Annotated in this window: 45 protein-coding genes and 3 pseudogenes (1 of these 48 running past the window's edge); 29 read left to right on the top strand and 19 right to left on the bottom strand. The window is 73.9% G+C overall.

Features of this window, described 5'->3' with window-relative positions; all coding sequences use genetic code 11:
* The 6 genes and pseudogenes from ribH to QFZ64_RS06770 form a co-directional block, all read left to right on the top strand.
* On the top strand, positions 1 to 225 hold the 3' end of the coding sequence (gene ribH / locus QFZ64_RS06795) for a 6,7-dimethyl-8-ribityllumazine synthase (protein WP_307063360.1). Its footprint begins 261 nt before the window's first position; 225 of the gene's 486 nt are visible here — the last part of the coding sequence; its start codon lies off the left edge, out of view; its stop codon occupies positions 223 to 225.
* Between the two features lie 34 nt (positions 226 to 259).
* A complete protein-coding gene (locus tag QFZ64_RS06790) occupies positions 260 to 532 on the top strand; it encodes a phosphoribosyl-ATP diphosphatase (RefSeq protein WP_280888420.1) in 273 nt (90 codons plus the stop codon).
* A 120-nt stretch (positions 533 to 652) separates the two neighbouring features.
* A complete protein-coding gene (hisG, locus tag QFZ64_RS06785) occupies positions 653 to 1501 on the top strand; it encodes an ATP phosphoribosyltransferase (RefSeq protein WP_307063358.1) in 849 nt (282 codons plus the stop codon).
* Positions 1502 to 1518: 17 nt separating this feature from the next.
* Complete coding sequence (locus QFZ64_RS06780; protein WP_307063357.1) at positions 1519 to 2085, top strand: PH domain-containing protein; 567 nt, start codon at positions 1519 to 1521, stop codon at positions 2083 to 2085.
* 226 nt (positions 2086 to 2311) lie between these two features.
* Positions 2312 to 3637 (top strand): annotated as a pseudogene (locus tag QFZ64_RS06775) (hemolysin family protein); the annotation flags it as partial.
* Positions 3638 to 3963: 326 nt separating this feature from the next.
* Positions 3964 to 5016 (top strand): hemolysin family protein, encoded by a 1053-nt coding sequence (locus tag QFZ64_RS06770; protein ID WP_307063355.1) that lies wholly within the window; start codon positions 3964 to 3966, stop codon positions 5014 to 5016.
* A gap of 134 nt (positions 5017 to 5150) precedes the next feature.
* Here the strand turns inward: QFZ64_RS06770 and QFZ64_RS06765 are convergent, their stop codons facing one another.
* Positions 5151 to 7070, bottom strand: a complete 1920-nt coding sequence (locus QFZ64_RS06765; protein WP_307063353.1) for an AAA family ATPase — start codon at positions 7068 to 7070, stop codon at positions 5151 to 5153.
* A 371-nt stretch (positions 7071 to 7441) separates the two neighbouring features.
* A pseudogene (locus tag QFZ64_RS06760) lies at positions 7442 to 8193 on the bottom strand (uridine kinase).
* 244 nt (positions 8194 to 8437) lie between these two features.
* Between QFZ64_RS06760 and QFZ64_RS06755 the strand changes: the two are divergent.
* The gene (locus QFZ64_RS06755) at positions 8438 to 9796 is read left to right on the top strand and encodes a peptidase C39 family protein (protein WP_307063349.1); all 1359 of its coding nucleotides are present in this window, start codon (positions 8438 to 8440) and stop codon (positions 9794 to 9796) included.
* Positions 9797 to 9818: 22 nt separating this feature from the next.
* On the opposite strand, the gene QFZ64_RS06750 is transcribed toward QFZ64_RS06755, so the two are convergent.
* Positions 9819 to 10748 (bottom strand): helix-turn-helix transcriptional regulator, encoded by a 930-nt coding sequence (locus QFZ64_RS06750; RefSeq protein WP_307063347.1) that lies wholly within the window; start codon positions 10746 to 10748, stop codon positions 9819 to 9821.
* 202 nt (positions 10749 to 10950) lie between these two features.
* Here QFZ64_RS06750 and QFZ64_RS06745 point away from each other — a divergent pair, with 202 nt between their 5' ends.
* The 3 genes from QFZ64_RS06745 (at position 10951) to QFZ64_RS06735 (ending at position 12789) form a co-directional block, all read left to right on the top strand.
* Complete coding sequence (locus tag QFZ64_RS06745) at positions 10951 to 11712, top strand: SDR family oxidoreductase (protein WP_307063345.1); 762 nt, start codon at positions 10951 to 10953, stop codon at positions 11710 to 11712.
* Between the two features lie 131 nt (positions 11713 to 11843).
* Entirely contained in the window at positions 11844 to 11990 is a 147-nt protein-coding gene (locus QFZ64_RS06740; RefSeq protein ID WP_307063343.1) for an SCO1431 family membrane protein, read from the top strand.
* Positions 11991 to 12117: 127 nt separating this feature from the next.
* Entirely contained in the window at positions 12118 to 12789 is a 672-nt protein-coding gene (locus QFZ64_RS06735; RefSeq protein WP_307063342.1) for a TetR/AcrR family transcriptional regulator, read from the top strand.
* 15 nt (positions 12790 to 12804) lie between these two features.
* Here the strand turns inward: QFZ64_RS06735 and QFZ64_RS06730 are convergent, their stop codons facing one another.
* Entirely contained in the window at positions 12805 to 13158 is a 354-nt protein-coding gene (locus QFZ64_RS06730) for a hypothetical protein (protein WP_307063340.1), read from the bottom strand.
* 575 nt (positions 13159 to 13733) lie between these two features.
* Complete coding sequence (locus tag QFZ64_RS06725) at positions 13734 to 14156, bottom strand: hypothetical protein (protein WP_307063338.1); 423 nt, start codon at positions 14154 to 14156, stop codon at positions 13734 to 13736.
* Positions 14157 to 14426: 270 nt separating this feature from the next.
* Between QFZ64_RS06725 and QFZ64_RS06720 the strand changes: the two genes are divergently transcribed.
* The 4 genes from QFZ64_RS06720 to fxsA all read left to right on the top strand — a co-directional run bounded on the left by QFZ64_RS06720 (position 14427) and on the right by fxsA (position 18558).
* Entirely contained in the window at positions 14427 to 14867 is a 441-nt protein-coding gene (locus tag QFZ64_RS06720) for an Lrp/AsnC family transcriptional regulator (protein ID WP_307063336.1), read from the top strand.
* Positions 14868 to 14952: 85 nt separating this feature from the next.
* Positions 14953 to 16575, top strand: coding sequence for an amidohydrolase (locus QFZ64_RS06715; RefSeq protein ID WP_307063334.1), 1623 nt, complete (start codon positions 14953 to 14955; stop codon positions 16573 to 16575).
* A gap of 569 nt (positions 16576 to 17144) precedes the next feature.
* Positions 17145 to 17948 carry a polyprenol monophosphomannose synthase gene (locus QFZ64_RS06710; RefSeq protein ID WP_307063332.1) on the top strand — a complete coding sequence of 268 codons (804 nt, stop codon included), beginning with the start codon at positions 17145 to 17147 and terminating at the stop codon, positions 17946 to 17948.
* 46 nt (positions 17949 to 17994) lie between these two features.
* A complete protein-coding gene (fxsA, locus tag QFZ64_RS06705; protein ID WP_307063330.1) occupies positions 17995 to 18558 on the top strand; it encodes an FxsA family membrane protein in 564 nt (187 codons plus the stop codon).
* A 218-nt stretch (positions 18559 to 18776) separates the two neighbouring features.
* On the opposite strand, the gene QFZ64_RS06700 is transcribed toward fxsA, so the two are convergent.
* From QFZ64_RS06700 to QFZ64_RS06690, 3 genes are all read right to left on the bottom strand, one after another.
* The gene (locus QFZ64_RS06700) at positions 18777 to 19151 is read right to left on the bottom strand and encodes an RNA polymerase-binding protein RbpA (protein WP_003977404.1); all 375 of its coding nucleotides are present in this window, start codon (positions 19149 to 19151) and stop codon (positions 18777 to 18779) included.
* A 452-nt stretch (positions 19152 to 19603) separates the two neighbouring features.
* Entirely contained in the window at positions 19604 to 20371 is a 768-nt protein-coding gene (locus QFZ64_RS06695) for a glycerophosphodiester phosphodiesterase (protein ID WP_307063328.1), read from the bottom strand.
* Complete coding sequence (locus QFZ64_RS06690) at positions 20368 to 21024, bottom strand: YitT family protein (RefSeq protein ID WP_307063326.1); 657 nt, start codon at positions 21022 to 21024, stop codon at positions 20368 to 20370. Before QFZ64_RS06690 ends, QFZ64_RS06695 begins: the two co-directional genes overlap by 4 nt.
* Before the next feature lie 219 nt (positions 21025 to 21243).
* On the opposite strand from QFZ64_RS06690, the gene QFZ64_RS06685 reads away from it, so the two are divergent.
* On the top strand, positions 21244 to 22752 hold the full coding sequence (locus tag QFZ64_RS06685; protein WP_307063324.1) for a PLP-dependent aminotransferase family protein: 1509 nt from the start codon (positions 21244 to 21246) through the stop codon (positions 22750 to 22752).
* A 23-nt stretch (positions 22753 to 22775) separates the two neighbouring features.
* Here the strand turns inward: QFZ64_RS06685 and QFZ64_RS06680 are convergent, their stop codons facing one another.
* On the bottom strand, positions 22776 to 24383 hold the full coding sequence (locus QFZ64_RS06680) for an ATP-binding protein (protein WP_373430562.1): 1608 nt from the start codon (positions 24381 to 24383) through the stop codon (positions 22776 to 22778).
* A gap of 35 nt (positions 24384 to 24418) precedes the next feature.
* Entirely contained in the window at positions 24419 to 24613 is a 195-nt protein-coding gene (locus tag QFZ64_RS06675; protein ID WP_006141523.1) for a hypothetical protein, read from the bottom strand.
* A gap of 347 nt (positions 24614 to 24960) precedes the next feature.
* Between QFZ64_RS06675 and QFZ64_RS06670 the strand changes: the two genes are divergently transcribed.
* Entirely contained in the window at positions 24961 to 25353 is a 393-nt protein-coding gene (locus QFZ64_RS06670; RefSeq protein WP_307063320.1) for an ankyrin repeat domain-containing protein, read from the top strand.
* Positions 25354 to 25705: 352 nt separating this feature from the next.
* Positions 25706 to 27127, top strand: coding sequence for a HEAT repeat domain-containing protein (locus tag QFZ64_RS06665; RefSeq protein WP_307063318.1), 1422 nt, complete (start codon positions 25706 to 25708; stop codon positions 27125 to 27127).
* Between the two features lie 501 nt (positions 27128 to 27628).
* Here the strand turns inward: QFZ64_RS06665 and QFZ64_RS06660 are convergent.
* The 5 genes and pseudogenes from QFZ64_RS06660 to QFZ64_RS06640 all read right to left on the bottom strand — a co-directional run bounded on the left by QFZ64_RS06660 (position 27629) and on the right by QFZ64_RS06640 (position 32287).
* Positions 27629 to 28498: a biotin-dependent carboxyltransferase family protein gene (locus tag QFZ64_RS06660; protein ID WP_307063316.1), complete on the bottom strand. Its 870-nt coding sequence runs from the start codon at positions 28496 to 28498 to the stop codon at positions 27629 to 27631.
* Positions 28499 to 28647: 149 nt separating this feature from the next.
* Positions 28648 to 29256, bottom strand: a pseudogene (locus tag QFZ64_RS06655) (allophanate hydrolase subunit 1); the annotation flags it as partial.
* An 8-nt stretch (positions 29257 to 29264) separates the two neighbouring features.
* Positions 29265 to 30017 carry a LamB/YcsF family protein gene (locus QFZ64_RS06650; RefSeq protein ID WP_307063314.1) on the bottom strand — a complete coding sequence of 251 codons (753 nt, stop codon included), beginning with the start codon at positions 30015 to 30017 and terminating at the stop codon, positions 29265 to 29267.
* A gap of 45 nt (positions 30018 to 30062) precedes the next feature.
* Positions 30063 to 30932 (bottom strand): putative hydro-lyase, encoded by an 870-nt coding sequence (locus QFZ64_RS06645; protein ID WP_307063311.1) that lies wholly within the window; start codon positions 30930 to 30932, stop codon positions 30063 to 30065.
* Positions 30929 to 32287: an MFS transporter gene (locus tag QFZ64_RS06640; RefSeq protein ID WP_307063309.1), complete on the bottom strand. Its 1359-nt coding sequence runs from the start codon at positions 32285 to 32287 to the stop codon at positions 30929 to 30931. The genes QFZ64_RS06645 and QFZ64_RS06640 overlap by 4 nt, the downstream gene beginning before the upstream one ends.
* Positions 32288 to 32435: 148 nt before the next feature.
* On the opposite strand from QFZ64_RS06640, the gene QFZ64_RS06635 reads away from it, so the two are divergent.
* The 4 genes from QFZ64_RS06635 (at position 32436) to QFZ64_RS06620 (ending at position 40955) form a co-directional block, all read left to right on the top strand.
* Positions 32436 to 33131, top strand: coding sequence for a GntR family transcriptional regulator (locus QFZ64_RS06635; RefSeq protein ID WP_307063307.1), 696 nt, complete (start codon positions 32436 to 32438; stop codon positions 33129 to 33131).
* A gap of 335 nt (positions 33132 to 33466) precedes the next feature.
* Positions 33467 to 34993: a hypothetical protein gene (locus tag QFZ64_RS06630; protein WP_307063305.1), complete on the top strand. Its 1527-nt coding sequence runs from the start codon at positions 33467 to 33469 to the stop codon at positions 34991 to 34993.
* A 142-nt stretch (positions 34994 to 35135) separates the two neighbouring features.
* The gene (locus QFZ64_RS06625) at positions 35136 to 36026 is read left to right on the top strand and encodes a hypothetical protein (protein WP_307063303.1); all 891 of its coding nucleotides are present in this window, start codon (positions 35136 to 35138) and stop codon (positions 36024 to 36026) included.
* A 114-nt stretch (positions 36027 to 36140) separates the two neighbouring features.
* Entirely contained in the window at positions 36141 to 40955 is a 4815-nt protein-coding gene (locus tag QFZ64_RS06620; RefSeq protein ID WP_307063302.1) for a hypothetical protein, read from the top strand.
* A gap of 231 nt (positions 40956 to 41186) precedes the next feature.
* Here the strand turns inward: QFZ64_RS06620 and QFZ64_RS06615 are convergent, their stop codons facing one another.
* A complete protein-coding gene (locus tag QFZ64_RS06615) occupies positions 41187 to 41738 on the bottom strand; it encodes a hypothetical protein (protein WP_307071603.1) in 552 nt (183 codons plus the stop codon).
* 427 nt (positions 41739 to 42165) lie between these two features.
* Here QFZ64_RS06615 and QFZ64_RS06610 point away from each other — a divergent pair, with 427 nt between their 5' ends.
* From QFZ64_RS06610 to QFZ64_RS06595, 4 genes are all read left to right on the top strand, one after another.
* A complete protein-coding gene (locus tag QFZ64_RS06610) occupies positions 42166 to 45081 on the top strand; it encodes a nitrate- and nitrite sensing domain-containing protein (RefSeq protein WP_307063300.1) in 2916 nt (971 codons plus the stop codon).
* On the top strand, positions 45078 to 45515 hold the full coding sequence (locus QFZ64_RS06605; protein WP_307063298.1) for a roadblock/LC7 domain-containing protein: 438 nt from the start codon (positions 45078 to 45080) through the stop codon (positions 45513 to 45515). The genes QFZ64_RS06610 and QFZ64_RS06605 overlap by 4 nt, the downstream gene beginning before the upstream one ends.
* A 9-nt stretch (positions 45516 to 45524) precedes the next feature.
* Positions 45525 to 45935, top strand: a complete 411-nt coding sequence (locus QFZ64_RS06600) for a DUF742 domain-containing protein (RefSeq protein ID WP_307063296.1) — start codon at positions 45525 to 45527, stop codon at positions 45933 to 45935.
* 96 nt (positions 45936 to 46031) lie between these two features.
* Complete coding sequence (locus QFZ64_RS06595) at positions 46032 to 46637, top strand: ATP/GTP-binding protein (protein ID WP_307063294.1); 606 nt, start codon at positions 46032 to 46034, stop codon at positions 46635 to 46637.
* Between the two features lie 75 nt (positions 46638 to 46712).
* Here QFZ64_RS06595 and glpK read toward each other — a convergent pair whose 3' ends face one another.
* Positions 46713 to 48236 (bottom strand): glycerol kinase GlpK, encoded by a 1524-nt coding sequence (glpK, locus tag QFZ64_RS06590; RefSeq protein ID WP_307063293.1) that lies wholly within the window; start codon positions 48234 to 48236, stop codon positions 46713 to 46715.
* Between the two features lie 446 nt (positions 48237 to 48682).
* On the opposite strand from glpK, the gene QFZ64_RS06585 reads away from it, so the two are divergent.
* Both QFZ64_RS06585 and QFZ64_RS06580 read left to right on the top strand, forming a co-directional pair.
* Positions 48683 to 49495, top strand: coding sequence for a M15 family metallopeptidase (locus QFZ64_RS06585; RefSeq protein WP_307063291.1), 813 nt, complete (start codon positions 48683 to 48685; stop codon positions 49493 to 49495).
* A 126-nt stretch (positions 49496 to 49621) separates the two neighbouring features.
* Positions 49622 to 50158, top strand: a complete 537-nt coding sequence (locus QFZ64_RS06580) for an NUDIX domain-containing protein (RefSeq protein ID WP_307063289.1) — start codon at positions 49622 to 49624, stop codon at positions 50156 to 50158.
* Positions 50159 to 50204: 46 nt separating this feature from the next.
* Here QFZ64_RS06580 and QFZ64_RS06575 read toward each other — a convergent pair whose 3' ends face one another.
* Entirely contained in the window at positions 50205 to 52592 is a 2388-nt protein-coding gene (locus QFZ64_RS06575; RefSeq protein ID WP_307063287.1) for a glycoside hydrolase family 31 protein, read from the bottom strand.
* A 231-nt stretch (positions 52593 to 52823) separates the two neighbouring features.
* On the opposite strand from QFZ64_RS06575, the gene QFZ64_RS06570 reads away from it, so the two are divergent.
* On the top strand, positions 52824 to 54800 hold the full coding sequence (locus tag QFZ64_RS06570; protein WP_307063285.1) for an acetoacetate--CoA ligase: 1977 nt from the start codon (positions 52824 to 52826) through the stop codon (positions 54798 to 54800).
* Between the two features lie 191 nt (positions 54801 to 54991).
* Positions 54992 to 55882, top strand: a complete 891-nt coding sequence (locus tag QFZ64_RS06565) for a hypothetical protein (protein ID WP_307071602.1) — start codon at positions 54992 to 54994, stop codon at positions 55880 to 55882.
* A gap of 85 nt (positions 55883 to 55967) precedes the next feature.
* Here the strand turns inward: QFZ64_RS06565 and ptsP are convergent, their stop codons facing one another.
* Positions 55968 to 57638 (bottom strand): phosphoenolpyruvate--protein phosphotransferase, encoded by a 1671-nt coding sequence (gene ptsP, locus QFZ64_RS06560; protein ID WP_307063284.1) that lies wholly within the window; start codon positions 57636 to 57638, stop codon positions 55968 to 55970.
* Positions 57639 to 57671 lie beyond the last annotated feature (33 nt).

Here is a 57671-nt window from a genome sequence, read left to right as displayed (position 1 = left end):
CCCCACTTCGACTACGTGTGCCAGGGCGTCACCCAGGGGTTGACCCAGGTCTCCGTCGAGACCGGCGTCCCGGTCGGCTTCGGCGTCCTCACCTGCGACACGGAGGAGCAGGCCCTGGACCGGGCCGGCCTCGCGGGCTCCAGCGAGGACAAGGGCCACGAGGCGGTGACGGCGGCGGTCGCCACCGCGGCCACGCTCCGCTCGGTATCCGAACCCTGGCACTGAGGCACCGTCCGGACCGCGTAGGGTGAGGACCACCATGTCCAATAAGACGTTCGAGGAGCTCTTCACCGAGCTCCAGCACAAGGCAGCCCACGGCGATCCCGCCACCTCCCGCACCGCGGAACTGGTCGGCAAGGGCGTGCATGCCATCGGCAAGAAGGTCGTCGAAGAAGCCGCAGAGGTCTGGATGGCCGCCGAGCACGAGGGCAAGGAGGCGGCGGCCGAGGAGATCTCGCAGCTGCTGTACCACGTCCAGGTGATGATGGTCGCCCGCGGCATCTCCCTGGACGACGTCTACGCCCATCTGTGAGCCGTCCGGCCCCGCACCGCCTCCCGTCCCTCCCCGCTCCGCGTCACATCCCTCCGCATCGCGTCGTTCCGCACTCCTGACCCACTCACGCGCCTCACTCACGCAAAGGAAGCCGACCTCATGCTGCGCATCGCCGTCCCCAACAAGGGTTCCCTGTCAGACCCTGCGGCGGCGATGCTGCATGAGGCCGGCTACCAGCAGCGCCGGGAGTCCAAGGAACTGCGGATCGTCGACCCGGTCAACGAGGTCGAGTTCTTCTACCTCCGCCCCCGAGACATCGCGATCTACGTCTCCTCGGGCCGCCTCGACATCGGCATCACCGGACGTGACCTGCTCGTCGACTCCGGCGCGCAGGTGGAGGAGATCCTTCCGCTGGGCTTCGCCCGCTCGACCTTCCGCTTCGCCGGCAAGCCGGGCACCGTCGGCGATGTCAAGGACCTGGCCGGCCTGACCGTCGCCACGTCCTACGAGGGCATCGTCGCCGGGCACCTCGCCGAGCACGGCATCGACGCCTCCGTCGTCCACCTCGACGGGGCCGTGGAGACCGCGATCGAGCTCGGTGTGGCCGAGGTCATCGCGGATGTCGTCGAGACCGGGACCTCGTTGCGCAACGCGGGCCTGGAGGTCTTCGGCGAGCCCATCATGACCTCGGAGGCGGTCGTCGTCCGCCGCACCGGGGCGGACGTCGAGGAGCCCAAGGTGCAGCAGTTCCTGCGCCGGCTCCAGGGCGTCCTGGTGGCCCGGACGTACGTGATGATGGACTACGACTGCCGCGTCGAACAGCTCGAGAAGGCCGTCGCGCTCACCCCGGGACTGGAGTCGCCGACCGTCTCCCCGCTGCACAACGAGGGCTGGGTCGCCGTGCGTGCCATGGTCCCGTCCAAGGAGGCGCAGCGGATCATGGACGACCTCTACGACCTGGGCGCGCGCGCCATCCTGACCACGGCGATCCACGCCTGTCGCCTCTGACCGGCCGGAGCGACACCATGCCGACACCGCCTGCCTCCTCCGGCCCTGCCGGCGCCCCGGACGTCCCGGGCGCCCCGGACGTCCCAGGTACTCCGGATGCCCCGGGTGCTGCGGGCCCTCCGGAGGTGCCCGCCCTGCCGGTCACCTTCCGGCCGGGGCGCACCCGGGCCGTGCTGCTCACGGCGGCCGTGGCGATCGTCGTCGTGATCACGGTCGTCGCGTTCCTGCTCGAACAGCTCGGACCCGGTGAGCGGCTCAGCTTCCTGCTCACCGCCCTGCTGCTCGCCGGGATACTCGTCCTCCTCTCCCGGCCCCGGATCACCGCCGACGACTCCGGGGTGACCGTGGTGAACATCACCAGCCGGCGCCGGCTGGAATGGGCGCAGATCATCCAGGTCAATCTGCGCCCGGGTGACGCGTGGGTCTTCCTCGACCTCAGCGATGGAACCAGCCTGCCCGCGCTGGGCATCCAGCCGGGCATCGCCCGGGCGCGCGCCGTCGCCGACGCGCGGGCCCTGCGCGCGCTCGTCCGGGCCCACTCCGTCGACGACCCCGAGCCGCCCTCCGCGGAACATCAGGGCTGAGTCGGGGAAGCCGGCCCTGCCGCATCCGGCCATGTCTTGATTAATCTTGGGGGCGGAGGCGTTGACACAACGCCTCCGCCCCTGCCGCACCGCCCGGTGCCCTGGGGCTCCTGCTAACCGAGGAGTGACTCCCTCCGGCGATGGACGGACCGTCCTGCAGTACCTGCGCCGCCCCCTGCCGACATAGCGCGGACCCCCTCCGCGCGCGTGCTCGGGCGGCGGCATCATGACCCTCACCCTGCTGCTCCTGGCAGCGGCATTCGTACTGATCCTTGCCAACGGCTTCTTCGTGGCCGCCGAGTTCGGCCTGGTCACGGTCGAGCGGCCCGAGGCGGAGAAGGCCGCCGCCGACGGTGACCGGCGCGCGCGCACGGTCGTCGAGGCGCTCAAGCACCTGTCGTTCCAACTCTCCGGCACCCAGCTCGGCATCACGATCACCTCCCTCGTCGTCGGCATGCTCGCCGAACCGGCGCTGGCCGAACTGCTGCGTGGCCCGTTCGCCGCCCTCGGCCTGTCGGGCGGCGTCGGCTCCGGGCTCGCGGTGGTGGTCGGCATGCTGCTGGCCTCCGCGATACAGATGGTGATCGGCGAGCTCGTGCCGAAGAACTGGGCGGTGTCCCGGCCGTTGCAGGTCGCGCGCTTCGTCGCGGGCCCCCAGCACGTGTTCGCCCGCCTGTTCCGCCCGGTGATCTCGGCGCTCAACACCGTCGCCAACCGGCTCGTACGGGCCCTCGGCGTGGAACCGGCCGACGAACTGGCCTCCGCCCGGACCCCCGGCGAACTCGTCTCGCTGGCCCGCCACTCCGCGCGGGCAGGCACGCTGGAGCAGGACACGGCCGACCTCTTCGTGCGCACCCTGTCGCTGGGCGACCTCACCGCCCAGCATGTGATGACCCCCCGCGTGAAGGTCAGCGCCCTGCAGTCCTCCGCCACCGCCGAGGACGTGGTCAACCTGACCCGGGCCACCGGACTGTCCCGCTTCCCCGTCTACCGGGAGAAGATCGACGAGATCGTCGGCATGGTCCACCTCAAGGACGCGCTCGCCGTGCCCGTGCGCGACCGGCTGCGCACCACCGTCGGCCGGATCGCCCAGCCGCCGGTCCTGGTCCCCGAGACCCTGCCGGTGCGGCCGCTGCTGACGCGGCTGCGCAGCGAGCAGCCCATCGCCGTCGTCGTCGACGAGTACGGCGGCACGGCCGGCGTGGTCACCCTGGAGGACATCGTCGAGGAACTCGTCGGCGAGGTCCGCGACGAGCACGACGGCCACGACCTGCCCGAACTCGCCGTCGCCCCGCCCGAGGACGGACGTCCGTCGTGGGACGTCGACGGCGGCCTGCGGGTCGACGTGCTGCGGCGCATCGGCCTCGAAGCGCCGGAGGGGCCGTACGAGACGGTGGCCGGCCTCGTCGCCGACCTCCTCGGACGCATCCCCGCCCCCGGCGACCGCGCGGACCTTCCCGGCTGGCGCCTGACCGTCCGGCAGGTGGACCACTACCGCGCCGAACGCGTCCGCCTGACCCGCACGGACCCGGCGCCGGAGTGCCCCGCGGCCTCGTCCCCACCGGCCCCGCGCACCGCGCCACCGGCATCCGCCCCGGCGCGCACCGCCGCGGCGCAGGCGCAGGCGACCGGCGGCGGCCCCGCGGCATCACCGACCCCCGCGGCGGCGTCGGCCGCGCCCCGGAGCATGACCGCGGCGCACGACCCGAGCACCGGGGCCGTGCTGTCGCACGCCGCCTCCGGCGGCGCGGCGCCGGCGGGGGATCCCCGCGGGGGCACCGGTGGAAGCGGCCCCGAACCGGCACCGGACGGCGGCGCGGACACCTCCGCGCACGCCGGGCGGACCGCCCGCAGCGGTTCCGCCGCGGAGGCCGTGCGATGAGCGTCGTCCAACTCCTGTTCGCCGCGCTGCTGGTGCTCACGAACGGATTCTTCGTCGGGGCCGAGTTCGCCCTGGTCTCCGTGCGGCGCAGCCAGATCGAGCCGCTCGGCACCACCCGGGCCCGCCAGGTGCTGTACGGCCTGGAGCGGCTGCCGCAGATGATGGCGGCGGCCCAGTTCGGCATCACCGTCTGTTCCCTCACCCTCGGCGCCGTCGCGGAGCCCACCGTGGCGCACCTGCTGGAGCCCCTCTTCACGGCGATCCGCCTACCCGAGGGAATGGTCCACCCCCTCGGGTACGTCCTCGCGCTCGCCGCCGTCGTCTTCTTCCACCTCGTCATCGGCGAGATGGTGCCGAAAAACCTCGCGATGGCCGCCCCCGAGAAGGCCGCGCTGTGGCTCAGCCCCGGCCTGGTCGCCTTCGCCCGCCTGTGCAGGCCCGTCACGGCTTTCCTGAGCGCCTGCGCCCGACTGGTCCTCAGGATGTTCCGGGTGGAGCCCAAGGACGAGGTCGAGGCGGTCTTCACCAGCGAGCAGCTCAACCAGCTCGTGGAGGACTCCGGCCAGGCCGGACTGCTCGACCCCGAGGAGCAGGAGCGACTGGAGGACGCGCTGGAACTGGGCTCCCGTCCGGTCACCGACGTCCTCCTGGACCGCACCTCGCTGGTGACCGTGCGCCCCGCGGTCACCCCGGGGGAGATCGTGGCGCTGACGGCCCGGACCGGATACTCCCGGTTCCCCGTCGCCGCGGAGAACGGCGCCTTCATGGGCTACCTGCACGTGAAGGACGTCCTCGACCTCGAGGAGTCCGAGCGCGCGGTGCCGCAGCACGTGTGGCGGCCGATGACCACCCTGGCCGCCGAACTGCCGCTGGACGACGCCCTGACGGTGATGCGGCGCGCCGCGACCCACCTGGCGCAGGTGGCGGACGCCTCCGGCCGGGTGCTGGGCCTGGTCGCCCTGGAGGACGTACTGGAGCTACTGGTCGGCGAGGTACGGGACCCGGCGCACCGGCTCAGCGCCGACGGGGCGCAGACCCCGGTGGCGTAGCGCACGGCGGGACGGGGGCTCACGGGTCTCCGTCCCGCCGCCACCGGCTCACCGGCCGTCGTCCCGCCGCTCCCCGGCTCAGGGGTTCACGTCCTGCCCCCGGCGCAGGGGGCTCGCCCGCCCCGTCGTCGCGGCTACAGCGCCGACGGGTCCTGCGGGTTCCGCCCGGACAGGACCTCCCCGTACGCCTGCATCAGGTCCGGCAGCCGCAGCGTGGCGAGGTCGTCCCGGGTCAGCGTACCGGGACACGCGGACAGCCGCAGGTCCCGGTACGCGCAGCTCTTCTCGTACAGCGTGCGCAGGAACCGTCCGTTGCCCAGCTCGTCGATCCACCCCTGGTCCACGACGTGCCCGGCGATCGAGCGCAGCTCGTCCAGCGCCTCCTCGTCCCAGACGTCACCGTTCTCCGCCGCCAGCACCTCCCCGATGGACGTCAGCTCCAGCGGCCGGTACGAGGGGAAGTCCACCCGAGTGGTGAACCGTGAGGACAGCCCGGGGTTGGCGGCCAGCAGCCGGTCCATGCCCTCCGGGTACCCGGCGAGGATCACCACCAGGTGGTCCCGGTTGTCCTCCGCCCGCTTCAGCAGCACCTGCAGCGCCTCGTCGCCGTACGCGTCGCCCTTGCCGTACCCGGAGTTGGACAGGGCGTACGCCTCGTCGACGAAGAGGACGCCGCCGATCGCCGAGTCGATCAGCTCGTTGGCCTTCACGGCCGTCTGCCCGAGGTACTCGCCGACCAGGTCCGCCCGCTGCGCCTCCACCAGATGGTCGCCGCCGAGCAGCCCGAGCGCGTAGAACACCCGGCCGAGAATGCGCGCCACCGTGGTCTTGCCGGTGCCGGAAGGGCCCGAGAAGACGAAGTGCCGCTTCGGCGGCTGCACGGGCAGCCCCTGACCGGCCCGCAGCCGCGCCATGTTGAGCTGCGCCGACAACGCCTTGACCTGGCGCTTCACCGGCTCCAGCCCGACCATCCGCTCCAGTTCCGCGAGTGCCTGTTCAAGCAGCACCGGATCGGTGGGCCCGGTCGGCAGCGGCGAGCCCGTCCCCGGGGTCCGCTCCCGGGCCGCGTCGGCGGCCGGCGCCGCGACGACCGGGGCGGACGGGACTCCGGGAACTCCGGGAACTCCGGGGACGGTGGGCGGCTCGGGCTCGGGGGAGGTCCGCAGGTCCCACCCCTCCGCGCCGGCACCGAACAGCGGGTCGACCCCGTCGAGTCCGTCCGGGCCGTCCAGCAGATCCTGGCCGATGCCTGCGAGGGTGACCGCCGCGAGACCGGCCGCGTCCTCGTACCCGTCCCCCTCCGCTATCGCCGCGAGCCGGGCCGAGGTGTCCATGAACGCCGGGTCCACCCGATGCACCGCCCGGTACAGGGGCAGCGCGGCCGCCGAACGGCCCGTGCCCTCGTGCGCCCGCGCCAGCCAGTAGCGCAGCTCCTTGCGCTGCGGCTGCTCGCTGCGGCACCGCATCAGCGCGGCCGACAGCAGCGGTTCCGCCTGCCCGAACATCTCCAGCCGCACCCGGGCCATGCCGCCGAACAGCCCCGCCTCGATGCCGAGCAGGGTGTCGTCGATCAGCGGATCGGTGTGCCGGACCAGCTGCTCCCAGTCCTTGACCAGATAGGCGCGGCAGGCGTGCAGGAAACGGACCTGGGGGTCGGTGTCGATCGGCGGCAGCCCCGCGAGGGCCCGGTCGAGCTCCGGCACGTGCCGGCCGTCCAGCCAGTGCGAGGCGTGCGCCAGCAGCAGATCACGCGGGCTCTCCAGTACCGGCTGTACCCACCAGCCCAGCCAGTACCAGGAGTTGAAGGTGCGCCGGTGCCGGGCCCGCTGCTCCCCGAAGCGTTCCCGGTGGTGGAACATCCGCAGCAGGGCGGTCGTCGTGTCGACGCGGAGCGCGTGCAGCCCGAGCCAGCCGTCCGCCATCCCGGGGTCCATCCGCACCGCGGCCCGGAACTCCTCCTCGGCCTGCGGGTAGGCGCCCATGGTGTAGGCGTCCACGCCCCGCAGCCAGGCGAGGTCGGCCGGAGCCTCGGGGCCCTGCGTGCCGAAGTCCATCACGTCCCCCACAAACCGTGCCCCCGATGGTTCACCGCCGGGCAGGTACCCGTCGGCAGTCCTCGAACCGCTGTACCGCGGACCGGAGTTGCAGTGGTACGACCAGGCGGCCCCGGTCGCGCCGAGGGCATCGTACCTGCGGGGCAGCCACCCATCGAAGGGTGCCGTCCGGGCCGTTGTGCGAGGTGGGAGCACGGGGGCGCACACGCGCCGGTGACGGTGAGTGAGCACTGCGCGCCGCTCGGCGCACGGGAAAGGGGCCGCGGGCGGAACGAAGCCCCCGATCACGGGGGAACAACCGGGGGCTTCGCGTGCGAGGGCGGCTCCGACGAACCGCACAGCGAAAACGTAGGACGTGCACGGCGCCCCGGTCAAGCCGCGGGAAGGCCCGGTCGCGCGCGTCGATGAGCAGGGCCTTCACGAAATCGACACGCCGCTGACGATCCGTCACCCTCCGTGAGGGAATCCCCCGTCAGGCGGTCCCCACGGGCCCCGGCAGCACCAGATATTCCTCGCAGGGCCCGGCAGCGTTCCCGTCGTTCCTGTCGCCCGTCCGCCGCACCAGCCAATCGGCGAAGGGCCGCGACGGGTCACGGGCGAAGTGCCGGCGCTCCGCCGGGATCCAGCCGGCCCAGAACTCCCGCTGCTCCGCGCCGTCCCGCTCCCGCCCGGCCCGCCAGGCCTCCTCGGCGGGCAGCTCCATCCACAGCAGCCGCGCCAGATGGGGCCGCAGGGCCCGCCGCCCCGCGCCGACCCCCTCGACCAGAACCACGGAAGCGGGCGGCAGCGCGCGCGCCGGTCCGAAGCGCCGCGCGCGCCAGTCGTACGGGCGGTAGTGCGCCGTGCGGCCCTCACGCAGCGGTTCGACGACCTCGCGCAGCAGCCGCTCGGTCCAGTCGAACAGTTGGTCGTGGGTGGCGATGTCGTCGAGGTGCAGTACGGGCGCGTCACCCAGCGCTTCGGCCAGCCGCTCCGCGAACGTGCTCTTCCCGGACCCGGCGTGTCCGTCGACACCGACGAGCCGCACGTCCCCGCACGACGGCGGCGTCCGCCGCACCGAAGAAACAAGCTGCTGAATGACGAGCCCCGAGCGCCGAGTCCTGTGCAGAGCCAACAGCACCATCCTAGGTTCCGCCGCGCCTGCCGTGTGGGCCCCGTCTGCCGTGCCTTCGGCGTCCGGCGGATCACCGCCGCTCACTGCGACCCGCTCGGCCGACCCCCGCGGCTTTCTTCGATGGTCGAGACCAATAGTGGTGGCGCGCCGATGCGTCGGAATGCTGGCAGGTGTCCGCGTCCGGCGGCCATAGTTGGCCCACTCGCGTCCGACCACCACTCAAGGACTCAAGGACAACCGGGGGTAGACACGCATGACCGGACCTTCCCAGCCCTCCCGCCGCACTCTCCTCACCGCCGCAGTGGCCGTCGCCGCCGCGGCCGGCGCCGCGACCCCCGCGGTCGCCGTCCCGTCCCACCGGCCGACGAGAACGAAGCCCGCACGCACCGTGGATCACCACGCCTGGACCTCCCCCACCGACTGGCGCTCCGGCACGTCCAAGGGCACCCGCGCCGTCGCCGGCGCCCGTCCCGGCCTGGTGCTCGACATCCCCGCGGGCCGCACCGACTACGCCGACCCGCACACCGGCCGCACCTCCACCTGGGACTACGCCACCTGGACCTCCCCGGCCCACACCCTCTCCGTGCCCGCCACCGAGGTCATCGCCTCCTGGAACGCGCACACCCCGGCCGGCACCTGGATCCAGACCGAGCTGTCGGGCCGCTACTCCGACGGCACGGACACGCCCTGGTACGTGATGGGCCGCTGGGCGGCGGGCGACGAGGACATCCGCCGCACCTCCGTCGACGGCCAGAGCGACGGCCGGAGCAGCGTCTGGACCGACACCTTCGCCATCGACGACGCCGCGAGCGGACTGCGGCTGGCCTCCTACCGGCTGCGCCTCACCCTGTACCGCGTCCCCGGCACCCGGAAGACCCCCACCGTGTGGCGGCTCGGCGCCATGGGCTCCGACGTCCCCGACCGCTTCACGGTGCCGGCCTCCACGCCGGGGCACGCCGGAGAACTCCGCGTCCCGCGCTACTCGCAGGAGATCCACAAGGGCCAGTACCCGCAGTACGACAACGGCGGCGAGGCCTGGTGCAGCCCGACCTCCTCCCAGATGATCGTCGAGTACTGGGGCCGCCGGCCCACCGCCGGGCAACTGGCCTGGGTGGATCCGTCGTACGCCGACCCCCAGGTCTGCCACGCGGCCCGGTACACCTTCGACTACCAGTACGAGGGCTGCGGCAACTGGCCGTTCAACGCGGCCTACGCGGCCACCTACCCGGACATGCAGGGCGTGGTGACCCGGCTGACCTCGCTCACCGATGTGGAGACGCTGGTCGCGGCGGGCATCCCGGTCATCACCTCGCAGTCCTTCCTCAAGGAGGAGCTCACGGGAGCCGGCTACGGCACCTCCGGGCACCTGATGACCGTGATCGGCTTCACCGCCGACGGCGACGTGATCGCCAACGACCCCGCGGCGCCGAGCGACGCCGAGGTGCGCCGCGTCTACCGGCGACGCGAGTTCGAGAACATCTGGCTGCGCACCAAGCGCTACGACGCGAACGGCCAGGTCAAGAGCGGTTCGGGCGGGGTGTGCTACCTGTACTTCCCGGCCCGTCCGACATCGGACGGGCGGCGCGCCCTGGCGAGCGTCGGGGTCGAGTGACCGAACCCGCCGGCCCGGCGCGCTACGGCGTCGGGCCGACGGACCCCGTGCCGGCGGGTCCCGGATCGGTGAACCCCGTGTCGGCGGACTCCTCGTAGGCGGGCCGCGCGTCTGCGGCCTCCGCGGAATCCGTTTCCGAGAGGGAGGCGAGGAGCCGCAGCTTCTCGTCGCTGTCACTGCCCTTGTCCGGGTAGTAGACGACGAGGAGGACTCCGCCGACGGGCAGTTTGTCGCGGTGCAGGCGCAGTCCGCCGACGACCGGGTGGTGGACCGTGACCGTGCCGCCCTCCAGGGTGCGCACGTCGTGCCGGGCCCACAGGGTGCGGAAACGCCCGCTGGACAGGGCCAGTTCGCCCACGAGTTCGACGAACCGGGGGTTGTCGGTGTCGTCGCCGATCGTAGTGCGCAGCGCGGCGACGATGTCGGCGGTCGCCCTCTCCCAGTCCTGCTGGAAGGCCTGTTCCTCGGGGTCGAGGAGCAGGGAGCGCAGCCGGTTCTCGCCGGGCCGCAGCCGGGGCGAGAGCGCGACGGCCATCGGATTGGACGCCAGAACGTCGAAGGCACGGCCCTCGACGAACGCGGGGATCGAGAGGTGGGCGAGCAACTCGTGCACCCGTGCCGGCACCCGTTCGGGCCGCTTGGGACGCGGTGTCCGGGGGCGGGCGGGCGTGAGGCCGAGTAGATACGTCCGCTCCACGTCGTCGAGCCGCAGGACGCGTGCGAGGGCGGCGAGCACCTGGGGGGAGGGATTGCGGTCCCGGCCCCGTTCCAGGCGCAGGTAGTAGTCCGGACTGATCCCGGCGAGCAGGGCGACCTCCTCACGGCGCAGACCGGGCACCCGCCGGTTGCCGCCGGGCGGGAGCCCCGCCTGCTCGGGGGAGACCAGCTCACGCCGGGCACGCAGATAGCTGCCGAGCCGATTGCCGGATTCGTCGTCCTTCGTGCCACCCATACCGACACCGTAATGCGGGGCGCGGGCGGCGAGGGGGGCCCTGTCAGGACCAGGGAGGACGGGGGCTCTGCCACTTCCGGCGCGGCCCGCCGAGACTTGCCGTCGTGCCGCCCGTTCTGGACGGACGCTCTTCCTCACCCGTTCCTCATCGCTCGCGTCGCCGGCCCCGTGCCGACGGCGCCCCGTACGAAGGGAAGATCCCGTGGATCTCTCCGACCGCACCGTCCTCGTCGTCGGCGCAACCTCCGGCATCGGACGCGAACTCGCCCGCCGCTTCGCCGCGGCGGGCAGCACCGTGGCCGTCGCCGGCCGCAGCCCGCGCGCACTCGCGGAACTCGCCGGAGAGGGCTTCGGCACGGTCGCCCTCGACGTCACCGACGACGCCTCCGTCACCGAGGCCCGGGATGCCGTGCTCGCCCGCTACCCGGGACTGGACACCGTGGTGACGATGTCAGGCGTCATGGCCATGGAGGACCTGCGCGACCCCGCGCACTTCGAGACGGCCCGTTGGACGGTGGAAACCAATCTGCTCGGCACCGTCCGGGTCCTCGACGCCTTCACCCCGCACCTGGTCGGGCGGGGCGCCGGCACCTTCGTCACCGTCACCTCCGGCATCGCGTTCCTGCCCTTCCCGCCCATGCCCAGCTACGCCGCCTCGAAGGCCGCGGTGCACGCCTACTCCGAGGCGTTGCGCGCCCAGCTCGACGGCACCGGGGTCGACGTCGTCGAACTCGTCCCGCCGGCCGTCGCCACGGCGGGCCAGGAGAAGGTGAATCCGAACGCGCTGCCGCTCGACGACTTCCTGAGCGAAGTCATGGAGCTGCTGTCGCAGGACCCCACACCCCGCGAGATTCTCGTCAAGGGGGTCCTCGGGCACCGCTTCGCCGAGCGCGACGGCACCTACGACGACCTCGTCGCCCTGCGCTCCCGGGCGCTGTCCATGCTCCCCGGCCGGGAGGGCTGACCGCGCACCTCGTACCCCGGCCCCACCGTGCGCACCACCGCCTGTGACCAAGCTCTCGGCCGCGTCCGTCGCATCCGGTGGCACGGTGGGGGAGTCCGGGTCCGCCGCACGACGAACAACAGCGAGAAGCCATGACCGCACTGTCTGCCACCGCCGCACGCCTGAACGCCCGCACCGGCGGGCCGAAGGACGACCGCCCCCCGTACCTCGAGCACGCCCTCGGCTGGATCCTCGTCGTCGTCCTCGCGATGCTCGTCACGCAGCTCGGCCTGCTCTGACCCGCGGGTCCGCCCCTCGGAGGGCACATCCCTGAACGCGGGTCGGTGATCGGAGTCGAACATGCGGGCGGGATGGCTCTGCCATACTGCCGCTGTCCCGCCCGACCGCTCCAGACATGGGCCGAAATTGACGCACAGTCAGCAGCGCGACACCGCACGCCCCCGGGCGCGCGGGACCGACCGTTCCGTGGCGCGCCGCGCCGAACTCATCGCCATCGGGCGGACGTTGTTCTCCGACACGTCCTACGACGCGCTCTCGATGGACGACATCGCCCGGCACGCGCAGGTGGCCAAGGGGCTGATCTACTACTACTTCCAGTCCAAGCGCGGCTACTACCTGGCGATCATCCAGGACTCGGTCGCGGGCCTCGTCACGCGTGCCGCCGAGGGGCAGGATCTGCCGCCCGCACAACGGCTGCACCGCACCCTCGACGGCTACCTCCGCTACGCCGAGCACAACCAGGCCGCGTACCGCGCGATCGTCAGCGGGGGCGTCGGCTTCGACACCGAGGTGCAGGAGATACGGGACGGGGTGCGCGAGGCCATGATCGAGGCGATCGCCGAGAGCACGTACGGCCGCAAGGAGACCGCGCCGCTCGCACGGATGGGGCTGCTGGGCTGGTTGTGCAGCGTCGAGGGCACGACCCTCGACTGGATCGACCGTCCGGGTCTGCCCCGGGACACGTTGCGGGAGCTGCTGGCGAAGATGCTCGGTGGCACGCTGCGGGCCATCGAGGAGCTGGACCCGGCGTATCCGGCGCCGGCGGCGGCGCATCGGGGCGGGGCCACGCGGGGTTGAGGCGCGCCTGAACCGTCAGGAGTGCAGCGCGCCGACGGCCGGGCCGCCGACGGCCGGGTCGAGTGTCCGTACGCGGCCGGAGCCGTGCACGGTGCCGCCGGGCTCGCGCGCTACGGCCGGGGGAGTCCACGGTGGTTCGTCGGCGCCCCGGGCCGTGGTGCGCGGGGGCGCCGTCAGGCGGGTCCACTCCGGGTCGTGGCGACCGGGGAGGGTGCGGCCGCGGTCGGCCCAGGTGCGGATCAGGGCGCGGTAGATGGGAGGGTCCTGCGGCCGTGGCTGCGGCGGGGCGGGGGGAACAGTGACCGAATCGGCCGGGGCCGGCAGAAACACCCGTCGGCGGTGGCCGGTCACTGAGGACGTGGGGGTCATACCGGGCAAACGCGAGGGTGGGTGGTGGGGTCACCGGCCCGGGGATTCGGGCGTGTGTCCCACACGGGGTCCGTACGGGGGTTCGCGCCCTGGGGCGCGGTCTTTCTTACGGGGGTAGGTGGGCGAACCCGGGTTTTCCCCCCGCCGCCCCTACCCTTCCCGTCCCCGAGGGGCTCCGCCCCTTCAACCCCACCGGGGGCAGGCAGGCCCCCGGACCCCCGAAAGACGTGCGGGGCTCCGCCCCCGAGCCGTCCCTCGCGCTCCGCCCGGACCCCCGAGGGGCTCCGCCCCCGGACCCCGAGAGAGAGGGGCTCCGCCCCTTGGGCTCCGAGAGGGCACCCGGAGCTTCGTTCCCTGCCAACCCCGAGAAGCCGGGCTCTGAGTGAGACGTGGGGCTTCGCCTTCTGCCGGCCGCGAGAGATGGGCTCTGCTCACTCAACGCTGAGCGACACGTGAGGCTTCGCCCCCAGTCGCCCCCTGAGTCCAAGGCAGGGCCCCTGCCTCCGTGGGGCGTGTGGGGTCCGCCCCTGCGGACCCCTGGGCGGCCCCGGTCGAGGGCCCGGCGTCGGGGTGGTCTAAGCGGCTCGGCGCATCGTCGGGACGCGGATCGGGCGGGAGCCGGGGCCGCCGACGTGGGAGAACGGCTGGGTGCGCCAGTCGAGACCCTGCGGCAGGGTCAGCAGAAGAGCCGTCTCCTGCTGCTGCGGCTCCAGCGACTCGTCCGCGGGGCGGGCCTCGTCCGCCGCGCGGCCCGTGCCGGCGCACACCGTGAGGCCGAAGGGGTTCCACGGCGACGCGCACAGCGCGTGCTCGGGCAGGACCTCCTCGTCGGCGAGGAGCGCGATGGGCTGCGCGCAGTCCGGGCAGATCACCCGGTACATCTCGAACGTGTCGTACGCGTCGAACTCGTCGTCCGGTTCGACGCCCTCCGGCTCGGGCTCGATCACGGCCTTGAGCCGCTTGGGCACGGAACGGCCAGGGCGCTTCACACTCTGCATGGGATTCTCCCCCTAGGGCTGGGCCGATCAGGCGCTACGGCCTCGACCACAGCAAGCACTTCCCGCCCCGCCAGTCGGGTAATCACGAGGACATCACGAAGCCTGTCCGGGCACTGTGGCGTTCGTCACATGCCGCCCGCAGGTGCCTGACGAGGTGCCCCGCGGGACACGCCCGCCCGCGCGTACCGGGCCCGGCGCAGGTCACGAACGGGCACGACCTGTGACGCGGAGCTGTCCGGGGTGATCGGCGGCACTGTAGGTTCTTGCGCCATGGAGGAGCTGGACCGACAGATCGTGCAGCTGCTCGTCACGGACGGGCGGATGAGCTACACCGACCTGGGCAGGGCCACGGGCCTGTCCACGTCGGCCGTGCACCAGCGCGTGCGCCGGCTGGAGCAGCGCGGTGTCATCCGCGGCTACGCCGCGGTCGTCGATCCGGAGGCGGTGGGGCTGCCGATGACCGCCTTCATCTCCGTGAAGCCGTTCGACCCCAGCGCCCCCGACGACATCGCGGACAGGCTGGCCGGCGTCCCCGAGATCGAGGCGTGCCACAGCGTGGCCGGCGACGAGAACTACATCCTCAAGGTGCGCGTCGCCACGCCCCACGAACTGGAGGAGCTGCTGGCCCGCGTGCGCACCCTGGCCGGTGTCTCCACCCGCACCACGGTCGTCCTGTCGACACCGTACGAGGCCCGCCCGCCCCGCATCTGACCCGGCAACCGTCGTCCCTGGTCCGGCGCGCGTCGGGGGCCACCCGGCGTCCGCCGCGCCCACCGTCCGCGCGACACTGTTACGCATGAGTGAGCGCACCCCCGACCCGCAGACCGTCCTCCTCCGCCGCGGCGAGGTCCACAGCCCCGCCGACCCGTTCGCGACCGCGATGGTCGTCGAACGCGGCCGGGTCGCCTGGGTCGGCTCCGAAGGCGCCGCCGACGCCTTCGCGGACGGCGTCGACGAGATCGTCGACCTCGACGGCGCACTCGTCACCCCCGCGTTCACCGACGCACATGTGCACACCACCGCCACCGGACTCGCGCTCACCGGGCTCGACCTGTCCGCCGCGCCGACCCTCCGGGCCGCCCTCGACCTGGTCCGCGACTTCGCCGCCGCCCGCCCCGCCGATCGCGTCCTGCTCGGCCACGGCTGGGACGCCGCCCGCTGGCCCGACGGCCGGCCCCCGGCCCGCGCCGAGCTCGACGAGGCCACCGGCGGCCGTCCGCTCTACCTCTCCCGCATCGACGTCCACTCCGCGGTCGTCACCACCGCCCTGCTCGACCTGGTCCCCGGCGTCACCGGCCTCGCCGGGTACGCCGACGGCCCGCTGACCGGCGACGCCCACCACGCGGTGCGCGCCGTCGCGCTGGACGCGCTGACTCCCGCCCAGCGCGACGGCGCCCAGCGGGCCGCGCTCGCGCACGCGGCCTCGCTCGGCATCGGCTCGCTCCACGAGTGCGGCGGCCCGGACATCTCCTCCGAGGACGACTTCACCGCGCTGCTCCGGCTCGCCGCCGGTGAGCCCGGCCCCCGCGTGGTGGGCTACTGGGCCGAACAGGGCGACGAAGGCGTGGCCAGGGCGCGTGAGCTGGGCGCGAGGGGAGCCGCCGGCGACCTCTTCGTCGACGGGGCCCTCGGCTCGCACACCGCCTGCCTGCACGAGCCGTACGCCGACGCCGCCCACACCGGCACCGCCCACCTGGACGCCGCCGCCGTCACCGCGCACGTCGTCGCCTGCACCGAGGCGGGGCTGCAGGCCGGGTTCCACGCCATCGGGGACGCCGCCGTCACCACGGTGGTCGAGGGCGTCCGCGCCGCCGCCGAGAAGGCCGGCCTCGCCCGCGTGCGGGCGGCCCGGCACCGCGTCGAGCACGCCGAGATGCTCACCCCCGAGACGGTCGCCGCCTTCGCCGAACTCGGCCTCACCGCCTCCGTGCAGCCCGCGTTCGACGCCCTGTGGGGCGGCGAGGACGGCATGTACGCGCGGCGGCTGGGCACCGAACGGGCCCGCACCCTCAACCCCTTCGCGGCGCTGCTGCGCGCCGGAGTGCCGCTCGCCCTCGGCTCCGACAGCCCCGTCACCCCGCTCGACCCCTGGGGCACCGTCCGCGCGGCCGCCTTCCACCGCACCCGGGAGCACCGCGTCTCGGTGCGCGCCGCCTTCACGGCACACACCCGCGGCGGCTGGCGGGCCGTCGGCCGCGACGACGCCGGCGTCCTGGTGCCCGGCGCACCCGCGGACTACGCCGTCTGGCGCACCGACGAACTGGTCGTCCAGGCTCCCGACGACCGGGTCGCCCGCTGGTCCACCGACCCGCGCTCCGGCACTCCCGGCCTGCCCGATCTGACCCCCGGCCGGGACCTGCCGCTCTGCCTGCGGACCGTGGTGGGCGGCCGGACCGTGTTCGTACGGCCGGGCGAGTGATCTCCTTGGGCGCCCGGGTGCCGCCCCCGCCCCGCACGGTGCGGCGCGACCTGCGTTTCCTCCCCGCTGACCTGCGGCGCGATCGGAAAGCCGCAGCATGAACGGGTGTTGACAGCGAGCCGTCGGGGGCCGGTAGGTTCTGCCGGGTCCACCACCGTCACGTCCGGCCGGGACACGTCCGAGAGGCCGCCGGAGCCCGCTGGGTCAGGGCTGGTGCGCCGTCGGCGCGCCGCCACTGGGAGCCAGGCCCAGCGTTCGCACCACGGCGAAGGGACGTTTCGTGCCCGGCCGGCAGGTGCGACCCGGGTGGGGCCCGGCCGCTCAGTAGACAACGGCTTCAGGTCGATCCGCAGCCCGCGGTTCCCAGGCCGGCCCGAAGGGCCGCCGGGCCCCCAACCCGTCCCCCGCGACGGCCGTGGAAGCGGCCCGCGGCGGGTAGAAGACACCCGAAGGCGCGCACTCCTACCCACTTTCTGTCCGACCGACACCCCCGTGGGCATGTGCTGTCGCGTCCTCGCGGACAGCGGCCACTATGGTGGTGCTCTGCGTACGGACATGAAGGGGCTGCAGTGAACGACGGCGAGGGGACCCCCGAGGCGGGAGCCCAGGGAAGACGGTTCGGCCCGCTCGGCACGGCCTTGGTGATCATCCCCACCTACAACGAGGCGGAGAACATCCGGGCCATCGTCGGCCGGGTGCGGGAGGCCGTTCCCGAGGCGCACGTCCTCGTGGCCGACGACAACAGCCCCGACGGCACCGGCAAGCTGGCCGACGAACTGGCCGCCGAGGACGACCACGTCCAGGTGCTGCACCGCAAGGGCAAGGAAGGCCTCGGCGCCGCCTACCTCGCGGGCTTCCGCTGGGGCATGGAGCACGACTACGGCGTGCTGATCGAGATGGACGCCGACGGCTCGCACCAGCCTGAGGAGCTGCCCCGGCTGCTCACCGCGCTGAAGAACGCGGACCTGGTGCTCGGCTCCCGCTGGGTGCCCGGCGGCCGCGTGGTCAACTGGCCCCGCTCCCGCGAGATCATCTCCCGCGGCGGCAGCCTCTACTCCCGGCTCGCCCTCGACCTGCCGCTGCGCGACATCACCGGCGGTTACCGCGCGTTCCGCCGCGAGACCCTGGAGGGCCTCGGCCTCGACGAGGTGGCCTCCCAGGGCTACTGCTTCCAGGTCGACCTCGCCCGCCGCGCGGTCAAGGCCGGCTACCACGTGGTCGAGGTGCCCATCACCTTCGTCGAGCGGGAGTTCGGCGACTCCAAGATGAGCCGCGACATCCTGGTGGAGGCCCTGTGGCGGGTCACCTCCTGGGGCGTGGGGGAGAGGGTCGGCCGGCTCACCGGGCGCACGGAACCGAAGCAGCCCGACTGATCACCCTCTTACGCCGTTCTGAGCAGGCCCCAGGCACACTGGAGCCATGACGTCTGGTGCTTCGAGTCCCACGTACCCGGCCCGACCCCGCCGCTCGCGCCTGCGCACCCTCCTGCCGCTCGGCGTCGCCGCGTGGCTGGTGCTGGAGATCTGGCTGCTCCTGCTGGTCGCGGACGCCGCCGGGGGGCTCGCGGTCTTCCTGCTGCTGGTCGCCGGGCTCGTGGGCGGCGCGGCGGTCGTCAAACGGGCCGGGCGCAGGGCGTTCGCCAACCTCAGCGAGTCGCTGCAGCGCGGCGCGCCTCCGCAGAGCGGCGGTGCCAACGGCCTGACGATGCTGGCCGGTCTGCTGATCATGCTGCCCGGCCTGCTCTCCGACGTGGTGGGACTGCTGCTGCTCGTCCCGCCGGTCCAGAAGGCCGTGAGCGCGTACACGGAACGCACGATCGACCGCAAGCTGCGCGCCGCGGTCCCGGGGGCGCTCGGTGACGCGTTCCAGCAGGCTCGGATGCGGCAGCCCGACGGGAAGGTGGTGCCGGGTGAGGTCGTCCGGGACGACGGTCCCGGCAACCCGCACGACGCCGACGGCGATCGGCCGCCGCTCACGGGCTGAACGGGTCGGTGGCGTCGCCACCTGGCGGGCGGGCGGGTTCTCTCCCCCCGCCGCCCCTGCCCTTCCCGTCCCCGGGGCTCCGCCCCCGGACCTCCAGAAGATGCGCAGTTCCCCGCGCCCCTGAAAAAGAAAAAGGCGCGGGCGCCGTACGTGTTTCACGTACGGCGCCCGCGTTTCTGCCTGATGTGCGCCGTGCTACCGCTCGACCCCCGCAGGGATCACGCGGACTTGCGGCTGTCCCGCGGATGAACCGCGATGTTCATCGCACCGGACCGCAGGACGGCCAGCCGCTCCTCGAGGACCTCTTCGAGCTCCTCGCGGGTGCGCCGTTCCATCAGCATGTCCCAGTGCGTACGGGCGGGCTTGGCCTTCTTCTCCTCCGGGCCGTCACCGTCCACCAGGAGTGCCTGGGCCCCGCAGACCTTGCACTCCCACTCCGGCGGGATCTCCGCCTCGACCGAGAAGGGCATCTCGAATCGATGCCCCTTCTCGCATGCGTACTCCACGGCCTGGCGGGGGGCCAGGTCGATGCCGCGGTCCGTCTCGTAGCTGGTCACCACGAGGCGCGTGCCGCGAAGAGCTCGCTCACTCATGAATCGTGCCTCCCGGGCTTGTCGCCCACAGGACAGGTGTCGCTGTCGTCGTCATCCGGTCAACGTCCGGTCGGCGGTAAAGATTCCCGTCCCGTGTCCCGTTTCGGGTCATGCGTCGCCGTCGTAGCCGCAGCCTTGTCTCCCCATGCAGTACCCAACGGCGCCCGGTTTGTCACATCTGCTAGCAGATGTCACCCAGCGTTGCGTCTTCTCTGACGCGCAGTAACGGTACGCCTGGCAGGCCAAACGCGTACACTACCGCCCTTTGGTCCAGAGTGCTAAATCCGGTCGGGGCGGGGTCGCCCGCGTCATCCGTCGTCGGTCGTGAGGAAACCCGCGCAAGAGAGGGCGAATCCGGCGGCGAGGGCGACCGTCGGCGAAACGATCGCGTCATGGTGGCCGCCGGCCGGCGGGGGAACGGTGGCCGGCGTGACGCGATCGGCGCGTCGGCCTCAGGCCCAGGCGCCCCGTTCCTCCAGGACCGCTCGCAGCGTGTCGAGGTGATCGGTCATGATGCCGTCGACGCCGAGGTCCAGCAGCCGGTGCATGCGTTCCGCCTCGTTCACCGTCCACACGTGCACCTGCAGCCCCAGCGCGTGCGCGGTCCGCACGAACCGGGCGTCGACCACGGGCACCCCCGCCTGCCGCTCGGGCACCTGGGCCGCGACCGCCGAACCGCGGACGGCGGCGGGCAGCCCCCAGGAACGCAGCCGCAGGCCGAGCACGCCCCGCGTGCCGTACGACGTCGCCAGCCGGGGCCCGGCCAGCCGCTGCGCCCTGGCCACCCGCGCCTCGGAGAACGAGCCCACGCACACCCGGTCCCAGGCGCCGGTGCGCCCGAGGAGACCGAGCAGGGGGAACAGGGCGGACTCCGCCTTGCAGTCGACGTTCCAACGGACGTCGGGGAACTCCGCCAGCAAATCCTCGAAGAGGGGTACCGGTTCGCCGCCCGCCACACGTGCGCGGGCCACCTCGGCCCAGGGGAGGTCGGCGATCCGGCCGGCGCCTTCGGTCATCCGGTCCAGGGTCGCGTCGTGGAACGCGACGAGCCGGCCGTCGGCCGTGGCGTGCACGTCCGTCTCCAGGTAGCGGTAGCCGGCCGTCACCGCCCGCCGGAACTGGGCGGCGGTGTTCTCCAGGCCGCCGGCGGCCCCGCCCCGGTGGGCGAAGGCGAGCGGTCCGCGGTGGTCGAGGTAGGGGTGGCGTATCGCGGTGGTCACCGCCGCAGTATGGTCCGCCGCGGTTTCCCTCCGGCGACCATGGTGCCGCCCGGGAGTGACGACGGGACGGCGCACAGTCGCAGGAAGAACTGTGCCAGCGGCCCGATGGCCAGCGCGTAGAGCACGGTGCCCACACCTACGGTGCCGCCCAGGGCGAAGCCGGTGGCCACGACCACGACCTCGATGGCGGTCCGCAGCAGCCGGATCGACCGGCCCGTGCGGGTGTGCAGCCCCGTCATCAGCCCGTCGCGCGGGCCCGGCCCGAAGCGGGCGGCGATGTACAGGCCGGTGGCCAGCCCGTTGAGGACCACGCCGGTGGCCGTCATCGGGATCCGCAGCCACAGCGCGTGCACCGGGGGCAGCACGGCGAGCGTCGCGTCCATGGCCAGACCGATCGCGAAGACGTTCGAGACGGTGCCGAGCCCCGGGCGCTGGCGCAGCGGGATCCACAGCAGCAGCACCACGGCGCCCACCGCGATCGTCACCTCGCCGATGGTGAAACCGGACCGCTCCGCGAGCCCTTGGTGCAGCACACCCCACGGCTCCATCCCCAGGCCCGCCGTCACGAGCAGGGCGGAGCTCACGCCGTACAGCGTCAGGCCGGCGTAGAGCTGGATCAGCCGACGCACGAGACGACGGCGCTCCGGCGGCACGGACGGGGCGGGGCCGGCGGGATCGGGGACGGCAGAAGGGACGACGGGAGCAGGAGGGGCGGTGGGTGAAGAGCCGCAGGGCGGGGGGCCCGAGATAGGGACGGACGGCGTGGTCGGCAAGGAAGCCCCCGGGTGGTTGAAGTGGACCGGCGCGTGCCACTCTGTGGCTCGGGGAATCGAACCATCCAGGGCCAATTCCAGGAAGGTGGACCGATCGTCATGGTGAAGTGGACATCCGCGGTCGGCGCGGCACAGCTCGCCCGGCTGCTCGGCTCGCAGGCGGACCGCCCCGCCGGCCCCGGCACCCGCCGCCCGCCCGCCTACCGCGCCCTGGCCGACGGCATCCGGCTGCTGGTCCTGGAGGGCCGGGTCCCGGTCGCCGCCCGGCTGCCCGCCGAGCGCGAACTGGCGCTCGCCCTCTCGGTGAGCCGTACCACGGTCGCCGCCGCCTACGAGGCCCTGCGCGGCGAGGGGTTCCTGGAGTCCCGCAGGGGAGCGGGGAGCTGGACCGCCGTACCCGCGGGGAACCCGCTGCCCGCGCGCGGCCTGGAACCACTGCCGCCCGAGTCGCTCGGCTCGCTGATCGACCTCGGCACCGCCGCGCTGCCCGCCCCCGAGCCCTGGCTCACCCGCGCCGTCCAGGGCGCCCTGGAGGAGCTGCCGCCGTACGCCCACACGCACGGCGACTACCCGGCGGGGCTGCCCGCGCTGCGCGCCATGCTCGCCGAGCGCTACACCGTGCGGGGCATCCCGACCATGCCCGAGCAGATCATGGTCACCACCGGAGCGATGGGCGCGATCGACGCCATCTGCCACCTCTTCGCCGGGCGCGGCGAACGGATCGCCGTGGAGTCGCCCTCCTACGCCAACATCCTCCAGCTCATGCGCGAGGCGGGCGCCCGGCTGGTGCCCGTCGCCATGGCCGAGGGGCTGGCCGGCTGGGACCTGGAGCGCTGGCGGCAGGTACTGCGCGAGGCGGCGCCGCGGCTGGCCTACGTGGTCGCCGACTTCCACAACCCCACCGGCGCGCTGGCCGACGAGGGCCAGCGGCGCCGTCTGGTGGAGCTGGCACGCTCGGCCGGCACCGTGGTCGTCGTCGACGAGACGATGAGCGAGCTGCTCCTCGACGAGGACACCGTGCTGCCGCGCCCGGTGTGCGGCTTCGACCCCGCGGGCTCGACCGTCATCACGGTCGGCTCGGCCAGCAAGGCGTTCTGGGCCGGTCTGCGCATCGGCTGGGTACGGGCCGCGCCGGACGTCATCCGCAGCCTGGTCGCGGCCCGGGCCTACGCCGACATGGGCACCCCCGTCCTCGAACAGCTCGCCGTCAACTGGCTGCTCAGCACGGGCGGCTGGGAGGAGGCGGTCGCGCTGCGGCGCGGCCAGGCCCGGGAGAACCGGGACGCCCTGGTCGCGGCGGTGCGCCGGGAGCTGCCCGACTGGGAGTTCGAGGTGCCGCACGGTGGCCTCACCCTGTGGGTCCGCACCGGCGGGCTGTCCGGCTCGCGGCTGGCCGAGGCGGGGGAGCGGGCGGGCGTCCGCGTCCCCTCGGGGCCGCGCTTCGGGGTGGACGGCGCCTTCGAGGGCTACGTCCGGCTGCCGTTCACCGTGGGCGGTGCGGTGGCCCAGGAGGCGGCGACCCGGCTGGCCGCCGCCGCGCACATGGTGCGCACGGGGGTGCCGGGGACGACGGGGACGACGGAGGCGCCGCGGACGTTCGTGGCGTGAGCCCGCCCGGACGCCCGGAGCGCTCACCCCTCCGCGGCCACCGGCTCCGACGCGGTCCGGGACCCGGTGTCCTTGGTGAGGCGCCCCGCGCCCGCGGGCGCCGTGCGCTCCGGCAGCAGGGCCAGCACTGCCTCGCGCTCCCGCTCGCCGGTGGCGTCGTCGTACGGGTCCGGCGTGGCCGGCACCTGGAGCCGGTGGACCGGGCCGGCGCCGAGCCGGGCGTACCCGCGCCCGGGCGGGACGTCCTTGGTGGGGGTCGTGTGCGGCGGTGCCCCCAGCACCGCCGTGAGCAGGTCGGCGGCGGCCGGTCCGAGGACCACGCGCGCCCGGGTGTGCTGCCGGACCGCGTCCGGCAGCGCGTCGAGGCCGTCGACGTGCTCGGCCACCATCACGGTGACGTTCGCCGCCCGGCCGTGCCGCAGTGGCACCTTGAGCAGTGCCAACGGGTCCTCGTGCCCGCCGCCGGCGGCCAGGTGGCCGAGGACGGCGGGTCGGTCGAGGAGGATCCACAGCGGACGCCGGACGTCGTCCGGCGCCGGCTGTCCGGCCTGCCGGGCCCGGTTCGCGGCGATCAGCCGGCGCTCCGTCTCGTGGGTCGCCCACTGCAGGCTCGCCACCGCCCCCGCGAGCGCGCACTCCACCGCCAGCACGCCGTCGCGCCCGGTCAGGCATGCGTACTCGCCGGTGCCCCCGCCCTCGACGATCACTACGTCGCCGTGCCGGAGCGCCTGGAGGGCGAGCGAGCGCAGCAGGGTCGTCGTGCCGCTGCCGGGCTCGCCGACGGCCAGCAGGTGCGGCTCCGTGGAGCGCGGGCCGGTGCGCCACAGCACCGGCGGCTCGTCGCGCCGTTCCGCGCCGTAGTCCAGGGGGACGGTGCGCGGGACACCGGCGGGGTCGGTGAAGCCGAGCACGAGTTCGCCCGGCGCGGTCACGAAGCGCTGGGCGACGATGTCGGTGGGGAGCGGAGGCAGGACGCTCAGCGTCAACTCGTTGCCCACCTCGTCCCATGTGAAGCGGTATTCGCGGCCCCGGCCTGCCTTGGCCTGCAGCACCTGCTCGATCCGGGCACGCGACTCGGGCTCGCCGTCGGTGAAATACGCCGGGTAACGGATCGTCAGCCCGCGGACCCGGTCCGCCTCGTCGAACTCGTAGCCGGACAGCGCCGCCGTCCAGTCGCCGCCGTGGGTGAAGAGCGGGGAGGGGTCGCCGACGGCCGTGAAGTAGGGGACGAGCGCGTCGTACAGCGCGCGCAGCCGCTCGGCCTGCGCCTCGTCGGGGCCCTCGGACACCGGCGCGGCCTGTCCGCGGCCCTGCCATGCGGCCGCCGCCATCAGTGCCACGACGGCGAGCAGCGGCCCGTAGGGGGCGAGGCCCACCACCAGGAGCACCGCGACGACGAGGAACACCAGCGGTCCGCGCCGGTCCTTCGGTGTCTCCGCCCACCTGCGCCGTCCGGCCGAGGCCAGCCGGCGCAGTCCACGGGCGACCGTGATCAGCGGGTGGAGGACGTCGGTGGCTCCGTCCGCCGCCGTCCGGGCCAGTTCACGGCCGCGGGCGAGCTGAGCGCCGCCCGTGCCGGTGAACCGTGCGCTGCCTCGCGCGAGGATGCGGGGAAGAGGGCGGCGGACCACGGCGTCTCCTGGAGGTGCGGGGCGGTTGAGGGAGGTCAGAAGTTGATTCCGCCGAGGAGGCTCGCCAGGCTCTCGCCGCCCGCTTTGATGCTGGGGGCGATCGCGGTGCTCGCCAGGTAGAAGCCGAACAGGGCCGAGACCGTCGCGTGGGAAGCCTTGAGGCCGTCCTTCCTGAAGAACAGGAAGACGATGATGCCGAACAGGACCACGCCTGAGATGGACAGAATCATTTGAGCTCTCCTGGTTGATGGGGGTGGTCACCACGAGTTCTTCCAGGATCACAGAATGTATCCATATGACAAAAGGTGCAACTGGGTGATCTCCGGGCGTTTCACCTCCCGCATCCTCCTGGTGTTCCCGCCTCGCTCCCCGGCGTCATCCGGGGCGGGCCGCCCGGCCCCCGGGGCGGACGGCTCCTGGTGATCCTCGCCACGACGGACGCCGGTCATGTGCCGGGCGGAGCCAGTACGCTGGCGATTCACCCGTACGGCCGCGCCCCGGCCGCCCGACGGGCCCCCACGGGCACCCCTCACGGGCACCCCCCCACGGACGCAGTGAAGTGAAAGGTGAAGCGGCGATGAGTGAAGCCCCCGACCCGGAGGTCGTGGAGCTCGCGACCAGGATCTTCGACCTCGCCCGGCGGGGCCGGACCGAGGAACTCGTGGATTACGTCGACGCGGGCGTCCCGGCCGACCTCACCAACGACCGCGGCGACTCGCTCGTGATGCTCGCCGCCTACCACGGCCACGCCGGTGCGGTCCGTGCCCTGCTGGAGCGCGGTGCCGAGGCCGACCGCGTCAACGACCGCGGCCAGACCCCCCTCGCGGGGGCGGTCTTCAAGAACGAGCGCGAGGTGATCGAGGTCCTGCTGGCCGCCGGCGCCGACCCGACGGCCGGCACGCCGTCCGCCGCCGACACCGCGCGGATGTTCGGCCGGGCCGAACTCCTCGCGCTCTTCGGCGCCAACTGACGGTAATCTCCTGGCCATTCGGGACGACGGGCACACCGGCCCACACCGTCCCGGACCGGACAGGACGCCGAACGACGGGGGAGGCGGCACGGGGCCGCCGGAAATACGGTCGCGGCAGCAGGACCAGCGGGCCATCATGACGTCGTGATTCACGGACGCGACGGCTGGGCAGGTGTTGCCGCACCGCGCGGACCGTGACCGGTCCGTATGGGCCACCGACGAGAGGCAGAGGAAGATGGTTCACAGCAAGCAAGAGACGGCGGGCGCTCCGACGTGTTGTCACGCGGCCAGGTAACCCAGGCACCACGGTTGCTCCCCGGTTGCGTCGACGCTTGATGTGAGGCTGTTTCCCATGTTCGATCCGGTCATAGCGCCCAGCGGTACGCTGCTCGGCCTCCTCCAGCGGGGCCGCGGCGACGGCACACTGCACGCGCTCACCGCCCCCCGCGCCGAGGCGCTCGCGGCCCTGAACCACTGCGTGCTGCGCGACCCCCGCCACGACTGGCAGGTGGAGAACCGCTCCCTCTACTACGCCCGCCTCTACCTCGACCTGAACGGCGAGCTCGATGCCGTGGAGGCCCACCTCTTCGATCCCGAGGACGTCCTGGACACCGAGGAATCCCGCACCGGGCTCGCCCTCGCCGTCCTCGGCCATCTCGCCTCCTACGGCCGGCGGGACGCCCTCGCCCTGCTGCGCCGCTACGCGGCCACCGGCAGCAACTGGGCCTGGGCCCTGGACGAGCTGGCGCTGCGCGACGACGACGAGGCACTGCGTGCCCTGGCCGCCCCCGTCCTCGCCCGCTTCCCCGCCGATCCCGAGGGCGAGGCCGAACTCGCCGCGGTGGTGCGCGACGCCTTCGAACCCCGGCCCTGGCGGCTGTGGGCCGAGGACCCCCGCACCTCTGTCGCCGCCCGGGTGCGCGCCGCCCAGGAGGCCGGCAGCTTCGACCGCTGGCAGCGCCAGCTCAGGCCCTCCGGGCCCCGCCCCGGCTGGAGCGTGCGGGCCGTGTTCGACTGGGCCCAGCAGGGCCTCGACCGCGGCGCCGCCCTCCATGTGCCCGCCGCGCGCTGCCTGAGCGCCGTGGCCGGGCCCGAGGACCGGGCCGAGATCGTGCACGCCGCCCGCTTCGGCGGCGACGGCGCCCGCTGCACCGCCCTGCGCTATCTGGCCGACGCGGGCGATCCCGGCATCCTCGACCTGGTCGAGGATGCCGTGGCGGACGGCGGCACGCTCGTCGCGGAGGCCGCCGTCGCCGCCTTCGAACGCATGCGCGACGCCGCCGCGGTCCAGCGGGCGCGCGGCTGGGTCCACCGGCCCGACGCGCTGGGCGCCGCCGCCGGGCGGATGCTCGCCTGCCGCGGCGGGGCCGAGGACAAGGAGCTGGTGCTCGCCGCCCTCCGTGAGGCCGTGCGCGGCGAGGGACCCGACGCGCCGACCCTGTGGACCCTCGTCGACGGCGCCGGACGGCTCGGCATCGACTGCGCGGCTCCCGTCCTGCGGCACGTCTACCGCGAGACCGCCTCCTCCCATCTGCGCGGCCGGGCCGCCCGTGCCCTGGCCGCCACCGACCCCTCCTTCGCGACCGGGTTCGCCGTCGAATGCCTGTGGGACTGCGAGGAGACCACCCGCGAAATCGCCGCCCGGCACGCCGAGACCGGCGACGCCCGCGTCGTCGAACGCCTGCGCCGCCTCGCCGCGGACCCGGCGGAGGAGGCCGAGGTCCAGACCGCCGTACGGAGCCGGATCGGACCGGAGGGACACCGGCGGGTGTGAGTCCCGTCAGCCGAGGGGCATCGACGGGTGCGAGCCGAGGGGCTTCTGCGGATGCGAGGTGCAGAGGCCCGTACCCGCTGAGGCGCGAGAGGACCCCGGGGCGGCGGAGGAACCGGCCGCTCATGGGACGTTCTCCGTCAGGAAAGATCCACGTTGACGCGAACACGTCCGGCCCGGGGACCACACCGGTACGCGGCGGGCGCTGTCGCGGCAGGAGGCGCCCGGGCCTTCGCGGACGCGGTGGAGGACGTCCTCGACCGCCCGGAGAACGAGCGCCGCGAGGCGGCACGCGCGCGAGGCCACCCACTTCGACCCGGACCCGGCGGTGAGCGCGTTCCCCGCGGCACACGAGGCACTGCCGACGTGGGCGGCGGAGCCGGTGCACGGGGTGGGATCGACGCCCGGGGCGACGCCCGCGCCGACGGCACTTCCGCCGCCCGGCCGACGGGAGGCGGCGGCCCGGGGCGCCCCGAGCCGCGGGCGGTACCGCCGGGCCGCGCGTCAGCGGTGCCGCACCACCACGAACCGGACCGGCGTACCCGGCGCCGCCTGGGCCGCGGCCGGCAGGTCGGCGGGGTGGACGACCGCGAGGACCGGGTAGCCCCCGGTGGTCGGATGGTCGGCCAGGAACACCACCGGGTGCCCGTCCGGGGGCACCTGCACCGCGCCGAGCACCATGCCCTCGCTGGGCAGTTCCCCGGTCAGCGCCCGTTCCAGGGCGGGCCCCTCCGTGCGCAGTCCGATCCGGTTGCCGGCCGAGGACACGCGGTACGCGCGGGTGGTGAACGTGCGCACCGCGGCCGCGGTGAACCAGTCGTCGCGCGGCCCGAGCGTGACGCGCAGCACCAGTTCGGCCGGCGGCGCCGGCTGCGGACCGACGTCCACGTGGGCGGGAACGCCGACCGGGCGGCCGAGGGGGAGCACCATGCCGGCCGTGAGCGGCGGTGGGCCCAGCCCGGACAGCAGGTCGGTGGAGCGGCTGCCGAGCACCGACTCCACGGCCACCCCGCCCGAGACGGCGACGTAGCTCCGCACCCCGTACCGCGCGGCCCCGACGTCCAGCAGGGAACCGCCCGGCACCCGGAACGGGGCGCCCCAGGGGGCCGGACGGCTGTCCACGGTGACCGGGCAGGGGGCACCGCCGACCGCGACGGAGACCGTCGAGCGGGGGCGCACGGCGCACCCGTCGAGAGTCGTCTCCAGGACGGCGGCGGCGGGCTGATTGCCGACCAGCCGGTTGACGAGCGCGGCGGCCGGCGCGTCCAGGGCACCCGAGCGCGGCACTCCGAGATGGGCCTGCCCGTGCCGCCCGAGGTCCTGCACGGTGGTCAGCGCCCCGGGGCGTACGACGGAGAGCGCGCGGTCGCTCATGACGACCCCGCCGGGTCGCTCCGCCGGCGGCTCACCGGTTCGTGATCCTGGTGGCTCATCGGGTGGTCCTCCCGGTGGCCCGCCTGTTCGTCCTCGCGGTGGCTCACCGGCTCGGTCTCCCGGTGACTGACCGGTTCGTCCTCCCGCCGGCCCACAGGTACGAAGCGCACCCGGGCCCCCGGCGTGAGCAGCGCCGCCGGTACCCGCGCGTGGTCCCACAGGACCGCGTCCGTCGTCCCGATGAGCTGCCAGCCGCCCGGCGACGCGCGCGGGTAGACGCCCGTGTACGGCCCGGCCAGGGCGACCGACCCCGCCGGGACCGCGGTGCGCGGGGTGGCCCGGCGCGGCACGTCGTACCGTTCCGGCAGCCCCGTCAGATAGCCGAACCCGGGGGCGAAACCGCAGAAGGCGACCCGGAAGCCGGCGGCGGAGTGGATCCGCGCCACCTCGGCCGGCGGAACACCCCACAGCGCGGCGACGTCCGGCAGGTCGGGCCCGTCGTACCGGACGGGGATCTCGATGGCCTCCTGTGTCCGCGCGGCGAGCGGCGGCACCTCCCAGCCGGGGAGTTCGGCGGCGAGCCGGTCCGGCTCGTCCAGACCGTCGAGCAAAACCGTGCGCGCGGCGGGCACGATCTCCCGTACCGTCAGCGCGCCCGCGGCCCGGCGGCGGAGCAGCTCCGCGTGGAGGGCCTGGGCCGCGTCACCGGAGTCCAGTTCCACCAGCAGGGCCCGGTCACCGACGGGCAGCGCCCGCACCGGGATCGTCATGCGAACGCCTCCACCCGCACGCCCGCCTCCTCCAGCCGTGCCCGCACCCGGCGGGCCAGCTCCACCGCGCCCGGGGTGTCGCCGTGCAGGCACAACGACCGGGCCCGCACCGGGATCCGACGGCCCGACAGCGCGGTCACCTCGCCCTCACGGGCCAGCCCCAGGGACCGCTCGACCACCGTGTCCGGCTCGGTGACCACCGCGCCGTCCCGGCCGCGCGGCACCAGCGTGCCCTCGTCGGTGTACGCGCGGTCCCCGAACGCCTCGGTGACGGTGGGCAGGCCGGCCTTCGCGGCGGCTTCCAGGAACCGGGAGCCGGGCAGCCCGAGCACCGGCAGCGCGGCGTCGGCGAGGCGCACTCCCTCGACCACGGCCGCCGCCTGCTCCTCGTCGCGCACCACCCGGTTGTAGAGCGCGCCGTGCGGCTTCACGTACGCCACGCGCGCCCCCGCCGCCCGGGCGAACACCTCCAGGGCGCCGATCTGGTAGGCGACCTCGGCGGCCAGCTCGTCGGCCGGCACGTCCATCGCGCGCCGCCCGAAGCCGGCCAGGTCGCGGTAGGAGACCTGGGCGCCGATGCGGACGCCCCGCTCGGCCGCCAGCGCGCACACGCGCCGCATGGTGGCCGGGTCCCCGGCGTGGAAGCCGCAGGCCACGTTGGCGCTCGTGACGACCGACAGCAGTGCCGCGTCGTCGGTGAGCCGCCAGCGGCCGAAGCCCTCGCCCAGATCGGCGTTCAGGTCGATCATGTTCTCTCCTGCTCGGGCCCTGTCCGGGCCCTGTTCTCAGGGTTTTCAGGCTACGCGGTACTGCTCGTCGCGAGCGTCGGTGAGGAACATCTGTCCGGGGGCGTGGGTGAGCGCGAACGGCGGCCGGGAGGCCATGACGGCGGCCTGCGGGGTCACCCCGCACGCCCAGAACACCGGGATGTCGCGCGGCCGCAGGTCCACCGGCTCCCCGAAGTCGGGCCGTGCGAGGTCCCCGATGCCGAGCACCGCGGGGTCCCCGCAGTGCACCGGGCTGCCGTGCACCGCCGGGAGCAGGCTGGTCTCCCGGATCGCCGCCGACAGGTGCTCCGGCTGCACGGGCCGCATCGAGACCACCATCGGCCCGTGCAGCCGCCCCGCCGGACGGCACTGGCGGTCCGTCACGTACATGGGCACGTTGCGGTCCTGCTCGATGTGGCGGAGCGGAACCCCCGCCCCGGTCAGCACCGACTCGAAGGTGAAGCTGCAGCCGATCAGGAACGACACGAGGTCGTCGCGCCAGTACGGCGTCACATCCGTGGGCTCGGCCACCAGATCGCCGTCGCGCCACACCCGGTAGCGCGGCAGATCGGTCCGCAGGTCCGCGCCCTCGGCCAGCACGGTGGCGGGGGAGCCGGCGTCCGTGACGTCGAGGACCGGACAGGGCTTGGGGTTGCGCTGGCAGAACAGCAGGACGTCGTACGCCCAGTCGGCGGGGACGGAGATCAGATTGGCCTGGGTGTGGCCGAAGGCGACCCCGGCCGTGGGACCTGCCAGCCCCTCGCGGAAGCGGGCGCGCGCCGTTTTCGGGCTCCACGCGTGCGCGTGCGCGTCGACCGCCGTCACGGGGCGGTCCTGTGCGCGGGCCGGGGGGCGGTCCCCGGTGCCGGCCGACTGGCGCTCCTGGGTGCGATTCACCGCAGTTCCTTTCCACGCGTCTCCGGGAGCCCCAGCAGCGCGAGCGCCGCGAGGCCGTAGCCGAGGGCGCCGAAGACGAGCGCGCCGCCCACACCCCAACTGTCGGCGAGGTAGCCGACCAGGGTGGGGAAGACGGCGCCGACGGCGCGTCCGGTGTTGTAGGTGAACCCCTGGCCGGCACCGCGCACCGCCGTCGGGTACAGCTCGCTCAGGTACGAGCCGAAGCCGCTGAAGATCGCCGACATGCAGAACCCGAGCGGGAAACCGAGTATCAGCAGAAGGGTGTTGGCGCCGTCGGGGATGTGCGTGTACGCCAGGACGCAGACCGCCGACAGCACGGAGAACAGCCAGATGTTGCGCCGGCGGCCGAGCCGGTCGGTGAGGTATCCGCCGGTCAGATAGCCGATGAAGGCGCCCGAGATGAGGAACGTCAGGTACGAGCCGGTGCCGACCACCGACAGACCGCGGTCCGACTTCAGATACGTCGGCACCCAGGTGGCCAGCGTGTAGTAGCCGCCCTGGACACCGGTGGAGAGCAGACCCGCGAAGACGGTGGTGCGCAGCAGCCCGGGCTCCCGCGCGGTGCCCGGCCGGAAGATCGCGGCGAACGAGCCCTTCCCCTTGTTCTCCCGGCGCGCGGCGGCCGCCTCGGGCGCGTCGTGCACCCGGCTGCGCACCCACAGCACCAGCAGTGCGGGCAGCGCGCCGGTCCAGAACATCACGCGCCAGGCGAGGTCGTCGCCCGCGAAGGAGAACACCAGTGTGTAGACGACGACGGACAGTCCCCAGCCCACGGCCCAGGAACTCTGGATCGCGCCCAGCGTGCGCCCCCGGTGCCGGGCGCTCGCGTACTCGGCGACCAGGATCGCGCCGACCGCCCACTCGCCGCCGAAGCCGAGCCCCTGGAGCGCGCGGAAGAGCAGCAGCGTCTCGTAGCTGGGCGCGAAGCCGCAGGCCACCGTGAAGACGGCGTACGTGACCACGGTGATCAGCAGCGCCTTGACGCGGCCGATCCGGTCGGCGACGACACCCGCGACGGCGCCGCCTACCGCGGAGACCACCAGGGTGACGGTGGTGATCAGTCCGGTCTGGCCGCTGTCCAGGTCGAAGTAGGCGGCCAGCGCCACCATGCTCAGCGGCAGCGTGAAGTAGTCGTAGGAGTCCAGCGCGTAGCCGCCGAACGCGCCCCCGAAGGCGCGCCGGCCGCGCGGTCCGAGCGCGCGCCAGAAGGCGAGAGGGCCGTCGTCGGCGGGCGGGGCCGCGGCGCCGGCGCCGGTGTCAGTGCCGGTTCCGGTGTGGACGCCGGGGCGCGGGTCGGTGGAGGAGGGGGCCCGGGAGGGAGGGGTCGTACTCATGAGCACCTCGCATGAGGGGACGGAGGGTGCGTGGGAACGAGCCGAGCGGTGCGAGCCTGTGCGGCCTACTCAGGAAGGTAGAGGATCGTTGAACGATCCTTCAATACCCATGTTGTCTCGTTCTTCTGTGTGCGATTGAATCCCGTGCATGGCAGACCAGTTGACGCCGCTGGCCGACGACCGCGCCCTCCTGGGCCGGACCAGCACCGCCGAGCGGGTGGCGGACATCCTCAGAAGCCGCATCGCCGAGGGGTACTTCCCGCCCGGCACGCGGCTGTCCGAGGACGGCATCGGCGGGGCGCTCGGTGTTTCCCGCAACACCCTGCGCGAGGCGTTCCGGCTCCTCACGCACGAACGGCTGCTGGTCCACGAGCTGAACCGGGGCGTGTTCGTACGGGTGCTGACCGTCGAGGACGTGGCGGACATCTACCGGGTGCGTCGGCTCGTCGAGTGCGCCGTCGTGCGCGGCCTGGGCGCCCCGCCGTACGCCGTGGACGGACTCGCCGCGGCGGTCGAGGAGGGCCTGGAGGCGGCCCGCGAGGGCGACTGGAAGGGCGTCTCCACCGCCAACATCCACTTCCACCGCGCCCTGGTCGCCCTCGCGGGCAGCGACCGCACGGACGAGGTGATGCGCAGCGTCTTCGCCGAACTCCGCCTCGCCTTCCACGTGGTGGACGACCCCCGCCGCCTCCACGAGCCCTACCTGGCCCGCAACCGCCAACTCCTGCACACCCTCCAGGCGGGCGATCGCGACCGCGCCGAACACCTCCTCGCGACCTACCTGGACGACTCGAGAGAGGGCCTGGTCCACGTCTACGCCCGCCGGGTGGCGGACGCCGGCTAACCGCGCCCTCGAAAGGGGCGCGGGGCCTTGTCGATATGCGGCTCTGCCGCGTGTGAGCGAGCGACTACGACGCGGCCGCAGCCGCATCGCAACCGCGCCCCCTCCCCGGGGCCGGAGGGGCGCAGCCCCTGGAGGGCGGGCGGGAAGGGCTGGGGCCCCGCCGGGGCGAGAAAAAGCGGCCTCGGCCAAGCCCCCGACGGCAGCCGGAACCCGGCGCACCCCGCGCCGCAGCCCCGCGCCCCCGCACCGCAGCCCCCGCGCCGAGTACCCCGCCGCGAACGCGGCCCTCCGTACCGTTTGGCCCGTTGTCAGACCGAGGACCTAGTCTGTGCACCGTGACTTCCCCCGTACCGACGGACCGCGTTCCGCCCCAGCTCAGCGCGGGCCCACGCCCCGCCCCGGGGCCGGCCGCCGACGAGGGCCTGGCCCGCCGCCTGCGCGCGCTCGCGTGCACCGCGCCCCTGCACGACCTGGACGCCCGCAAGGCCAATCTCGCCGGTGAGTACTCCGTGTACGGCATGGCGGAGGTCGCCCTCGCCGCCATCGACCTGGTCACCCTCCACATGGACTTCGACACGGGCGCCGACCAGGAACAGATCGTCTCCCGCCTCCTCCCTCGCATCGCCGCCCAGGCCCCACGGCGCCCGGCCGCCGAGCACGAGCGGGTGGCCCGCTGGGTCCTGGAGAACCTGATCAACGTCGGCAGCGTGGACCGCGGCTTCCGCGCGGTCTACGGCACGTTCGCCCCGGACGGCACGTACGTGCGCCGGGACTACGACTTCAAGCTCGTCGAGGAGGTCCCCGGCTACGGCGGAGGCGTCTATCTGCGCACGACCGACGAGGCGGTCAACGTCCTGGTGGGCGCCCTCGACACGGACGTCACCAGCGCGCAGATCGCCGCCGAGGTCAAACTGGAGGTGCTCGTCAGCCGGGGCCGGCTCGCCGACGCCCAGCTCGCCGCCGAACAGGCCCGCTACCGCACCGTGCAGTACGCTGAGACGCTGCGCCGCGCCCTGGAGGCGACGCGGCGCAACGTACGGGCGGTGGACTGGCTGAACGCGGTCCCCGACCTGATCGCCGAGGCCCTCGACCACGTCGCCGACCGCTACCGCCACGAGAACGCGATCCTCACCAACATCCGCCGGGCACGCGACGAGTCCGAGGACCCCGAGAACAAGCGGCGCGCCGCCGAGCTCGTCGACATCGTCAAGGACTGCATCCGCCGCCACACCCAGCTCCAGTCCCGGCTGCTGGAGGCCGGCCCGCTGTTCCGCGCCGAACAGGATCGCCAGGCGTTCGCCCCGGTCACGGCGGCGTCCGGCACGGACCTGTACGGACACCTGCTCGCCCCGCTCCTGCCGCTGCCGCTGGAGCGGTCCGTCCGCGTCACCGACGCGTTCTTCGCCCGTGGCACGGGACTGCGCACCCCCGCCTCGGTACGCGTCGGGGATCTCGTCGAGCTGCTGCTGACGCCGCCCGTGGAGCGCGAACATCTCGGCGTCGAGATGCCCGAGCCGGACCTCATCGCCACCCCGGACGACAGCCGCTTCAGCGAGGAGCAGCTCGCCGCCGCGACGGAACTGCTCGACCTGCCCGCCGACGCGCCCCGCCGGCTCTCCGGCCTGCTCGCGGAGGCCCGGCGCCGCGACCCCGACCTCCCCTACCTCGTCGCCCTGCTGGCGGTGCACGCGGCCAGCCCGCCGGTCGGCACCGCCTACCGTCAGGGCGAGGAGAGACTGCTGTTCGCGGTGGACGACGGCACGCAGCTCGACGACCGGGAGTTCGGCGGCGCCGACCTCATCGTCGGCACGGCCCTGCTGGACGCGGCGGCGATGGCGACGGCCCGCGCGGAGACCGCGTGACCCCCCGACACGACAGCACCCCCGCCCGGCGAACCGCCCGCCCGGCCGCCACGGTCCGTCGCCGTGGCACGGTCCCCGGCGTACGCCGCCGGTCGACCCGTGTGCCCGCAACCCCCACCCCCCGCACCAAGGAGCCCCGACCGTGAGTGAGTCCGTCGAGTGGAGTGAGCCGGAGGCCGTCGCCGCGCCACCGGCGAACGGTGGCGTCACGCCCGCCGACGCCGCCGACGCCGCGCGACTCGTCGCCTTCGGACTGCAGCCCAGACTGCAGCCCGCCCGCGACCAGGAGTACGCCGAACTGCTCCGCCGCCACCGGGAGGACCCGCACTTCGCCCGGCTCGCCGACGCCGTGGCCGCCGGGCTCGGCCTCGTGGTGCTGGAGGTCTCCCCGCGCGCGGGCATGGCCGTGACCGCCGCCGAGGACTCCGTCTTCGCCGTCCGCATGGGCGACTACGCCCGCCGCGCGTCCGCCGACGCGGGCGACCGCTTCCTGCACGGCCTCGCCCATCTCGCCGTCGCCGCCCTCGCCTTCCCCCGCCCCGAGGACCTCGCCGACGACGGCTACATCGGCCGGGTCACGGTCAACGGCGTCGACGCCTTCGTCCGCCAGGCCTGCCGCCGTCTGGAGGAACAGGCGGCCACGCGGGGCGAGAACACCGACCCGGCGACCGACGCACCCGGACTCGAGGCCGCCTGGCGTATCTGGGTGCGGCGCAGCGCCACCGGCGCCACCAAGGACGCGCGCAGACTGGCCGGCTCCACCACCGGCATCATCGGCAAGGCCGTCGCCTTCCTCACCGACTCCGGCTTCCTGCAGCGCACCGGCGACGACGGCGGCGGCACCTACCGCACCACCGCCCGCTACCAGCTCCAGGTCCGCGACATGGCCGGCAGTGCCGCCATGGCCGAACTGCTGGAGCTCGGCGTCGTCCCGGTGACCGACGGCACGCCGACCCTGCTGCCCGCCGACGACGCCGACGACCTGGAACTGGTGGCCGACGCCGGACTGCCGTTCCACTCCCCGCAGCCATGACCGCACCGCGGCACCCCGCACCGTCCAGAACCGCCGCCCGGCCTGGCACCGCAGCACGCCGAGCACCGCGGCATCCCGATCCGCCGAAGACCGAAGACTGACGAGAGCCAGACGATGTACGAACTGTCCCGGGTCCGCCTCTACTCCATCGGGCCGGCCGGCGCGCGCTACGCCGACACCGTGCTGGACCTGCGGGGCGTCGGCGAGCCCGTGCCCGACCCCGCGCCCACGCAGGCGGAATTCTTCGAGGAGGAACCGGTCGGCCCGCCGCGCCGGCCCGCGCCGGCCGGCGTGCTCTTCCTGGAGAACGGCGGCGGCAAGTCCGTACTGCTCAAGCTGATCTTCTCCGTGATGCTGCCGGGCCACCGCAACACCCTGGGCGGCGCCAGCTCCGGCGTGCTGCGCAAGTTCCTGCTGGCCGACGACTGCGGGCACGTGGCCCTGGAGTGGCAGCACACGCTGACCGGCGAGTGCGTCGTGGTCGGCAAGGCCAGCGAGTGGCGCGGCCGCCAGGTCTCGGGCGACCCGCGCAAGTTCGCCGAGGCCTGGTACTCCTTCCGGCCCGGCCCCGGACTCACCCTGGACAATCTGCCGGTCGCCGAGTCCACCGCCGTGCGGCCCCCCGTCGAGGGCGTCTCGGGCGCCCACGGGCGGCGGCGCACGATGAAGGGCTTCCGGGACGCGCTCACGGACGCGGGCAAGGCGTACCCGCACCTGGAGGTCCACTGGGAGGAGATCCACGACCGCTGGAACGAACACCTCACCGACCTCGGCCTCGACCCCGAACTCTTCCGCTACCAGCGGGAGATGAACGCCGACGAGGGCGAGGCCGCCGGCCTGTTCGCGGTCAAGAAGGACGCCGACTTCACCGACCTGCTGCTGCGCGCCGTCACCGACACCCGGGACACCGACGGACTCGCGGACCTGGTCAGCGGCTTCGGCAACAAGCTGGGCCGGCGCGCCGAACTGATCGCCGAACGCGACTTCACCGCTGGCTCGGTGGACCTGCTCGGCCGCATCGTCGAGGCCGCCGAGACGCGCGCCCGCGCCCGCGACATCCACGCGGGCGCCGAACGGCGCACCCGCACGCTCGCCCGGCGGCTGTCCGCGCGGGGCGTGCGGGAGCGGGCGCGCGCCGCCGACCTCGCCCAGCGCGTCACCGCCGCCGCCCACGCCGTCACCCACGCCGAGGGCGCCCGCGAGCGGGCCGCCCTGGTCGCCGCCGAACTCGCCTACCGGCACGCCTCGCTGGCCCTGGCGGGCGCCGAGAAGGCGGCGGCCGCGCAGAAGCGCGAGCTGGCCGACGCGCGCACCCTGCACTCCGCATGGCAGGCCGCCGAGGTCGTGCTGCGCCACCGGGCCGCCGGTGACCGCTCCGCGCGCGTGGCCGTCGCCATCCGCGAGGCCGAACGGGACGCGGCACCCGCGCTCGCCGCCCGCGCCAAGGCGGCCGTCGACCTCGTACGGGCGCTGCGGTCGGCGGCCGACGACGCCGAGGCCCTCGCCAACGAGGAGGAGGAGCGCTCGGCCGCCCTCCAGGAGACGGGCGAGGCGGCCCACCGGGACGCCACCGCGGCGGCCACCGAGGCGCAGCGCGCCCGCAGCGAGGCCGGGCACCTGCGCCAGCGGCTGACCGAGGTCGAGCAGGAGACGGCCGAGGCCGTGCGCGCGGGCTGGCTCGACGACAGCGCCCCCGACGCCGACCCGGCCCGCGCCGCGCTCACGGCCAGCGACGCCGAGAAGAACGCGGTCGCGGCCTGGGACACCGCCCGCGAGGCGGCCCACAGGGCCACGGAACTGGCGCGGGAGGCGGCCTCGGCCGAGTCCCGCGCGGAACTGACCGCCGCCCGCTCGGCCGACGCGGCGACAGCCGCCACGCGCGCCCACGAGGCAGAACGCCGGCTCGCCGAGTCCCTGGCGACGGAGGAACGTCTCGCGGAACTGCTCGGTCTGCCGGGAGCCTCGACGGGAGCGGCGACCGGCCGGACGGGGGCGGCGACCGGCCCGTCCGGAGCGGCACGGGTGGGCGTGCCCGGCCCCAGGACGGGGACCGAGGACCCGTCCGGCGACCGCACCGGCGCCGAAGGCGCCGACCGCCCGGCCCGCCGCGAGGCCGCGGCCACCGGCACCGGACACACCTCCGAAGACGCCCACGCCGACGCCGCGTCCGTGCCGGGTTCCGTCTCCGGCGCCGTCCCCGACCGACCCCTCACCCCCGAGCAGCTCGACCACTTCGCCGACGAACTGCGGGAACTCCTCGACGACGCCGTCTCCTCCGCCGAACGCCAACTCTTCGACCTGCGGACCGCCGCCGCCGACGACGCCCGCATCCTCGGCGCCCTCGGCGACGGCGGACTGCTGCCGCCCGGCCCCGACGTGCTGGCCACCGTGGAGTTCCTCGGCGAACACGGCATCCCGGCTCTGCCCGGCTGGCGCTACCTGGCCCAGGCGGTCGACCCCGCCGACCACGCGCGCGTGCTCGCCGCCCGGCCCGAACTCGTCGACGGCGTCATCATCACCGACCCCGCCTCGCACGCCCGTGCCCGCGAGGCGCTCGGCGAGGCCGCGCTGCTGCCCCGTTCCGCCGTCGCCGTCGGCACCGCCGCCGCCCTGCTCGCCCCGACCCCGGCACCGGACGCGACGGGGGAGGGCGAGGTGTTCCTCGTCCCGCCGAACCCCGCCATGCACGACGAGCACGCCGCCGACGAGGAACGCCAGGCGCTGCGCGCCCGCGCGACCGGACGCGACGAGGAGATCCGGGCGCTCGCCGCCCGCCTCGGCAAGGACCGCGAACTGGCGGCCCGGCTCGCGTCCTGGCGCACCGGCTGCCCGGCCGGACGCCTCACCGAACTCGCCGCGGCCGCCGCCGAGGCCCGCGCGTTCGCCGAGGAGGCCGAGGCCGAACTCGCCGAGGCCCGCACCGCCCGCGCCGAGGCCGACGAGGCCGCCGCGGAGGCCACCGCCGTACGTGACGAACGTCAGGAGGGCGCGCAGCGGGCCCGGCGCGCCGCCGACGCGCTCGCCGGACTCGCCTTCCGGCTGCGTGAACGCGCCGGCTGGCAGGCCGGCCTCCGCGAACTCGCCGACGTCGCCGTCGAGTGCGAGGCCCGCGCCCAGTCCTGCCTGGACCGCGCCCGCGCCGCAGACGAGGACCGGCGCGCCGCCCAGCGCGCCGCCGACGACGCCCGCCGCACGGCCCGCACCCTGCGCGCCGAGCGGGCCGAGATCGCCGGCGCCCCCGACGATGTGCCGGAGGACGACCGTGCCGCGCCGACGTCGTCGCTCCCCGCGCTGCGCGAGGCCTACCGGGCCGCCTCCCAGCTGTACGAGAAGGTCGGTGTCGGCGCCGATCTGCGGGCCGAGCAGGCACGGGCCGAGAGCGAGGAATCCGCCGCCCGCCGGGAACTGGACCGGCTCACCAACAAGGTGCGCACCCGCGCCGAGCAGCTCCTGGCCGCCCCGGACGGCGCCGACGGGCCTTCCCGTCAGGCCGCCGCCGCCCGCGCCGAGGAACTCGTGCAACTCCTCGAGACCCGGATGTCCACCGCCAGCGAGCAACTCGGCCGGCTGCGCGGCGAGGCCGAACGGCTCGCTCCCGACGACGGGGAGGCGCACACCGACCTGCCCGGCGACCTCGTCCCCCGCGACGCAGAGCACGCCCAGGCACTGCTGCGCACCGCCACCACCGAACTCGCCGTCCGCACCGAGGAACTGACCGGGGCGCGGGACACCCACGCCGAGCTCCTCGACGCCCACCGGGCCGCCGAGGACGCGGCCGGCGGCTTCGACGAGATCGCCGCGATGCTCCGCGACCTGCTGCGCGAGCACACCGCCGACGAGGAGCAGACCGAACCCGAGCCCTACCCGGGCACTCTGGAGGAGGCCCGGCACTCCGCCGCCGAGGCCCGCCGCTCACTGCGCGGCTGTGCCGCCGACCTGTCCGCCGCCGAGAGCGCCGTCCGCGAGGCGAGCGACATCCTCGTCCGGCACGCCAACTCCACCCGGTACGAACAGGTCCGCACCCCGGCCCGGCAGCAGATCCGCGAACTGCCCGCCTCCGCGCTGCCGGAGCACGCCCGGCGCTGGAAGGAGGCGTTCGCTCCCCGGCTGCGCGTCCTCACCGACGAACTCGCGCAGCTCGAACGCAACCGTGACTCCATCGTGGACCGGCTGCGCGGGCTGGTGGAGTCCGCGCTCGCCACCCTGCGCTCCGCCCAACGTCTGTCCCGGCTGCCCGAAGGGCTCGGCGAGTGGTCCGGACAGGAGTTCCTCCGCATCCGCTTCGAGGAACCCGACCAGGCCACCCTTACCGAACGGCTGGGCGAGGTTATCGACGAGGCGACCCGCGCCGCCGTCAAGAAGAACGCGGACCTGCGCCGGGACGGCATGTCCCTGCTGCTGCGCGGGGTCGCCGCCGCCCTGCGCCCCAAGGGCATCGCCGTGGAGATCCTCAAGCCGGACGCGGTGCTGCGCGCCGAGCGCGTGCCCGTCGGACAGATGGGGGACGTGTTCTCCGGCGGCCAGCTCCTCACCGCCGCCATCGCCCTCTACTGCACGATGGCCGCGCTGCGCTCCAACGACCGGGGCCGCGACAAGCACCGGCACGCCGGCACCCTGTTCCTCGACAACCCCATCGGCCGCGCCAACGCCACGTATCTGCTGGAGCTCCAGCGGGCCGTCTCCGATGCGCTCGGCGTGCAACTGCTGTACACCACCGGCCTGTTCGACACGACCGCGCTCGCCGAGTTCCCCCTGGTGATCCGGCTGCGCAACGACGCCGACCTCAGGGCGGGGCTGAAGTACATCAGCGTCGAGGAGCACCTCCGCCCGGGACTGCCCCGGCCGACCCGGGCGGACGAGGCGGTCCACAGCGAGATCACGGCCACCCGGATGTTCAGACGCCCCGCGCAGGAGACCCCGCGCGCCTGAGACAGGGCCTGTCTCTCAATTCCCGTCGTCCGCCCGGAAGGAATCGAGAGCAGGCCCTGGCCTCCTGCCCCTCCGCGTCCCGCCCGTCGCGCCCTGCGAAGGGCGCGGGACGGCAGAACGCAGTCGCTCCGTGACAGGCGCAGGCGGGGGAACGCCCGTCGCCCCGCGAAAAGGGGCGGGAGCGCGTCGGTCCTTTGGCGCCGCCGTGGTGCCGCCGCGACGTCGCCGTCGTCAGGGGTGCGACAACCGGCCCGCGCCCCGCCGGCGTATGCGCTCCTGCGCCCGCTCCGCGGACCGCTCCTGGCGCCGCACCCGGCGCCGCTCGCGGCGCAGCGCCCGGGCTGCCGCGCTCGGCGTGGACACCACGCCGTGACGCTGCTTCCACACCTGCCGGGTCACCCACACGTCGAGCACGCCCCAGGTCGCCACGACCGTGCTGACCACGCTGCTCAACACCATCGGGAAGGCCAGCCAGGACCCGGCCAGCGTGCACAGGAACGCCGTGACCGCCTGGACCAGCGTCACCGCGATGAGCAGTACCGCCCGCACGGCCGCCGTCCTCACCGGATCCGGCAGCCTGCGGCGCTTCGCCGGCTCCTCGACCCACAACGGCGCGCGCCGCGCGTACACTTCCCGCTCACCCTCCGCGCAGGCCCCCCGCTCACCCTCCTCGTCGTCGAACGCGAACTCCCGCTCGCCCTCGAACGCGAGGTCGCCCTCGTCGAGCCCCGGAGGACCGACGGCCCCGCTCGCGGGAGCCTCGCTCCGCTCCGCCGTCCCCATCAACTCGTCCTCCCCGCTGCCGCCCGGCCGCCCCACGGTGTCGGCCGACACCGTTTCCCAGCTGCTGCCCGGCTTGCACAGATATAAGCCGCCTGAGTGCGGCATACGACAGCCCTGGCCGGTTCCGCCCCGATTTCCCTGTAGAAGAAGACGATCCAGATTCCGTGAAGATTCCCTCGGAAGCCAAAATTTCGGCCAACTCGCCGATCTCTGCCTCCGGACATGCGGAGCGCCGGCCACCGAAAGCCCGGACACGCATGTCCGGGCATGACCTCTATGGGCGGACAACTCCCTCCGTCGCTTTCCCCTTTCAAGCCCCGGGCACACCTGTGAAGCTTCGAGTTCTTCCCTCGGCAGTAGTAGGCTCACGCCGTTTGTTGACGCACATGTGTGCCCCCGATCGGCGAGGGGCCGGCTGGGGGAGGCCATGCGCTTTCGCGGGAAGTCCATCCGCCGGAAGATCGTGGCACTGCTCCTGGTGCCTCTGCTGGCCCTGACCGCCGTCTGGGGCTACGCCTCGGTCCTCATGGGCCGCGAAGTCCTCCAACTGTTCCACGTCTCCTCCGTCGTCGAGAAGATCGCCTACCCCACCGAGGACGCCGTCCGTGCCCTGGAGCAGGAGCGGCGGCAGACCCTCATCTACCTCGCCGACCCCCGCGCCTCCGACGCCCTGGGCGCGCTGCGCCGTACCCGGATCGCCACGGACGACGCCCTGGCCACACTGCGCGGCAACGTCAAGACCTCGAAGGTGCGCGACGCGCTCGACCGGGACGACTCCGCCGACCTCACCACCGTGCTCGACGGCTTCCGGAGCGTCGACTCCGTGCGCGAGAGCGTCGACGGCAGCAACCTCACCCGGGCCCGGGCCCTCGACCTCTACAACCGCGTGGTCGACCCCTGTTACGCCCTGCTCGCCACCCTCGACGTCGTCGACACCACGGAGCTGGACAAGCAGTACCGCGCCCTCGTCAACGCCGCCCGCGCCCGCGAACTGTTCTCCCGCGAGGACGCGCTGCTCGGCTCGGCCCTCGTCACCGGCCGGGTCACCCGTACCGAACTGCGGGACATCTCCGAGCTGATCGCCCAGCGCGGGGCCGTGTACGAGGTCAGCACGGACCAGCTGCCGGCCGAGGAACGCGACCGCTACGACAACTTCTGGCAGGGCGCCCCCACCGCTTCGCTGCGCGAGGCCGAGAAGTTCGTCCAGAACACGGACCCCGACGAGATGCCCCCCGGTGTCACCGCCAAGAGCTGGGACTCCCTCGGCGGGCATGTGCTCGACCGGCTCGCCGCGCTCGACGACGCGGCGGCCGACCGTTACCAGGACCGGGTCCACCCGGCCGCTGTGGGCACCATCACCGAGGCCGCCGTCGTGGGCGTCCTCGGCCTGATCGCCCTGGTGTTCTCCGTCGTGCTCTCCGTCCGCGTCGGCAGCGGTCTCGTCCGCGACCTGCGCCGGCTGCGCCAGGAGGCCCACGAGGCGTCGGGCGTCCGGCTGCCCGGCGTCCTGCGCCGGCTCTCGGCGGGCGAACAGGTCGACGTCGAGACCGAGGTGCCGCGCCTGGAATTCGAGAAGAACGAGATCGGCGAGGTCGGGCAGGCCCTCAACACCCTCCAGCGCGCGGCCGTCGAGGGCGCCGTCAGGCAGGCCGAACTGCGCGCCGGGATCTCCGAGGTGTTCGTCAACCTCGCCCGGCGCAGCCAGGTCCTGCTGCACAAGCAGCTCACCCTGCTCGACACCATGGAGCGCCGGACCGAGGACACCGACGAACTCGCCGACCTGTTCCGCCTCGACCACCTCACCACGCGCATGCGCCGCCACGCCGAGGGCCTCGTCATCCTCTCCGGCGCCGCGCCCTCCCGGCAGTGGCGCAAGCCCATCCAGCTCATGGACGTCGTGCGCGCCGCCGTCGCCGAGGTCGAGGACTACGAGCGCATAGAGGTCCGCCGGCTGCCCCGGGTCGCCGTCACCGGCCCGGCCGTGGCCGACCTCACCCACCTCGTGGCCGAACTCCTCGAGAACGCCACCGTGTTCTCGCCCCCGCACACCGCGGTCCAGGTGATCGGTGAACGCGTCCCCAACGGCTTCACCCTGGAGATCCACGACCGCGGCCTGGGCATGGCCGCCGAGGCCCTCCTGGACGCCAACCTCCGTCTCGCCGAGACACCGGAGTTCGAGCTCTCCGACACCGACCGGCTCGGCCTGTTCGTCGTCAGCCGGCTCGCCCAGCGGCAGAACATCCGCGTCTCGCTCCAGCCGTCGCCGTACGGCGGGATCACCGCGGTCGTCCTCATCCCCGACACCTTGCTCACCGACGACATTCCGGACACCAACGGCACCGGCTTCCGCCTGGACCGGCTGTCCGGCAAGAAGGCCAGGGGCGGGGCGGGCCGCGACTCCGCGCTCGGCCGGGTGCCCGGCGACCCGCCCGGCCTGCCGACCCCGGTCCTGGACGGACCCGTCGAACTCGAGGCCCCCGTCGACCTGGACGCGCTCGCCGGCTTCCCCGACGTCCTGGCCGGGGAGGACGGGCACCGCGGACTGTTCGGCCCCCGCAGGTCCCTCACCGGCGTGCCCGACGAGCAGCACACCCGCGAAACGCGTGACGCCCGCGACGAGCCCACCGCACACGGGGACCCCACGCGTTCCGACGGCCCCGTACCGCTGCCCCGGCGCCACACCCCCAAGCTGGTCAGCTCGCACGGCCGCCCCGTGCCGGACAACCGCGCACGGCGCGGGGGCTGGGACCAGGAACCCTCCGAGGCCCGCGTACACGGCGACGCCACGGACGCCGGGCGCATGCACGACGACCGGCCGCACGAGGATCGACCGGACGAGAACCGACCGCACGACGACCGGTCCGGGACCGGCCGACGCCGCACCGACGGGCGGGACACCGACCGGCGGAACACCTCACTCGTCCGCGGCGACCGCAGCGACGGCACCTACCGCAGCGACGGGAGTTACCGGGGCGACCGGGGCGACACCGGCCGCCCCCGCGCCGACCGGTGGGCGCCCGGATCCGGCGCCGCCGACCCGACGCCCGGGACCCCGGACCCCACCCCCCGCATCGGCCCCGCGACCGGCCAGGCAGAATCGGGTGCGGGCCCGCTGCCCCGGCGCGTACGCCAGGCCAGCCTCGCCCCGCAGTTGAGGCAGGGCCCCGACACCCGGCCCGGCGGCACGCACGCGGCGGATCCCGCCGATCGTGACGCGGACGAGGTCCGCAGCCGGATGGCCTCGCTCCAGCGGGGCTGGCAGCGCGGCCGCCACGAGAACGCCGCCGGTGACGAGGGACCGGACGGCTCAGCACCAGGAACGACAGAGGGGGACGGTCGATGACCGCACCGAAGGACGCAGGCGCCAACCGGACCGGCACGACGGGCGAGCTCAACTGGCTCCTCGACGACCTGGTCGACAGGGTCGCCAGCATCCGCAAGGCGATCGTGCTCTCCGGCGACGGCCTGCCCACCGGGACGTCCACGGACCTGAGCCGCGAGGACAGCGAGCACCTGGCCGCCGTCGCCTCCGGGTTCCACAGCCTCGCCAAGGGCGTCGGCCGCCACTTCGAGGTCGGCAGCGTCCGCCAGACCGTGGTCGAACTCGACGAGGCGTTCCTGTTCGTCACGGCCGCCGGCGACGGCAGCTGTCTGGCCGTCCTGGCGGACGCCGACGCGGACATGGGGCAGGTCGCGTACGAGATGACGCTGCTGGTCAAGCGGGTCGGCACGCACCTGGGCACCGCCCCACGCACCGATCTTCCCGCCGGTGGGTAGTGACAGGGCATGAACCCCGAGGGACAGGGACCCGCACAGGGACAGGAAAACGGTCACTGGTTCGACGACGACGCCGGACCGGTGGTCCGCCCGTATGCCATGACCCGCGGGCGCACCAGTCACGCCGGCCAGCACCGCCTCGATCTGATCGCACTGGTGCTCGCGGAGCCCGACGCCGACGACGCCGGGGCGGAGTCGCTGTCCCCGGAGCACATGGAGATCGTCGCGCTGTGCCGCGACACCCCCCAGTCGGTCGCGGAACTCGCCGCCGGGCTCGACCTGCCGATCGGGGTCGTACGGGTCCTGATCGGCGACCTCGTGGACGAGGGCCTCGTCCACGTGTCACGGCCCGTCCCGGCGGCAGAGCTGGTTGACGAAAGCATTCTGCGCGACGTGATCAACGGCCTGAGGGCGCTGTGAGGCGCGCACAGGCCGTCGTCCAGGGGCCCGCGTCGTCCAGTGCCCCGTCGTCCAGTGCCCCGTCGTTACCGATCGAACGAGCAGGAGAGACAAGCGATGAAGCCCGGGCGTCCTGAACGCGGTACGCCGCCGGTCGACCCCGTCACGCTCAAGATCCTCGTGGCCGGCGGCTTCGGGGCGGGCAAGACCACCCTGGTCGGCGCGGTCAGCGAGATCAGACCGCTGCGCACCGAGGAATTTCTCACCGAGGCGGGCCGCCCCGTCGACGACCTGCGCGGCGTGGAGGGCAAGAACACCACCACCGTCGCCATGGACTTCGGCCGCATCACGCTCCGCGAGAACCTGGTGCTGTACCTGTTCGGTACGCCGGGGCAGGACCGCTTCTGGTTCCTCTGGGACGAGCTCGCCACCGGCGCGCTGGGCGCGGTCGTCCTCGCCGACACCCGCCGTCTGGAGGACTGCTTCGCCGCGGTCGACTACTTCGAGCGGCGCTCCATCCCCTTCGTCGTGGGCGTCAACTGCTTCGACGGGGCCGCCCGCTATCCGGCCCAGACCGTGCGGCAGGCACTCGACCTCGACCCCGCGGTGCCCGTGGTGCTGTGCGACGCCAGGGAGCGGGAGTCGGTCAAGGAGGTCCTCGTGGAGGTCGTGGCGCACGCGATGGCGCAGGCCGCGAACCGCCGCCGGGCGGTCACCGTCTGAGGCGGTCACCGTCCGGGACCCCGGGCAGGGGGCGGTTCCACGGCTGCCCCGTGCCCGCGTGCCCGCCGCCTGGGGTCAGCCCCCGCCGCCCCGCTCCTCCCAGCCGAAGCTCTTCTCCACCGCCCTGCGCCAGTTGCGGTACTCGCGGTCCCGCACCGACTCCTCCATGCTCGGCGTCCACTCGGCGTCCTTGGCCCAGTGAGTCTTGAGCTCGTCCAGGCCGTTCCACACCCCGGTCGCCAGCCCGGCCGCGTACGCGGCGCCCAGACAGGTCGTCTCGGAGATTCTGGGGCGGATCACGGGCACGTCGAGCACGTCCGCCTGGTGCTGCATGAGCAGGTTGTTGGCGGTCATGCCGCCGTCCACCTTCAGGGTGTTGATCCGCACCCCGGAGTCCTGGTACATCGCGTCCACGACCTCGCGGGTCTGCCAGCTCGTCGCCTCCAGGACCGCCCGCGCGAGGTGCGCCTTGGTCACGTAGCGGGTCAGTCCGGTGACCACTCCGCGTGCGTCCGAACGCCAGTACGGGGCGAACAGGCCGGAGAACGCGGGCACGATGTACGCGCCGCCGTTGTCCTCCACGCTCGCCGCGAGCGACTCGATCTCGTCGGCACTGCGGATGATCCCGAGCTGGTCGCGGAACCACTGCACCAGCGCGCCGGTGATCGCGATGGACCCCTCCAGACAGTAGACGGGTGCCTCGTCGCCGATCTTGTACCCCATGGTGGTCAACAGGCCGTTCTTCGACGGCACGGGCCGCTCACCGGTATTGAGCAGCAGGAAGCTGCCGGTGCCGTACGTGTTCTTGGCGCTGCCGACGTCGTAGCAGGCCTGACCGAAGACGGCGGCCTGCTGGTCGCCCAGCGCCGAGGCGACCGGGACGCCGGCGAGCTGGCCCACCGCGGTGCCGTACACCTCTGAGGAGGACCGGATCTCCGGGAGCATCGCCTCGGGCACGTTCATGGCGGCACAGATCGCGGGGTCCCACTGGAGGGTCCGCAGGTCCATCAGCATGGTGCGGCAGGCGTTGGTGACGTCGGTGACGTGCCGTCCGCCGTCGGGGCCGCCGGTGAGGTTCCAGATCAGCCAGGAGTCCATGGTCCCGAACGCGATCTCGCCCCGCTCGGCCCGGGCCCGCAGTCCCGGCACGTTGTCGAGCAGCCAGGCCGCCTTGGGGCCGGAGAAGTAGCTGGCCAGGGGGAGCCCGGTCTGCTCGCGGAACCGGTCCTGCCCGTCCGCGCCGCCCAGTTCGTCGCAGAGCGCGGCGGTCCGGGTGTCCTGCCAGACGATCGCGTTGTGCACCGGTTTCCCGGTGGCGCGGTCCCAGAGCAGCGTCGTCTCGCGCTGATTGGTGATGCCGAGGGCACTGAGCTGGTCGGCGCGCAGGCCCGCCTTGGCGAGCGCGCCCGCCACCACGGCCTGCACCTTGGACCAGATCTCGGTGGCGTCGTGCTCCACCCAGCCGGGCCGGGGAAAGATCTGACGGTGCTCGCGCTGATCGACGGCGACGATCGCACCGTCACCGTCGAAGACGATGCAGCGGCTCGACGTCGTGCCCTGGTCGATCGCGGCGACGTACGTGTGGGCGGTGTCCGGCATGACTTACCCCTTGGTCGCTCGGTTCGGGAGATGCGAAAGATGCGGGTCCGAGGTCGCGCGGCGGGCCGACTGCCTTCCGGAAGTGTTCACCGGTGCTCCTGGGGCGTCAAGGCGATGGACGAGAACGACGGAACGGTCGAACGCATCGCGCGAAAGCGGGTGAAAACGCACATGACCATTCTGGGGTCGTCGCCCGTGATTCCGCCCCTCGCGCCGGCCGCGCCCCACGACGCGCGGCGGCACGGCGTCGGCGGCCCGGCACCCCGGCGGCCCGGCGGGACGCGGATTTTCGGCCTCCGCCGAAACCATCGGCACGCGGGAGAACCATGCGCGCCCCGGCGGCGTCCGAGATAGCGCGAGGGATGGCCGGGACCGACGGGGGTGGTTCCGGCCATCCCTTCGCCGTCCGCCCGCCCGGGCCCGGAGATCTGGTAGACGCAGGGTGCATGACACCTCTCCCGCGTACGGTCCGCGCCCTCGTGACCGCCGCCCTGACCGCGCTGCTGACCCTCGGCACCACCACCGCCCCCGCCCGGGCGACCCCCGAACCCCAGGCCCCGGCCGACTTCGTCGCATTGGACAGCGTCGACCCGACGATCCTCGAGGAGATCCGCTACGCCGCCCCGCACAACTTCGTCGGCGAGCCGATCGACGGCTACCGGCAGCCCCTGTGCCTCCTCACCCGTCCCGCCGCCGAAGCCCTGCACCGCGCCCAGAACCGCCTGCGCCGACAGGGCTATACGCTCAAGGTGTACGACTGCTACCGGCCGCAGCGGGCCGTGGACCACTTCGTCCGCTGGGCGAAGGACCTCGACGACCAGCGGATGAAGGCGGAGTTCTACCCCCAGGTCGACAAATCGAGACTGTTCCTGGACGGCTACATCGCCGAGAAGTCCGGCCACAGCCGCGGCTCCACCATGGACCTCACTCTCGTGGAACTCCCGGCGAAGCCGACGCGCCCCTATGTGCCCGGAGAGCCCCTGGTGCCCTGCTACGCCCCCAAGGGGGAGCGCTTCCCCGACAACTCCGTGGACATGGGCACCGGCTACGACTGCTTCGACACCCTCGCCCACACCGACGACCCCCGTGTCACCGGCGCCCCGCGTGCCCGCCGCCAGTTGCTGAAGAGCACCCTGGAGGGCCTCGGCTTCGTCAACCTCGCCGAGGAGTGGTGGCACTACACGTACCAGCCGGAGCCGTACCCCGACACCTACTTCGACTTCCCGGTCTCCCGCGCCTCCCTTCCCGGACCGCGCTGAGCCACGGCCCTCCGGACGCCCCGGCCGAGATCGGGGCGTCCGGACCGCGCACGCCGAACCGCGGACGTCCGAACGCAGTCGTCCGGACCGCTGACGTCCGCCCGGTGATCGGCTACAGTCCGCGGCGTGTCCGCATCCCACCGCCCGTCCGTCGCCCCGGTACCGGACTCCCACTGCGCGAGCTGCGGCACGGCCTACCCGGAGGGCCTCCCCGGACGGCCGCGCACCTGCGCCGCCTGCGGCACCGTGGCGTACCGCAACCCGCTGCCCGTCGCGGTGGCGCTCCAGCCCGCGTACGACACCCGGGGCACCGGCCTGGTCGTCATCACCCGCACCATCCCGCCGGCCCGGGGCGGCACCGCCCTGCCCGGCGGCTTCGTCGACCACAGGGAGGACTGGCGGCACGCCGTCGTCCGGGAGCTCAAGGAGGAGACCGGCATCGAGGCGGCCGAGCGCGAGGTGCGGCTCGCCGACGCGATGAGCTCACCCGACGGCCACCTGCTGCTCTTCGGGCTCCTGCCCGAACGCCCGGCCGCCGACCTGCCGTCCTTCACCCGCACCGACGAGACGGAGGGCCGGCAACTCCTGCGCCGCCCGACCGAACTGGCGTTCCCGCTGCATACCCTGGCCGCCCGTGCCTGGTTCGAGGGCCGCTACATCTGACCCGGCCCGAGCGCTGAGAACCGGTACGCCGAACCGCCCCGCCCCGTCATGAACCGAACAACCCCCGCACCCGCACCGGATACGGCGGTTCCCCCTCCGCCCCATGCGGCCGTACGACGACCCGCCCGCCCTGCCGCCGTGCCACGTACCGCTCGATCACCGTCGCGTCCCGGCCGTCATCAGCGTCCCGGCAGTCACTCACATCCCGGCCCTCACCCAGATCCCGCGCGACCACACCGCCCCCGGTCCGCCCGCGCCCCGGCGCCCAGACCTCCAGCTCCACACCCCCGTCCGCGCCCCGCACCGGCAGCACCGCGCCCGCGCGCGCCAGCACGGGGATCCGCGACAGGGGAGCCTCCACCACGGCCCTCCCCGGCCCCTCGTACGCCCGCCCCGTCGCCGTGTCGTACCAGCGCCCCCGGGGCAGCCGCACCGTACGCCGGTCCCGGCCGGGCTCCAGCACCGGCGCCACCAGGAGACAGTCACCGAGCAGGAACGCGTCCTCGCAGTCGCGCAGTTCCCGGTCCTGCGGCGCGCCCCACCACAGGGGGCGCACGTACGGGGCACCGGTACGGCGGGAAAGGTGCGCCAGCGTCATGAAGTACGGCAGCAGCCGACGGCGTTCGAGCAGCGCCGCGCGCACGTGCTCCCGCACCGCCGCCCCCCGCTCCCACGGCTCGCCCCCCGCTCCGGAGCGCGTGCGGAACAGTGGCAGGTACGCGTGGAGCTGCAGCCGGCGCAGGGACAGCTCGGGGGACGGGTCGCCGGCGTGACCGCCCGCGTCCGGCCCGGCATACGGCACCCCGGACAGTCCGAGCCCCAGCACCAGCGACAACGACGCCCGCAGCCCGGGCCAGCCGGCCGGTACCTCGCCGGCCCAGACGCCCCCGTGGCGCTGCGACCCCGCCCAGCCCGACCGCGACACCACGAAGGGCCGCTCCCCGGGCGCCAGCGTCCGCAACGACTCGTGGGCCGCCCGCGCCATGCACAGTGCGTACACGTTGTGGGCCTCCCGGTGGTCGCCGCCGCGGCCCTCCAGCGCGTGCCGGGCCGACCGGGGCAACGTGTTGTCCCCGAAGGCCGCGAACGCCACCGGCTCGTCCATCTCGTGCCAGAACCCCGTGAAACCCTCCCCGAGGCGCTCCTCGTAGTGCGCGCCCCACCACGCACGCACCCGCGCGTCCGTGAAGTCCGGGTACACCGCCGTCCCGGACCGCGCGAGCCCCTCCACGCGCCGCCCCGAGGCGCCCCGCACGAACACGTCCTCGGCACCGCCGCCGTCGAAGACCGCGTACCCCGGCTCGGCCCGCACCGCGGGGTCGACGAAGGACACCAGGCGGATGCCGTCCCGGCGCAGCTCCTCGGCCAGCACCGGCAGCTTCGGGAACCGCTTCCGGTCGACGGTGAACACCCGGTTCCGGTCGGCGTGCCCGACGCCGAGGTGCACGGCGTCCAGCGGCAGACCGTGCCCCTGGTACTCCGCCACGAGCCGCCGCACCTCCTGTTCGTCGCCGCGGTCGTCGGGCGCGAGCTGGTGCCCCAGCGCCCAGGCCGGCGGCAGCGCCGACCCGCCCGTGAGCGACGCCCAGACGCGCAGCACGCGTTCGGGGGAGCCCACCACCACCCAGCAGCGCAGAGGGCCCCCCTCCATGCGCAGCTCGCAGGTCGCGGGCCGGTCGTGCCCCGAACCGGCACCCTCCGCGCCCTCCGCCAGCGTCACCACCCCGTCCCAGGGCGAGTCGTGGAAGACCAGATGCGTGCCCGCGTCGGCCACCACGAGCTGCACCGGCATCGCCAGGTAGGGCCCCTCGTCACCGGGCAGGAGCCGCCGCCCCGGCCCCGTGTTCCACAGCCGGTACGTCCCGCCCCGCAGCCGGGGCCCGTCCGCCCTTGCCCCGAGCCCGAAGAACCGGGCGTCCGGCGCCGTCTCCGCGCGCTGCGTCCAGCGCGCCGGACCGCCGCCGACCGGCTCCCACCAGCGGGGCGGCAGGTCCCGCCGCAGCGTCACCCCGCCCGGCGTGCACACCTCGACGGCACCGGTGCGCGACACCACGACCGTGACCCGCTCCGCCACCACCCGCCAGCCGCCGTCCTTGTCCGGCTCGAGCACCGCCCTCGGATCCGGCTCGGGACAGCCTCCCGCCAGCGCGTACGACGGCTCCGGGCCGACCCCGTCCCAGCCCCAGAACACCGCCCCGTCCCGCGCCACCGCCACCCGCAGCTCCGAACGCGCGAACCGGATCACCCCGCCCCCGGGACCCGGCTCCGCCTCCCGCACCGCACCCGGCACCCGGGCCCGCTCCGCCCCCCGCGGCGGCAGCCCGACGGCGTCCGCACGTCTCCTCGACCACGCCGCCCGCACCGTACGCAACCCCTGCGCCGCACCCCCCGAACCGAACACCCTCACCGAACGCACCAGGTCACGACCGTCCATGCTGCTCACCCTGCCATCACCGGCGCCGCACATCGAAGTCGTTCAACTGCCGTTCACCAGCAGGGGAGTCACATGTTCACGTGGCCGACGGTCCGAGGCGCACCCTGATGCGCGTCCGAGGCGCACCCTGGTGCGGAAGTCGATCACATGGCATCGTCCCTGTCACCGCGTGCCGCGCACCCCACCCGTGCACGACCGCGCACACGACGCGCACAGCCCGGGAGCCGCCCCATGACCTCAGCGCACCCCTCGCCGCTCTGGCGGCCCGACGAGGACCGCATCGAACAGGCCCGCATCACCGCCTTCCAGTCCTGGGCGGCCACCCACCACCGGGCGCCCGCCGACGGCGGCTACCCAGCCCTGCACCGCTGGTCCGTGGCCGAACCCGAGACCTTCTGGAAGGCCGTCACCGAGTGGTTCGACGTACGGTTCAGCACGCCCTACGCGCGCGTGCTGGGCGACCGCGCCATGCCCGGCGCCCAGTGGTTCCCCGGAGCCCGGCTGAACTACGCCGAGCACGCCCTGCGCGCCGCCGCCACCCGCCCGGACGAACCGGCCGTCCTCGCCGTCGACGAGAGCCATGAGCCCCGCCCGGTCACCTGGGCCGAACTGCGCCGCCAGGTCGGCTCCCTCGCCGCCGAACTCCGCGCCCTCGGCGTACGCCCCGGCGACCGCGTCAGCGGCTACCTGCCCAACATCCCGCAGGCCGCCGTCGCCCTCCTCGCCAGCGCCGCCGTCGGCGCCGTCTGGACCTCCTGCGCTCCCGACTTCGGCGCCCGCAGCGTCCTGGACCGCTTCCAGCAGGTCGAACCCGTCGTCCTGTTCACCGTCGACGGCTACCGCTACGGCGGCAAGGAGCACGACCGCCGGGACACCGTGGCCGAACTCCGCCGCGAGCTGCCCACCCTGCGCGCCGTCGTCCACATCCCGCTCCTCGGCACGGACACACCCGAGGGCGCCCTCGACTGGACGGCCCTGACCGCCGCCGACGTGGAACCGGAATTCGAACAGGTCCCCTTCGACCACCCCCTGTGGGTGCTCTACTCCTCGGGCACCACCGGACTGCCCAAGGCGATCGTCCAGTCCCAGGGCGGCATCCTGGTCGAACACCTCAAACAACTCGGCCTGCACTGCGACCTCGGCCCCGAGGACGTCTTCTTCTGGTACACGTCCACCGGCTGGATGATGTGGAACTTCCTCGTCTCCGGCCTGCTCACCGGCACCACGATCGTCATGTACGACGGCAGTCCCGGACACCCCGCCATCGACGCCCAGTGGCAGATCGCCGCGCGCACCGGCGCCACCCTGTACGGCACCTCCGCCGCCTACGTCATGGCCTGCCGCAAGGCCGGCGCCCACCCCGCGCGCGACCACGACCTCTCCCGCGTCAAGTGCGTCGCCACCACCGGCTCGCCCCTGCCGCCGGACGGCTTCCGCTGGCTCCACGACGAGTTCGCCGACCGCGGCGCCGACCTGTGGATCGCCTCCGTCAGCGGCGGCACCGACGTCTGCTCCTGCTTCGCCGGGGCCGTCCCCACACTGCCGGTGTACATCGGCGAACTCCAGGCCCCCTGCCTCGGGACCGACCTGCGCTCCTGGGACCCGAACGGCGAACCCCTGGTCGACGAGGTCGGCGAGCTCGTCGTCACCAACCCGATGCCCTCCATGCCCATCCGCTTCTGGAACGACCCCGACGGCAGCCGCTACCACGACAGCTACTTCTCCGTCTACCCCGGCGTCTGGCGCCACGGCGACTGGATCACGCTCACCTCCCGGGGCTCCGTGATCATCCACGGACGCTCCGACTCCACGCTCAACCGCCAGGGCGTCCGCATGGGCTCGGCCGACATCTACGAAGTGGTCGAACGCCTCCCGGAGATCCGGGAGTCCCTCGTCCTCGGCATCGAACAGCCCGACGGCGGCTACTGGATGCCCCTCTTCGTCCACCTCGCCCCGGGTGCGGTGCTCGACGAACACCTGCTCGACCGCATCAAGAAGGCCATCCGGGAACAGCTCTCACCGCGCCACGTGCCCGACGAGGTCATCGAGGTCCCCGGCGTCCCGCACACCCTCACCGGCAAGCGCATCGAAGTCCCGGTCAAACGCCTCCTCCAGGGCACCCCGCTGGACAAGGCGGTCAATCCCGGCTCGATCGACAACCTCGACCTGCTGCACTTCTACGAGGAACTGGCCCGCAAGCGCGCCTGACGCCCCCCCGGACAGCCCCGACCGGACGGCCGCAGTACCGCGGCCGTCCGCCCCCCACATGCCCCGACCTGCGTGAACGTCCCAGCCGACGGGCATTGTCAGTGCCGCCCATTACTGTGAGTGAGCATTGATCGACCATGCTCACGGTGCGCCACTCCGGCGCGCCGTACCGCGCACCACAGGGGGACATCATGGGGGACACCCGCAGCGAGACCATGCGACGCGTCCTGCGCCGCGAGATCGCCGGAACCATCGGCCTGCTCGCCGACGAGCAGGACTTCGGCGCGATGCGCCGCTACCGCACCTTCGCCTTCGACGACCACACCACCTACCTCCAGCAGGCGGAGATCCTGCTCCGCACCCTCGCCGACCAGGGCAGCCACACCACCGTCGCCCTCTTCGACCCCGAGGACTACGCCGAATACTGCGCCGAACTCGGCCTCGACCCCGACGCCCCGGCCAGCCGCACCCGCTTCACCGCCCGGCTCGCCCTGACCGGCCCCGCCGTCCCCTACGAGGGCCAACCTCTGTCCGACCTCGTCCCGCACCTCGTCGACGAGGCCGTACGCCAAGCCACCTGGGAGTACGCCGCCACCACCCTGGCCGCCCTCGGCCCCTGCGCCGACTGCGGCGAGGACATCGGACGCGCCGCCCTCGCCCACGCCTCCGCCCTGCTCACCCGCATCCTCGCCACCCCGGCCGCCGGCGAACGCCACCTCGTCTGCAGCGTCGCCACCCGTCCCGAACCCCTCCTCGCCGTCCTCCGCACCGACGAGGGTCCCGGCGGCGACCCTCTGCCGGACGACACCGAGGCCCTGGAATTCACCACCGTGCTCGCCCTCGGCATCGCCACCGGGAGCCCCGGCGGCCTCGTCGTACGAGGCAGCACCCCGGACGGACCCGACAGGGTCCACGGCTGGCGCCTGCGCGCCGGCGGCCTGACGCCGCTGACCGCCGCGGAGGTCTTCGACGCCTACTGCACCGACGCCGCCTCCGGCGACCTCCTCTCCCCGGAGCCCGGCGTCGACTACTGCGCACCACCCGACCTCGGCGACACCGGCTGGCCCGGCCACCCGCACTGACCCGCCGCCCCCGCACGCGCGAGGGGCGCCCCACCCTTGGGTGAAGCGCCCCTCGACTCCGCACGGCCACGCCGTGCCGCCATGCCTACTCGCCCGACAGCACCGCCCGGGCGGCCTCACGCGCCTCCTCGGCGCTGTCCGCCGCCCGCGCCGCCGACGCCGCACGCTCGCACTGGGCCAGCGTGTGCTTCGACAACGCCGCCCGCACATAGGGAAGCGACGCCGCACCCATCGACAAGGAGGTGACGCCCAGACCGGTCAGCACACACGCCAGCAGCGGATCGGAGGCGGCCTCACCGCAGACGCCGCAGCTCCTGCCCTCTGCCCGGGCCGCCTCGGCCGCCAGCGCGACCAGGTCGAGCAGCGCGGGCTGCCACGGGTCCTGCAAACGGGAGACGGCACCCACCTGCCGGTCGGCCGCGAACGTGTACTGCGCCAGGTCGTTCGTGCCCAGCGAGAGGAACTCGACCTCCTGGAGGATCGACCGCGCCCGCAGCGCGGCCGACGGGATCTCGACCATCGCCCCGAACTTGGCCCGCAGACCGGCGTCCCGACAGGCGTCGGCGAACGCCTTGGCGTCGGCGCGGTCCGCGACCATCGGTGCCATGACCTCGAGATGCACCGGCAGGCCCTCGGCCGCCTTGGCCAGCGCGGTGAGCTGGGTGCGCAGCACCTCGGGGTGGTCCAGCAGGGTGCGCAGGCCCCGCACGCCCAGCGCGGGGTTCGGCTCGTCCGCCGGGGTCAGGAAGTCCAACGGCTTGTCGGCACCGGCATCCAGCACCCGCACCACGACCCGGCCCTCAGGGAAGGCCTCCAGTACCTGACGGTAGGCCTCCACCTGCTTCTCCTCGGACGGCGCGTTCTCGCTGTCGTCCAGGAAGAGGAACTCGGTACGGAACAGTCCGACACCCTCGGCCCCGGCCTCCACCGCCGCCGGCACATCCGCGGGCCCGCCCACATTGGCGAGCAGCGGCACCTTGTGGCCGTCGGAGGTGGCACCCGGCCCGGTCGAGGCGGACAGCGCCGCCCGCCGCTCGGCCGCCGTGGCCTCCAATTGCGCCTTCTTCTCCTCGCCCGGCTCGACGAAGATCTCACCGGTGCTGCCGTCCACGGCGATCATCGTGCCCTCGGCGAGCTCGCCCGCGCCCGGCAGCGCCACCACGGCGGGCACTCCCAGCGCACGCGCCAGAATGGCACTGTGGCTGGTCGGCCCGCCCTCCTCGGTGACAAAACCGAGAACCAGCGAGGGGTCGAGCAGCGCGGTGTCGGCAGGCGCCAGATCCCGCGCGATCAGCACATACGGCTGGTCACTGTCCGGAACACCCGGCATCGGCACACCCAGCAGTCGCGCGACGATCCGGTTCCGCACGTCGTCGAGGTCGGCGACCCGGCCCGCCAGGTACTCACCCGCACCGGCGAGCAGCGCACGGTACGAGGCGAAGGCGTCGTAGACGGCCCGTTCGGCCGTGCTGCCCACGGCGATCCTGCGCTCCACGTCGGCCATCAGCTCGGGGTCCTGCGCCATCATGGCCTGCGCCTCCAGCACGGCCTGCGCGTCGCCTCCCGCCAGATTGCCGCGCGCGTTGAGATCCGCCGCGACGGCCTCCACGGCCTGACGGGCGCGCCCCTGCTCGCGCTCCGCCTCTTCCACCGGTATCTGCTTGGCAGGCGGCTCCAGCACCGCCGTGCCCATATGCCGTACCTCGCCGATCGCCACCCCGTGGCTCACACCGACGCCTCGCAGCGTTGTCTCCATCTCACCCGTCTCCGCTCGTGCGGCGGGTCCACC

The organism is Streptomyces sp. B3I8, from assembly GCF_030816915.1.
GTDB lineage: Bacteria > Actinomycetota > Actinomycetes > Streptomycetales > Streptomycetaceae > Streptomyces.
This window is presented reverse-complemented; position numbering and strand designations above follow the sequence as displayed.

Bases quoted from the DNA above. Each gene is read 5' to 3' on its own strand.
- glpK (WP_307063293.1), bottom strand. From the start codon at position 48,236: ATGCCGGACACCGCCCACACGTACGTCGCCGCGATCGACCAGGGCACG.
- QFZ64_RS06620 (WP_307063302.1), top strand. From the start codon at position 36,141: ATGTACGAACTGTCCCGGGTCCGCCTCTACTCCATCGGGCCGGCCGGC.
- QFZ64_RS06585 (WP_307063291.1), top strand. From the start codon at position 48,683: ATGACACCTCTCCCGCGTACGGTCCGCGCCCTCGTGACCGCCGCCCTG.
- QFZ64_RS06770 (WP_307063355.1), top strand. From the start codon at position 3,964: ATGAGCGTCGTCCAACTCCTGTTCGCCGCGCTGCTGGTGCTCACGAAC.
- QFZ64_RS06675 (WP_006141523.1), bottom strand. From the start codon at position 24,613: ATGATTCTGTCCATCTCAGGCGTGGTCCTGTTCGGCATCATCGTCTTC.
- QFZ64_RS06750 (WP_307063347.1), bottom strand. From the start codon at position 10,748: ATGGGTGGCACGAAGGACGACGAATCCGGCAATCGGCTCGGCAGCTAT.
- hisG (WP_307063358.1), top strand. From the start codon at position 653: ATGCTGCGCATCGCCGTCCCCAACAAGGGTTCCCTGTCAGACCCTGCG.
- QFZ64_RS06780 (WP_307063357.1), top strand. From the start codon at position 1,519: ATGCCGACACCGCCTGCCTCCTCCGGCCCTGCCGGCGCCCCGGACGTC.
- QFZ64_RS06720 (WP_307063336.1), top strand. From the start codon at position 14,427: ATGGAGGAGCTGGACCGACAGATCGTGCAGCTGCTCGTCACGGACGGG.
- QFZ64_RS06700 (WP_003977404.1), bottom strand. From the start codon at position 19,151: ATGAGTGAGCGAGCTCTTCGCGGCACGCGCCTCGTGGTGACCAGCTAC.
- QFZ64_RS06685 (WP_307063324.1), top strand. From the start codon at position 21,244: ATGGTGAAGTGGACATCCGCGGTCGGCGCGGCACAGCTCGCCCGGCTG.
- QFZ64_RS06665 (WP_307063318.1), top strand. From the start codon at position 25,706: ATGTTCGATCCGGTCATAGCGCCCAGCGGTACGCTGCTCGGCCTCCTC.
- QFZ64_RS06610 (WP_307063300.1), top strand. From the start codon at position 42,166: ATGCGCTTTCGCGGGAAGTCCATCCGCCGGAAGATCGTGGCACTGCTC.
- QFZ64_RS06660 (WP_307063316.1), bottom strand. From the start codon at position 28,498: ATGAGCGACCGCGCGCTCTCCGTCGTACGCCCCGGGGCGCTGACCACC.
- QFZ64_RS06575 (WP_307063287.1), bottom strand. From the start codon at position 52,592: ATGGACGGTCGTGACCTGGTGCGTTCGGTGAGGGTGTTCGGTTCGGGG.
- QFZ64_RS06600 (WP_307063296.1), top strand. From the start codon at position 45,525: ATGAACCCCGAGGGACAGGGACCCGCACAGGGACAGGAAAACGGTCAC.
- QFZ64_RS06725 (WP_307063338.1), bottom strand. From the start codon at position 14,156: ATGCAGAGTGTGAAGCGCCCTGGCCGTTCCGTGCCCAAGCGGCTCAAG.
- QFZ64_RS06765 (WP_307063353.1), bottom strand. From the start codon at position 7,070: ATGGACTTCGGCACGCAGGGCCCCGAGGCTCCGGCCGACCTCGCCTGG.
- QFZ64_RS06715 (WP_307063334.1), top strand. From the start codon at position 14,953: ATGAGTGAGCGCACCCCCGACCCGCAGACCGTCCTCCTCCGCCGCGGC.
- QFZ64_RS06650 (WP_307063314.1), bottom strand. From the start codon at position 30,017: ATGATCGACCTGAACGCCGATCTGGGCGAGGGCTTCGGCCGCTGGCGG.
- QFZ64_RS06740 (WP_307063343.1), top strand. From the start codon at position 11,844: ATGACCGCACTGTCTGCCACCGCCGCACGCCTGAACGCCCGCACCGGC.
- fxsA (WP_307063330.1), top strand. From the start codon at position 17,995: ATGACGTCTGGTGCTTCGAGTCCCACGTACCCGGCCCGACCCCGCCGC.
- ptsP (WP_307063284.1), bottom strand. From the start codon at position 57,638: ATGGAGACAACGCTGCGAGGCGTCGGTGTGAGCCACGGGGTGGCGATC.
- QFZ64_RS06640 (WP_307063309.1), bottom strand. From the start codon at position 32,287: ATGAGTACGACCCCTCCCTCCCGGGCCCCCTCCTCCACCGACCCGCGC.
- QFZ64_RS06595 (WP_307063294.1), top strand. From the start codon at position 46,032: ATGAAGCCCGGGCGTCCTGAACGCGGTACGCCGCCGGTCGACCCCGTC.
- QFZ64_RS06605 (WP_307063298.1), top strand. From the start codon at position 45,078: ATGACCGCACCGAAGGACGCAGGCGCCAACCGGACCGGCACGACGGGC.
- QFZ64_RS06730 (WP_307063340.1), bottom strand. From the start codon at position 13,158: ATGACCCCCACGTCCTCAGTGACCGGCCACCGCCGACGGGTGTTTCTG.
- QFZ64_RS06670 (WP_307063320.1), top strand. From the start codon at position 24,961: ATGAGTGAAGCCCCCGACCCGGAGGTCGTGGAGCTCGCGACCAGGATC.
- QFZ64_RS06790 (WP_280888420.1), top strand. From the start codon at position 260: ATGTCCAATAAGACGTTCGAGGAGCTCTTCACCGAGCTCCAGCACAAG.
- QFZ64_RS06635 (WP_307063307.1), top strand. From the start codon at position 32,436: ATGGCAGACCAGTTGACGCCGCTGGCCGACGACCGCGCCCTCCTGGGC.
- QFZ64_RS06615 (WP_307071603.1), bottom strand. From the start codon at position 41,738: ATGGGGACGGCGGAGCGGAGCGAGGCTCCCGCGAGCGGGGCCGTCGGT.
- QFZ64_RS06755 (WP_307063349.1), top strand. From the start codon at position 8,438: ATGACCGGACCTTCCCAGCCCTCCCGCCGCACTCTCCTCACCGCCGCA.
- QFZ64_RS06570 (WP_307063285.1), top strand. From the start codon at position 52,824: ATGACCTCAGCGCACCCCTCGCCGCTCTGGCGGCCCGACGAGGACCGC.
- QFZ64_RS06565 (WP_307071602.1), top strand. From the start codon at position 54,992: ATGGGGGACACCCGCAGCGAGACCATGCGACGCGTCCTGCGCCGCGAG.